We start from the raw sequence: 56,086 nt of genomic DNA, 5'->3' as shown, positions 1-56,086 counted from the left end.
GTCGGGCACCCGGTGGCCATCAACCCCGACGCCCGGCTGCGCCGCCACGCCCGCGAACACAACTGGCCGGTCTACGACTTCCGGTCCGGCCGTCGCGCCGCGACCCTGGGCCTGAAGGCCGCAACCGTCGGCGGGGCCATCTACGGTCTCTGGCGGGGCTTCTCCCGCTTCCGCGGCCCCACGGCCTAAGCGCACTCCGGGGCCAGCCCGCTGCGCGTTCGGACGGGCGCACCCCGGATCCCGGGTGCCCCTGTCCGGATCCGCCGCGTTTTGCCGGATCCGCCGCGCGTTGCCGAAAAGAAAATGCCCGCCGCCGTAAAGGCAACGGGCATTGACGCTGTTCGAAGTATCTCTACTTCTTGTTGCGACGCTGGTGGCGCGTCTTGCGAAGCAGCTTGCGGTGCTTCTTCTTGGCCATACGCTTGCGACGCTTCTTAATAACTGAACCCACGAAAGTTCCTTACCGGCTAGATGCAGTACCTGCCCGTTGGGAAGGGTCCGCGGGCTAAGCAAGCAGACTGAACAACTGACAGGTTCTTACAATGACGTAAAACGTTCCTTAACAGGGTACCGCCTATCCGGGGCACACCACGACCGCAGGCCCCGCGAAGGGGTCTGCCGCGGCCCGGTGCGACAGCGGAAGACTCAGGCCGTCTCAGTACGTCCGTCAACAACAGCACCCTTGAGATACTGTTCGACGGCGTTTTCCGGAACCCGGTAGGAGCGGCCAAAGCGCACCGCCGGCATTTCGCCGGAGTGCACCAGGCGATACACGGTCATCTTTGATACCCGCATTACATCCGCGACCTCGGCCACGGTGAGAAAGCGCGCGTTGGAGAAGTTGGCCTCCGAAGACATTTCCCTATTCCTTTTGCTCAAGCGAACGGCTGCCCCGTCTGAACGACATGGCGGTGTGCCGATGCTGAGCCATCAAACAACCATGTGCTAGATACTCTAGGGGTTCATGGTGCCAATGTGAAAGGTTTCCGCAGGATTCTGCGAAGGATTTCCGCAGGATTTCCCGCTTGGCCCCTCCTGCGCCCCCGCGTTCAACCCCGGACCCGCCGGGTGCGTGCCGACGCCGCCAGCTGGCCGAGCAGCGACGCCGTCACGTCCCAGTCCATGCAGGCATCCGTGACGCTCTGGCCGTACGGCAGCTGATCGGTTCCCGCGGCGTGTTCGGCAACGTCAAGGGACTGCGCCCCGCCCACCAGGAAGCTCTCCAGCATGACGCCGGCGATGGCGGACGCGGAGGCCCCGCCGTCCTCGAGCTGGGCACCGATCTCCAGCGCGACCTCGGCCTGCCGGTGGTGGTTCTTGCCGCTATTGGCGTGGCTCGCGTCCACGATCAGCCGCGGGTTCAGCTGCCCGGCGGCGAGCCGGGCGGAGGCAGCTTCGACGTCGGCGGCGGAGAAGTTCGGGCCGTCGCTGCCGCCGCGCAGGATGACGTGGGTGTCCGGGTTTCCGGCGGTGCTGACCAGCGCGGCCCTTCCGTCGCCGTCGATCCCCAGGAAGGCCTGGGCGGCACCCGCAGCACTGCAGGCGTCAAGCGCTACCTGCAGGCCGCCGTCGGTCCCGTTCTTGAAGCCGATCGGCATGGACAGCCCGGACGCCAGCTGGCGGTGGATCTGGCTTTCCGTGGTGCGCGCCCCGATGGCACCCCAGGCGACGAGGTCCGCCATGTACTGCGGGCTGATGGGCTCGAGGAATTCCGTGGCGGTGGGCAGTCCCAGCGCGGTGACCTGGCGCAGGAACTGGCGGGCGGCGCGCAGACCCGCGGCAATGTCGTGGCTGCCGTCGAGCCGCGGATCGTTGATCAGGCCCTTCCAACCGACCGTGGTGCGCGGCTTCTCGAAGTAGGTGCGCATGACGATCAGCAGGTCTTCGCGGTGTTTCTCGGCCTGGCTGACCAGCCGGCGGGCGTATTCCAGTCCGGCCTTGGGATCGTGGATGGAGCACGGGCCCACGATCACCAGGAGCCGGTCGTCGACGCCGTCCATGATCGCGCGGACCTCGTCCCGGCCGCGGCCGACGACCTCGGAGCCGCGGGCATCCAGCGGGAGTTCCGTGATCATCTCCTGCGGGGTGGGCAGCGCGGTGAATTGGTTGACACGCAGGTTGGACGTGGTCTGCTGGCTGTCAGGGGCTGCTTCGATGCTCATGGTGGGTCCTGTTCCGGGTGCGGAGCGGGCCCTGATCAGAACCCGCCGGAGAAATGGCGAAGGGCAGAGGATGATCTCTGCCCTGTTGGCTCTGAAGGTGTGTTGGATGCGTGTCAGTTAGACGCGGGCCCCTCCAGAGCCAACGAAAAATACGCATACCAACGGTTAGTCATGCCACCGACCATAGCCCCGTCACCAGCCGGAGGGCAAAGCGGCGCCGTAATATTCCGACGGCGTCCCTTAGAGTGTGGTTGGACCACAGACTGTGACGAGACGCACCGGAGGCAGCAATGACGCAACCCCCCATCATGGGCAACCCCGAGGCCCCGACGACGGCGGAGGACACCGCCACCAGCCATCACACCGGCGGGACGTCCGCCAACGGGACGCCCACCGCCGGCAGGGGCCCGGTGCCGCGCGGGGGCGGACTGCCTGCCGCCCTCAAGCGCCGGGTGCCGAAGTACGCTGACCTCGCACCGCTGATGCAATTCCAGAAGCCGGACTTCGGCCGCGAGGCGAAGCTGCGCCGGGCCAGCACCATCTGGGATCTGCGGGACATGGCCAAGCGTCGCACCCCGAAGGCGCCGTTCGACTACACGGACGGGGCGGCCGAGGCCGAGATCACCCTGCGCCGGGCCCGCCAGGCCTTCCTGGACATCGAATTCCGTCCCGGCATCCTGCGCGACGTCTCCAGCGTGGACCTCGGCACCGAGATCCTGGGCAAGGCCGCCCGGCTGCCCTTCGGCATCGCGCCCACCGGCTTCACCCGGATGATGCAGTCCGAGGGCGAGTACGCCGGTTCCCGGGCCGCCGCGGCCGCCGGCATTCCGTACACGCTCTCCACCATGGGCACCGCGTCGATCGAGGACGTGGCCGCCGCGGCCCCGGATGGCCGCAACTGGTTCCAGCTGTATCTGTGGACGGACAGGGACCGTTCGCTGGAACTGATCGAACGCGCCGCCCAGGCAGGCAACGACACGCTCATGGTGACGGTGGATACCGCCGTCGCGGGCGCCCGCCTGCGCGATGTCCGCAACGGCATGACCATCCCTCCGGCGCTGACGCTCAAGACCGTGCTTGACGCTTCCTACCGGCCCGCGTGGTGGTTCAACTTCCTCACGCACGAGCCGCTGACCTTCGCCTCGCTGTCGCGCTACACCGGCACCGTGGCAGACCTGATCAACTCCATGTTCGATCCCACCCTGACCTTCGCGGACCTCGACTGGCTGCGTGAAACCTGGAAAGGCAAGCTCGTGGTCAAGGGCATCCAGACCGTCGACGACGCGCGCAAGGTTGTGGACCACGGCGCGGACGGCATCGTGCTCTCCAACCACGGCGGCCGCCAGCTGGACCGGGCCCCCATCCCCTTTCACCTGCTCCCGGAGGTCTCCGCGGCGCTCAAGGCGGACAACAGCGACGCTGCAGTCATCCTGGACACCGGCATCATGAGCGGCGCGGACATCATCGCGGCACTGGCGCTGGGTGCGGACTTCACCCTGATCGGCCGCGCCTACCTTTACGGCCTGATGGCCGGCGGCCGGGCCGGGGTGGACAGGGCCATCCAGATCCTCGAGACGGATATGCGGCGCACCATGGCGCTGCTGGGCGTCAGCCGGATCTCCGAGCTCACCCCGGACCACGTCCGGCTCCTCGCCAGATAGCCCACGGTTCCGCGAGAGGGCAGTTCGCGGCAGTGTTTGTGCCGAACACTGCCGCGAACTGCCATCTGGGCGCGGCAGTGGGGCCTGCTACTTTTTCCGGCCGAATTTTGGCAGGTTCGCCAGCAGGTCCGCGGCGCGGGTGGCGGCGCGGCCAACGGTCCGGCCGATCTGCTGCGGCCGTTTGTCCTCCCCGGCGGTGCCGACGGGGAGGGCGACGGCGGGGCTGAGCGTGCTGCCCGCGGTACGTTCGGCCAACGCCGCTGCGGCCGGTTCCGCTGCAGTCGGCGGGGTAGTCACGGCGGCGGCAAGACTGTCCGGGCCGGGTGCCGGGGTGGCGGGCGGCGTCGAGGGCTCGGCAGCGGCAGCGCGGCCGACGTCGAACGTCTCGAGCCAACTGGCGACGCCAGCCAGCGGCTTGGGGTTGAGCGCGTAGTATCGCTTCTGGCCTTGGGCGCGCATGCTGACCAGGTCGGCTTCGCGCAGGACCTTAAGGTGCTTGGAAATGGTGGGCTGGCTCGCCTCGAGCTCCTGGACCAGCTCCCCCACCGCTTTGTCCCCGTTGTGGAGGGACACCAGAATGTCACGCCGGGTTGCCTCAGCAATGACGGCAAATACGTCGTCTGTCACCATGCCCTCCACCCTAGCGACATATACGCCGGATGGCATCCACTAATTACGGGCGTCTGCGCAGCCCTCGCCCGGCAGCCCGGAACCGCAGCCTAGTCGAACCAGGGATCCAGTCCGTAGAGCGGGAAAACTTCCTTGCGGGTGGCCATCACGGTGCGGTCCACCTCGTCGTTGGGGTCGAACCCGACCTCCCAGGAACGCCACCAGAGATCGACGTCGTCGCCCATCACCGTAGGCGGTTCGACGCCGTACTTGGCTCCATATTTTTCTTGCACATATTGCCGCCAGTCCTCGGGGACGGCGGTCCGCAGCGGGACCGGGCGCCCGGCGGCGATCGCGATCAGGTGGCTCCAGGAGCGCGGGACCACTGTGATCACGTTGTAGCCCCCGCCGCCGGTGGAGATCCAGCGGTTCTCGCAGTAGCGGGCCGCGAGGTTGCCGATCGCCGTGGCGGCCTCCCGCTGGCCGTCCACGCTGATGTTCAGGTGCGTCAGCGGATCCAGGCGGTGCGAGTCACAGCCATGCTGGCTGACGATGACCTCCGGCTCAAAGGCTCCCACCAACTGCGGAACGATCGCGTGGAAGGCCCGCAGCCAGCCGGCATCTCCGGTCCCGGCCGGGAGCGCCACGTTCACGGCGCTGCCCTGGGCGTTCGGGCCGCCGATCTCGTTGGCGAACCCGGTGCCAGGGAACAGCGTCAGCCCGGTCTCGTGCAGCGAGATCGTCAGCACCCTGGGATCGTCCCAGAAGATGCTCTGCGTTCCGTCTCCGTGGTGCGCGTCGACATCGACATACACCACCCGTTGCACGCCGCCATCGAGCAGCCGCTGGATGGCCAGGGCGGCGTCGTTGTAGATACAGAAGCCGCTGGCCCGCTCGCGGGAGGCGTGGTGCATGCCGCCGCCGAAGTTCACGGCCCGGACCGCGCTGCCGTCCAGGATGGCGGCGGCGGCCAGCAGGGAGCCGCCAGCCAGCCGCGCGCTGGCCTCGTGCATGCCGGCGAAGGCCGGGTCGTCTTCGGTGCCGAGGCCGCGTTCCAGATCCGGGGTGTCCGGGTCGGCACTGACGCGGCGGACGGCGGCGACATATTCCGCGCTGTGCACGGCACCCAGTTCCTCGTCGGTAGCCACCGAGGGTGCCGCCACGCTGACGTGGTCCAGGTCCAACAGTCCAAGGCTCCGGGCCAGCCGCGCGGTGAGCTCCATACGTTCGGGCGCCATCGGGTGGCTGTGGCCGAAGTTGTACGCCGTCATGGCGGAGTCCCACACCACCGTCGTCGGCAGGGCGGTCTGGGCGAGTCCGGGCAGGAAGGTCATCAATCACAGGCTACCGGAGCGCACCGCCCCGATCCCCGTCGTTGCGCGGAATATAGTGGTTTACTACTGAAGGACGCCGTTTCAACCGAGGACAAGCCGCACATGACGCAAAGCCAGTCGAGGTCACCGAGCCCGGCCAGCTGGCACCCCGGCCAGCCGGAGCGCGAGGGCCTGTGGATCTTCACCCGGTTGCGCGACTTCGTCGACGACATCGCCAACACCTCCCCGGCCCGCTTGGCCGTCTCCGCCTTCGCCGTGGTCGTCCTGATCTTTACTGTCCTGCTCACCTTGCCCGTGTCCTCGGCGACCGGGCAGGTGACCCCGCTGCACCAAGCCCTCTTCACGGCGGTGTCGGCGGTATGCGTGACGGGGCTGACCGTTGTGTCCACGGCGGTGCACTGGTCCTTCTTCGGCCAGCTCGTGATCCTGGTCGGCATCTTCGTCGGCGGCCTCGGGACCCTGACCCTGGCGTCGCTGCTGGCACTGATGGTCAGCAAGAAACTCGGTGTGCGCGGCAAGCTCATCGCGCAGGAGGCCATGAACAACGCGGGCCGCCTCGGCGAGGTGGGCACGCTGCTGCGGATCGTCATCGTCACCTCCGTGGTCATTGAGGCGGCCCTGGCCGCTGCCCTGGTTCCGAGGTTCCTGGCACTGGGCGAAAGCGTCGGCCAGTCATTCTGGCACGGCGTCTTCTACTCCATTTCGGCGTTCAACAATGCCGGCTTCACGCCCCATTCGGACGGCATCGTGCCGTACGAAACCGACCTGTGGATCCTGATTCCGCTGATGATCGGCGTCTTCCTTGGCAGCCTCGGCTTCCCGGTCGTCATGGTGCTGCAGCAGAACGGCCTGAACTGGAAGAAATGGAACCTGCACACCAAGCTGACCATCGAGGTCTCGCTGATCCTGTTGGCCGCGGGCACCGTGCTCTGGGGGCTGATGGAGTGGGAGAACATGCGCACCATCGGCGGCATGAGCCTGGGCGACAAGATCACGCACTCGCTTTTCGCCTCCGTGATGACCCGCTCGGGCGGCTTCAACCTGGTGGACCAGAACCAGATGGACTCCACCACCATGCTGCTGACCGACGCGCTGATGTTTGCCGGCGGCGGCTCGGCCTCGACCGCCGGGGGCATCAAGGTGACCACCATCGCGGTGATGTTCCTGGCCATCATCGCCGAGGCCCGCGGCGACGCTGATGTGAAGATCTACGGCCGCACCATCCCGGAGGGGACCATGCGGGTGGCCATCTCGGTCATAGTCGCCGGCGCCACCCTGGTGGCGGTCTCGGCCCTGCTGCTGCTGCAGATCAGCGGCGCATCGCTGGACCGGGTGTTGTTCGAAACCATTTCAGCGTTCGCCACCGTGGGCCTGAGCACCAACCTCAGCGCAGAGCTGCCCCCGGCCGGCGTCTATGTCCTCACCGTCCTGATGTTTGCCGGCCGCGTCGGCACCGTCACCCTCGCCGCTGGGCTGGCCCTGCGCCAGCGCAGCCAGTTGTACCACTACCCGGAAGAGAGACCGATCATTGGCTAGTTCCTCAGGCGCCGTCAACCGTCCCGCCCACAATGCGCCCGTGCTGGTCATCGGGCTGGGCCGCTTCGGCGCGTCCACCGCAGAGCAGCTGGTGAAGCAGGGCCGCGAGGTGCTGGCCATCGAACGCGACCGGAACCTCGTGCAGAAGTGGGCCAGCGTGCTGACCCACGTGGTGGAGGCCGACGCGACCAACATTGACGCCCTCCGCCAGCTCGGCGCGCAGGAGTTCAGCTCCGCCGTCGTGGGCGTGGGCACCTCCATCGAGTCCTCGGTGCTGATCACGGTCAACCTCGTGGACCTCGGCATCGAGCACCTCTGGGTCAAGGCGATCACGCCCTCGCACGGCAAGATCCTGACCCGAATCGGCGCCAACCACGTGATCTACCCGGAGGCCGACGCGGGGGTCCGGGCCGCGCACCTCGTGTCCGGCCGGATGCTGGACTTCATCGAGTTCGACGACGACTTCGCGATCGTGAAGATGTACCCGCCGCGCGAGACCGTGGGCTTCACCCTCGACGAATCGAAAGTGCGCTCGAAGTACGGCGTCACGATAGTGGGCGTGAAATCCCCGGGCGAGGATTTCACCTACGCCCGGCCCGAGACCAAGGTTTCCGCGCGGGACATGCTCATTGTCTCCGGTCACGTGGACCTGCTGGAACGGTTCGCCGCAAGGCCGTAGCAACGCTCCCCCGTGCCGGCGGCCGTCGCCGGGCCTAGAGGCCTCGGTGGCTGGAAGCAGTGACGTCCGGGGCGGGGCCGGCGGCCAGGTTCCTTGTGGCCGGCCCCTGGATCACGGTGCCGTCAGTGCTGAACCGGGAACCGTGACAAGGGCAGTCCCACGTCACGTCCGTCCGATTGAACTCCACGGTGCAGCCAAGGTGCGTGCAGACGGCCGAGACCGCCTGGACGCCCCCCGTGGGACTGACGTACACGGCAGTTTTGGCGCCGTTGACGTCCACCACCTTCCCCTCTCCCGGGGCCACCGACGCCGGAACAGCGTCGGCGCCGGAAACCTCCTCCGCCGGGCTCGACCGCGCCGCCTGCGCGGCGCCGCCGCTTCGGTTGCTGTCGAACACCGCGGCCCACGGGTTGGCGGTGCCGCCCAGCGTGTCCCGGAGGATCAAGGCGGCGGCAGTGCCGTTGGTGAGGCCCCACTTCCGCAGCCCGGTGATCACGTGGACATGCCGGGACTCCGGAGCCATGCGGCCCACGTACGGCAGCCCGTCCTCAGGCATGGCGTCCTGGGTGGACCAGCGGAACGCGATCTCCCCGGCGCCCAGGCGGTCACGGGCGAACGCCGCCAGCCGCCGGTATCGTTCGGCGGAATCAACGCTTTCGGCGGCCGGGTGTCCTTCGCCGCCGGCCAGCACGTAACTGGTACCTTCGACGTCGACGGTCAGGATCGAGCGCATCGGCTCAACAACGCTGACAAAGGTTGCGTCCAGCGGAGCAACTGGGCTCTTGCCGGCGACGACATACGAGCGGTGCGCGTAGCATCGCCCGGCGTAGAGCCCGCCGTCCCCGAACGGCAGGTTGGTCGCCACGATGATCTCCTTGGCCCGGACTGATCCCCGTTCCGTAACCACCACGGCCGGAGCGCCGTCGCGGAAGCTCGTAGCAGGCGACTGCTCAAAGACGAAGCTGCCGTTCCCGTCCACGGCACGGGCCAGACCCTGCACATACCTGAGCGCGTGGATCTGGGCCTGGCCGTCGAACCGGACGGCGCCCCGGACCGCGAAGGGCAGCGGCACCTCTGTCGTGAAGGAGGCCGGCAGCCCCAGCCGAGCGGCCAGCGCCGCTTCCTCCCGGACCAGCGCAAGGGCCTGCACGGATTCGGCGTAGGTGTAATTGGCCACCCGCCGGAAGCCGCAGTCGATTCCCTCCGCTGCCACAACGGCCGCGATGTGTTCAATTGCCGCCTCGTTGGCCTGCCCATAGATGCCAGCCGTGGAATCGCCGTGGCGGGCCGCAAGGTCGGAGTAGGCAAGCCGGTGCAGTGAGGTGACCTTGCCCGTGGTGTTCCCGGTGACGCCGGTGCCCACCCGCGCCGCCTCAAGCACGGCCACCGACTGGCCCGCCCGTTTCAGGGCCAGCGCGGTGGTCAGTCCTGCGATGCCGCCGCCAATCACGGCAACGTCCACGTCCAGGGACGCGTCGAGGGGCGCGTACGTTGCGGTTCCGCCGGTGGCAGACCAAAGGGAGAGTAGCCGTCCTGCCGCCTGTTCAGTCACGGTCCCGACCTCCACGCACTAGGTTCCCTCCGCCGTCGGGCGCGTCCCGGCGTCGCTGGCTGAGCTACCGCGGGGTCAGGGCCCGGCGGTCTTCGCAGTCTTCGCGGCGGCCTTGGCTGCCTGCTTGCTGGCCCGCACCTTGCTCAGCGACTCCGGATCCACGATGTCAGCGACGGACAGGAAGGCGTTCTCCTGGCCATAGTGGCCGGCGGCCTCGCGCCAGCCTTCGGCCTGGAGCCCGCACTGCTTTCCCAGCAGCGCCAGGAAGATCTTCGCCTTCTGCTCGCCGAATCCCGGCAACGCCTTGAGCCGGCGCAGCACCTCTTTCCCGTCGGGCCCGCCCTGCGTCCAGATGGCCGTGGCGTCGCCGTTCCAGTCAGTCCGCACCGTCTCAGCAAGGGCCTGGACGCGGCCGGCCATTGATCCGGGGAACCGGTGGACGGCCGGGCGCTCCTTGAACAACTCCACGAACCCTTGCGGATCGTAACCGGCGATCGCGGCGGGGTCCATGGACCCGAGGCGCGTCCGGATCTTTTCCGGGCCGGCAAAGGCCGACTCCATGGTCACCTGCTGGTCCAACAGCATGCCGGTGAGCAGGGCAAACGCGTCGTCGCTGAGGAGTTTGTCCGCTGCGGGGTCCCCTGTGATGTGCAGTTCCATGGGTCCTATCCTGCCACCCGGTCCGGGCTGAGTCATGGGTTGCGCCCGCGTTCCGGCTAGCCGAGCTGCCTGGTGATTTCGGCGGCCCGCTCGGCGGCGGCCCGGGCGCCGTCGGCGATGATCGCCGGGAGTCCGCGCTCGTCGAAGGTGGCGATCGCCCGTTCCGTGGTGCCGTTCGGGCTGGTCACTGCCTTGCGGAGCGCCGCGGGGTCGGCACCCGGCTCGGCCAGCATGAACCCGGCGCCGGCGACAGTTTCGCGTGCCAGCAGCAGCGAGAGCTCGGCGTCCAGTCCCAGTTCGGCCCCGGCGGCCGCCATTGCCTCGGCCAGGTAGAAGGCGTAGGCCGGGCCGGAGCCGCTGATCGCGGACAGCGCGTCCACCTGTTCCTCGGGAATCTCGACGACGGTGCCGACGGCCGCGAAGATGTCCTTTGCCTGCTGCAGTTGCTCCGCCGAGCAGTGCTTACCGGCCGAGACGGAGACGACGCCGCGGCCAAGCCGAGCGGGCGTGTTCGGCATGGCGCGGATCACCGGCTGTCCGGCCGGGAGCGCCGCTTCCAGCTGCTCCAGCGACACCGCAGCGGCAACGCTGACCACGATGGTGTCCGGCGAGAGCGAACCGCTGATCTCCCGGGCCAAAGCGGCGATTCCCACCGGCTTGACGCCCAGCACCACGACGGCGGCGCCGGTGGCGGCCTGCGTGTTGTTCTCCGGCTCTTCTTCGCCGGCGATGGCCGTGATGCCGTGGTGCCGCTCAGCCAGTTCGGCCGCCCGACCAGCCCGGCGCACCGTGGCGACAATGTCCGCGGGGTCCGTGCCGCCCGCGATCATGCCGCCCATGATTGCCTCGTTCATTGACCCACAGCCCAGGAATGCGATTCGGTTGCTCATTCCCCCATCATTGCAGTCCGGCCCGATTCACAGCCAGCTCACATCCTGGGCGCAGCTTGCTCACAAAATCGGGGATTAGCGTAGGTACTACCTCATTGAGGGTGCGAGTGATGATAGGCAGTCATGCGGATGTCTGCCCGGCACCGGTGGGCTGTAGCGGGTTTCCCCCATTTTCCCGTTCCAGACCGCCGGTGCCTTCGCCGTTTAACAGCCCCGTAAGCAGCACACCGGTCCGGCTGGTGCTGGGCTAGTGCTGGATAGGCCGCACTTCGATGGGAAGGGTGGTGGCTCGGGTCAGCCGCCCGGCCCAGCCGAGGGCGGCGTCGAGGTCCGGTGCCTCAATAACGGTGAATCCGCCAAGGTGTTCCTTCGCTTCAACGAATGGACCGTCAGTGATGAGCAGCTCGGTGCCCTCCGGTCGCACGACCTTTGCGGTGTCGGTGGGGTGGAGCCCCGCGGCGAAAACCCAGGCGCCGGCCGCCTTCATTTCGCGGTTCAGGGCCTCCAGGTCCCGCATGATGGGTTCCAGGACTTCCGGGGCGGGGGCCGGGCCGACGGGCTGGTAAACGCTGAGCAGGTACTGGGCCATGGTGCTGTCCTCCTTGACGATTGGGCCGGTTCCTTACCGGCCTCTCACCTTGTAGACGAACGGCGTGCGTCCGGTTCGACACCTTGCTGCCGGCATTATCGGTTCGGAGCGAAAACCGTCCACCCGTCACCGGCCGACCGATGTTGCGTTGCGCCTGTCACGTGGCGCCTGTTACGGAGCGCTTGTTACGGGGCGCCGGGCCCGTCCGCGTCCGGTGACTGCGGCTCGGCGGGCTCGTCGGCCCGGGCTACGTGGGGCGCGGGCTGCAGCGGCCCCTCAAAGACCAGCTGATCCAGCCGGCGGAGGATCAGACCTTCGCGGAGGGCCCAGGGGCAGATCTCCAAGCTTGGAAACTCAAACATTTCGAGGGCCGCTTCCGCCACCAGCGCGCCGGCCAGAAGCTGGTGGGCGCGGGCTTCGGAGACACCGGGAAGATTCAACCGGTCCTCCACCTCCATGGCCGAGATGCGCTGCGCCCACAGGCCCAGGTCCGTGGCAAACAGTTCCCGTTTGACGTACGGCCCGGCCCCGCTGGGGGCGGCCCCGGCAATGCGGGCCAGCGAGCGGAAGGTCTTGGAAGTGCCGGCCACGTGGTTGGCCTTGCCCAGCTTCGCGAAGTCCCGCACCACGGGCTTCAGGGTGGTCCGGATATAACGGCGAAGCTCCTTGACGCTTTTGGCCGAGGGCGGGTCCTCCTGCAGCCAGTCACGGGTGAGCCGGCTCGCACCGAGCGGGACCGACGTCGCCAGTTCGGGCAGCTCGTCCTCCCCGTAGGCCATTTCGAAGGAACCGCCGCCGATGTCCAGGTTCAGCACGGGACCCGCGCCCCAGCCGTACCAGCGGCGGACGGCGAAGAACGTCATCGACGCCTCTTCGCTGCCGGTCAGCTCCCGGAGCGTCACGGTGGTTTCATGCTTGACCCGGGCCAGGACGGCGGACCCGTTGGTGGCCTCGCGGATCGCGGAGGTGCAGAACGCCAGCAGGTCCTCGGCCTTGTGTTTAGCCGCGAACTCCCAGGCTTCGAGGACGAACTCGATCAGTTCATGCTGGCCGGCGTCGTTGATGTTGCCGTCCGCGTCGAGGAACTGCACCAGGGAGAGTGGGCGCTTGTGCGAGGCGAACGGGACCGGGCGCGCGCCGGGGTGGGCGTCCACAAGGAGGAGGTGGACAGTGTTGGACCCGATATCGAGGACGCCTAGCCGCATGCTGCCATTATTCTCCCCGGAGGGGCTGTGCCCTAACCGGGCGCAGCGGCGAGACCTCGCGCCGTGGCCCGTCCCGCTTAGGCCCGGGCGCTTAGGCCTGGCTGTCGTCCTGGGCCGAGTCCGGCTCCTGCTCGGACGGCTTGAAGTCCCGGCGGATGTTCGCCACGCCCTCCGGGTCGATTTCGAAGCCGTAGACGGCGCCGGGGTTGATGACCATACCCAGCTGGTCGCCGAGGTTGCCGATGATTGCCGAGCCCTGGGTGCCGAGCACGTTCGGCGCGGCGGCGAGGAACTGTTCCGCCACACGGCTCGGGTGCGAGAAGACGGCCAGCACGGGCTCTCCCGCAGCGTTGGCGAGCACCAGCGGCTCCACCTGGGAGTCCGGGCCGTCGATCGTGTCGGAGCTGACGATGTAGACCTCGTTGTTGAGGAAGGACAGGATGACCTCCACCGGGTTGGCGTCCGGCTGCTCCCCCCGGGCGAGCTTCTCTTCGAGGTCGTTGAGCGGCTGGAGATCCATGGGTTCTGGCTGTTCAGTCATGTTCCTACTCGATCACGTCACGCCCCGGTCCGCAATTCCTTCCTGGGCGCCCGGCCGGTTCGCGGTCTCCGTCCACGCTCGCGGCACTGACACCGCGAGCCCGGCTCAAAGCCGCGAGCAGACGGCAATCTCAGCGCCCGAGCACCTGAAGCAGCCTCGTCTTCAGCTCGTGCTCGCGGAACAGGTCCCGCCATTCGACCCGGATGAACCTCCAGCCCAGCTCCATCAGTGCCTCCTCGCGGCGCCGCTCGGCAAAAATGGCCTCGGCAGTGGGGTCATAGTCGAAGTATTTGCCGCGGCCATCAAACTCCATCGCCACCAGCCGCTCCGGCCATGCGCAATCCAGCCTGTACGTACCGAGCCGCGTCCGGACCTCGAACTGGAGCTGCGGAGCAGGAAGCCTCAGCCGCCGGACCAGATCGCGGAGTAGCGTTTCACCCGGCGACTCGGACAGCGGATCCGCATGGGCGAGCACCTTCTTCAACGTCGAGACGCCCGGCGCCCCGCGGAGCCGGGCGCACTCCAGCTCCACCGCCTCCCGCCCGGCACCGAGTCGCAGGGCATGGTCCATCAGAATCAGCCCCTGCGCATAGTTCAGGACGAGGCCGCTGTCCGCGGCCGTTCGGGCCAGCGACGTAACGCGATGCCCGGCCACGTGCACGACGTCGGCGGGAGTCAGCGCACGGGTATGCGCCCGCACGTCGCCCGCGTGGCCACCGGTCGACGGGAGGAACGGCACCGTGAGGTGGATGGTGTCGTCTACTTGCCACAGAAAGAGGCCGTGGAGCCGGGCTGCCGTGGTGTGGCTGAACACGTAGGCGCCCGTTGAGCTTGTCAGGCAGCGGTGGGCGTAGGCCTCGATCCGGCAGCGCGAGGCACCGTTCGCATCGAGTGCTGCCCAGAAGGAGCGGCGGACATAGCAGCCGCGGCGCAGCTTGAGGAGGGCGCCGCCGGCAGCCAGCTGCCGAATTTTCCGTGCGGACAGGCCCCGGTCCAGCAGTTCCTCGGTCCGCCACAGGTTGACGGCTTCGGGAAGCTTTGGGTCCAGGGCTGCTGCCGAAGGTCCCGGGCCGGGCGTCAACGGACGGGCCGACTCAGCGGAACCGGCCCATACAACAGCGAGGGGGTCCTCAGGCTGGGTGGGGGGGTACTCCATGGCGCCAGCCTGCCGCCACCGCTCCCCTTCCGAAAGTCCGCGATGGACCTATGTGCACAACGACTCGCGGGTTCCGTCCGCCGTCGGCGTCTTCTGACGTCGAGCTGGGAAGGAACCCGCGAGCGGGGGCGAAGTGCACCTACTTCTTGGCGGCGGCCTTGCGGGCGGGGGCCTTGCGGGCCGTCGTCGTTCGCTTGACCGGGCCCTTGGCCCGCTTCTCGGCGAGGAGTTCGACGGCGCGTTCCCGGGTCAGTTCCTCGATGGCGGTGCTGCGCGGCACCGTGATGTTGGTGACGCCGTCGGTGATGTACGGGCCGAAGCGGCCTTCCTTCACCACGATGTTCTTCTCCGAGACCGGGTCCGGGCCGAACTCCGCCAGCGGCGGGACGGCGGCGCGGGCGCCGCGCTGCTTGGGCTGCGAGTAGATCTCCAGTGCCTGTTCCAGCGTGATGGTGAAGATTTCCTCCTCCGAGCCGATGGAACGGGAGTCCGTGCCCTTCTTCAGGTACGGGCCGAAGCGTCCGTTCTGCACCGTGATGGGGTTGCCCTCGGCGTCCTGGCCGAGCACCCGCGGCAGGCTCATCAACTGCAGCGCCTCATCGAGGGTCACGGTGTCCACGCTCATGGAGGCGAACAGCGAGCCGGTGCGCGGCTTGGCCTTGACCGGCTTCTTCGGCGGCTTTGGCTTGCCGTTCTTGTAGTACTCCACCGGCTGGTTGGCGAGCTGCTCCTCGGTCATCTCCGGGATGATCTCGGTGACGTAGGCGCCGTAGCGGCCGTTCTTGGCCACAACGGTGTGCCCGGTGTGCGGGTCCGTGCCCAGCACGCGCTCCTCCGGGGCGGCGGTCTCCATCAGCTCGACTGCCTTGGCGGCGGTGAGCTCGTCCGGAGCCAGGTCCTCGGGGACGTTGGCGCGGGCGGACTCGATGACTTCGCCGGTCTTCGGGTCCACGGTGGGGACGGAGCTCTCCAGGTACGGGCCGAACTTGCCGACGCGCAGCGTGATGCCGTCGGTGATCGGGATGGAGTTGATTTCGCGGGCGTCGATCTCGCCAAGGTTGTTGACGATGCTCAGCAGGCCGGGCTCGGAATCCTGACCGAAGTAGAAATGCTTGAGCCAGGCGGGTCCGGCTTCCTGGCCGTTGGCGATCTTGTCCAGGTCGGCTTCCATGTCGGCAGTGAAGTCGTAGTCCACGTAGTCGTGGAAGTGCTGTTCGAGCAGCCGGATCACGGAGAACGCGATCCAGCTCGGGACCAGCGCGGAGCCTTGCTTCCGGACGTAGCCGCGGTCCTGGATGGTGGAGATTGTGGAGGCGTAGGTCGACGGGCGGCCGATGCCTTTCTTTTCCAGTTCCGCGGTCAGGGACGCTTCGGTGAAGCGCGGCGGCGGCGAGGTTTCATGCCCGACGGCGACGATCTCCGAAGCGGTCAGCGCGTCGCCCTTGGCCACGTTGGGCAGCCGGCGCGCTTCCTCGGAGTCCTCGTCTCCGCGGCTCTCGTCCTTGCCTTCCTCATAGGCGGCGAGGAAGCCCGGGAAGGTGATGACGGTGCCGGAGGCGGAGAACTCGGCGTCCCGGCCGTCCGCCGCGCCACCCACGGTGACGGCGCCCAGTCGGATGGTCGCGGTGGAGCCCTTCGCGTCGGCCATCTGGGAGGCGACGGTGCGCTTCCAGATCAGCTCGTAAAGGCGGAACTCGTCGCCGGAGAGCTGCTTGGCAACCTGTGCCGGGGTGCGGAAGGAGTCGCCGGCGGGGCGGATGGCCTCGTGGGCTTCCTGCGCGTTGGCTGCCTTGCCGCTGTAGACGCGGGGCGAGGCCGGGACGTACTCGGGGCCGTACAGCTCGGAGGCCTGGCGCCGCGCGGCGGTGATGGCCTCGTTGCTCAGCGCATTCGAGTCCGTACGCATATACGTGATGTAGCCGTTTTCGTAGAGCCGCTGGGCCACCTGCATGGTGCTCTTGGAGGAGAAGCGCAGTTTGCGGCCGGCCTCCTGCTGCAGCGTGGAGGTGGTGAACGGCGCCGCGGGACGGCGGGTGTAGGGCTTGGTGTCGACGGAGCGGACGCGGAAGTCCGCCTCCTGCAGGCCGGCGGCCAGGGCGCCGGCGAGTTCCTCGTTCAGGTGCACGACGCCGCGCGAGGTGAGCTCGCCGGCGTCGTTGAAGTCCCGTCCGCTGGCGACCTTGGAGCCATCGACAGCAGCCAGCTTGGCCTTGAAGGAGCCGGATTCCGCGCCGAACTGGCCGGTCAGGTCCCAGTAGGACGCCGACTTGAACGCCATCCGCTCCCGTTCCCGGTCCACCACCATGCGGGTGACGACGGACTGCACGCGGCCGGCGGACAGGCCGCGGGCCACCTTGCGCCACAGTACCGGGGAGATTTCGTAGCCGTAGAGGCGGTCCAGCACGCGGCGGGTTTCCTGCGCGTCCACGAGGTCCTGGTCCACGTCGCGCAGGTTGTCCATCGCGCGGTGGATGGCTTCCTTGGTGATTTCGCCGAAGGTCATCCGGTACACGGGGACTTTGGGCTTGAGGACTTCCAGCAGGTGCCACGCGATGGCCTCGCCCTCGCGGTCCCCATCGGTTGCGAGGTAGAGGGCGTCAGCGCCCTTGAGCTGGGCCTTGAGTTCGGCGACCTTTTTCTTCTTGTCCGGAGACACCACGTAGTACGGCTTGAAGTCGTGTTCAATGTCGACGGCGAACTTGCCCAACGGCGTTTTCTTCAACTCTGCGGGGAGCTCCGAAGGCTGCGGCAGGTCGCGGATGTGACCGATGGAGGCCTCAACGATGAAACCTTCGCCCAGGTACTTGGCGATGGTCTTGCTCTTGGCGGGAGACTCCACAATCACGAGTTTCTTGCCGGTGGGGGCCTTGCTTGGCACGGTGCTCCTACAGAAAAAGGTTGCTCGGGCAGATGCGCCCATACCCGCCTAGTTCACCATATTTTGCAGATTCCCGCGCATCCGGGTGCAAAAGTCAGTCTCCCGGGCACGTCTTGCAAACGTAACGAAGCACCCACAGTTGCGGCCTTCGGGAGCGCCGCGCTGCCGCTTAGGACGCCGGCGCGGCCTTGCCCCGGTCGTCCGGAATCATCGACCACATGGTGGCCATCCGGACAGCCCCCTCGGGCACCCGGTCCGGGTCCTCGAGCTCGTAGTCCCTCAGCAGGTCGAAGAGCCTCTCGTTCAGCTCTCCGGCCTGGGCCGGGGTCAGGTACAGCAGGTTGCTGGCCAGCACCACGGAGGAGGTGCCGTCCACGGCTTCGCCGCGCTGGCGCCGCTCGTCCCGGGTCCTGGCGTAAGCGTTGACGCGCCGGCGGTAGGCGTCCAGCTCCAGGTCCAGCACGGCGAATTCCGGACTGGCCACTCCCCCGCCCGAATTGATGGTGAAGTCGGTGCCGGCGGCTTTCCAGCGGCGTTCGCGGGCATCGCCGGCGGTGGCCGCGGGCACCACGATGCCCCACTTCTGCAAAGCGCGCAGGTGGTAGCTCATGGCGCTCGGGGTGAGGCCGGTCTGGGCGGCAAGTTCGGTGGCGGTCCGGCTCACCTGGGTGGAATACAGCTCGGAAATGACCTCGAGCCGGGCGGCGTGGGCCAGCGCCCGGATCGCCTTCGGGTCGGTGATTTCGACCTTCTTTTCCGGACGCGGCCTGCGCTTGGCGGCCGGAGCGGCGGTCTCGGCGGGGCCGACCGACTTGGGAGTTTCTGCATTCACGCTTTCAGTCTACCGACGCCTGCCAAACTATGAAAGAAATGCTTGACACTACCGACAGGGGCGGGATACCTTGCGGTTATGAAACACATACTTCATAAAGTGCGCGGCGCATCCGGCGAGCCTTCACTTTGGCGCAACCGCGACTTCCTGCTCGCCAGCAGCTCCCGGTTCCTGGCGACCGCCGGCATGGGCGCCGTCGTCGTCAGCGTCATGCTGCACCTGCAGAACGTCGCGGCGGACGGTGCGGCACCGGCTGCCGGCCCATGGCTCGTGGCGGCTTACCTGCTGTGCTCGGCGCTGCCGCTGGTCCTGCTGGCGCCGTGGGCGGGCCGGCTCGCCGACACGCGTGATTCCCGCACGCTTGCGACGGCGTCGTCCGTGGTCAGCGCCGTGGCCGTGGCGGGCATGGGCGTAAGCCTGCAGTACCTGGACAACCACATCCCCGTGCTGTTCGCCATGACGTTCCTGCTGGACGCCGCGCAGGCCGTGGCGGGGCCGACCTGGCAGGCGCTGCTGCCCCGGATCGTCGGAGAGGAGCGCACCCCGAGGGCGATGGGCACCATGCAGGCCACCATCATGATCGCTGGAATGGCGGGCCCGGCCGCGGGGGGCCTGCTCAGCGGCTGGGGCGGCTCGGGGCTGGTGTTTGCGGTCGCGAGCGGCTGCTATCTGGCCATGGGCGCCGGTGCGCTGCTGATCCGCACCCGACGCGGGACCGCGGCCGAGCTGGCCGGCCGGGACGCACCGGCGCTGCTGGATGGCCTGCGGCTGATCCGCCGGGACAGCCTGGTGTGGGCGCTGGTGCTCGGCGCGCTGTTCTTCATTGTCGTCGGCGAGGCCACCAACGTGCTGGAAGTCTTCCTGGCCCGGGGCGAGCTCGGCGCCACCGAGACCCAGTACGGTCTGCTCGCTGCGGCCTTCGGGCTCGGCATGGCGGTGGGCGCGGCGCTGGCCGGACGGATCAAGACGCCGCCGGCCCGGCTGCGTGTGCTGCTCGCCAGCATGGCCCTGACCTCGGCTTTCCTGGCAGTGATGGGGCTGGTGCCCAGCGTGGGGCTGCTGTTCGTGGCCTACACGGCGATGGGCACGGCCTGCGGCGCCCTGAACGCCTGCTTCGGTGCGATCGCGATCCTGCGCATCCCGGAGAGCGGGCGGGGCCAGGCGATGGCGATCATCGGCGGCATGACCCGCGCCGTCTCCATTGCCGCCCTGGCCATCGGCGGCCTGCTCGGCGCACTGCTGCCGGTCCGGCTGAGTTTCCTCATCACAGGGGCGGGCGGCGTGCTCGTGGCCCTCGCCGTCGCCGCCTACGTGCTGCCTCGCTTCGGCCGCGAAGGCGCGGTGCCGCTCGCGGTGCCGGTGCCGGTGCCGCCGTCGTCCGTCTCAGGCGGGGAGCAGGAAGCCGTCGCGCACCAGGTTGGCCACCTCGTCGAGGAGCCCCTGCCGGAACGCCGCGCTGTCATATCCCTCGTAGCCGCCCAGCAGGGCGTCAAGGGCGCCGATGATCTGCCCGACGGAGAGCTCGCCGTCGCACGCTGAGACAAAGCCGGCCAGCTCGGTGCTGAGCAGGTTGGTGCGGCGCAGCCCCGCGCCTTGGCGCAGCAGGATCACGCCGGGGTGTTCGGCGCCGGGACGCTGGTGCCGCTCCTCGGTGACATCGTCGGCCACCAGCAGGTGCGCGGATTCCAGCTCGTGCGCGGCCAGCCAGTCGGCGCGCTCGACGGCGGCGCCCAGGTGCGGGCCAACGGGCTGTTCGATCGGGTAGGTAATCTCCTCAAACCGGGACATCACCGGCCGGGCGCCGGCCGCGGGTCGCCGCAGCCAGATCATCCCGAAGCCGATGGCCTCCACGTTTCGGGACGCGAAGTCGTCCAGGTAGGCGGCATAGGAGTCCTGGTAGAGCCGCCGGTCGCGGGCCTCGGAGGCGTCCCGCAGCCAGGTCTCTGCGTAGTCTTCAGGGCTGACCTGCTCGCGCTGGATGAACCAGACGTCTGCGTCCGGGCTGGCCCAGCTTCGCGGCCGGTCGGCCCATGCGGCGCCCGCCGGGATCTCCCAGTTGCCCAGCAGCTGGGCTGTCCCTCCGGGGGCGAGGACCGAGGGGAGGTCCCGGACAAGCGCGGCGACGATGTCATCGCCCGGCAGGCCGCCGTCGCGGTAGGTGAACTGGTCCGAGGCGGTTTCCCCGGCCCCTCGCGGAGTGATGACGAACGGCGGATTGGAGACCACCAGGTCGAATTCCTGCCCCGCCACCGGATCCAGCAGCGAGCCCAGCCGCAGGCTCACCCGGCTTTCCGGCTCGGCGGGGTCCAGGTGCAGCGCCGCCGCGTTCAGCATCAGGTTGAAGCGGGTGAACGCCAGCGCCCGCTCCGAGATGTCGGTGGCAGTGACGTGCTCGGCGTGGTGCAAGAGTTGGAAGGTCTGGATGCCGCAGCCGGTGCCGAGGTCCAAGGCGCGGGCCACGTGCCGGCGGGCGGTGACCTGCACCAGGGTGGTGGACGCCTGACCGATCCCCAGCACGTGGTCATGGCGCAGCACGCCCGGGCGCTGGTGGGCGGCCAGGTCGCTGGCCACCCAGAGCTCGGCCCCGCCGCTGCTGATTGTCTCTTCACCGGCGGCGCCCTCCCAGCCGTACGGCCGCAGATCCACCTTCGCCTGGACCAGGCCCTCCGGGGACGGCTCCACGAGGCCCAGTTCCACCAGGCCCGCCGTGCGGATGCCGGGCAGCGCGGCGTCAAGGGTCCCGGCCGGCTGCGGCTCGGCCAGCAGCCACAGGCGGACGACGGCGGCGAGCGCCGACGTCGTCGTCCCGCCACCGACGGCGGCCTCGGTGGCGATCAGGGCGGGGATGAGCTGGTCCCGGCCCAGGGCCGCGTGGGCGGCCGGGCCCAGGAGTTCGGCCACGCCGTCAACCGTGTAGCCGATGGCGCGCAGGTCCGCGGCGAGCGCCTGGAGCAGGTCCGGGAAGTCGCTGCGGGGAGCGTCGGGGGTGTTGCCGGCCGTGAAAAGCGTAGAAGGAGTCACCGGACAAGTTTAGGCGCGGCACAGGTTTAGGTGCGGGCCCGCCGACCCCCGCCGAAGCGGAGGTGCTGCCGCGTCAGAGGTTCTTGCTCGCGTAGGCCCGCAGCGCGTCCCGCACGAACGCGGCGCCGGCGGCCCCACCGTAGTTCGCGGCGAAACGCGGATCTGCCACGTACATGTCACCGAGACCGGACACGTATTCCCTCACGTTCCCTCCGCCGGCCGCCGGGGTCCCCGGAATACCGGTGAGCCATTCGACCTGGCGCCGTGCGAGGTCCTGCGCTTCCGGACCGTCCGGGGCGGCACCCGATTCGGCCGCGGCAATCCAGTCCCGGCCCAGCTGCTTGGACCGCTGTTTCCAGGCGTCCTTTTCGGCGGCGCCCATGCCGCGCCACCAGGCGTCGCCCTGCGCATAGGCGGCCGTGCCCCATCGCCCCTCCACCTCGTCCTTGTACTGCGTATGGTCGAAGCCGTCGAACATTTTCTCTGCCATGGGTTCCCTTCCTGCCTTGACTTCCCTGAGTGTGTGTTGGACCGAGGCGATCTGCCGCGCCAGCCGGTCCTGCTCCTGGCGCAGCCACTTGAGGTGGCCGGCCAGCGCGCGTTCGGCCTCCCCCTCGCGGGCGAGCGCCTCGGCGATTGCCGGCAGGCCGAGGCCCAGTTCCCGCAGCAGCAGGATGCGCTGCAGCCGGAGCAGTGCGGCCTGGTCGTAGTACCGGTAACCGTTGTCCCCGGTGCGGCTGGGCTTGAGCAGCCCGACGGCGTCGTAGTGGCGCAGCGTCCGGCTCGTGGTGCCCGCGATCTTCGCGATCTGCTGCACGGACCAGTCCATGGCTGTCGTTCTCCTCAACCTTGGAGCGCCCGGACTATCCGGCCGCTACCCCGAGCCTAAATGTTGACGCGGCGTCAAGGTCAAGGGTTCTTCTCGCCTGGCCCGTGCCGGGGACGAGTGCCGGAGCTGATTGCCGGCTAGCGGCCACGGGACGACGGCGGGCAGGGACGGCACGCCCCAGCGGGTAAGTTGGAGGCATGCTTTTCGCTCCGCCCTCACCCTCCCGCCCTCGCGCTCTCGGGCGCCTCTTCGCCGCCGCGGCCGGCGTCGCCGTCGTGCTGGGAGCCTCGGCGTGCTCCGCCGGGAGCTCTATCGAATCCGCCGACGTGAACGCTTGGAAGGCCACCGCGTTGCCGTCGGCCAGCGGGATCGTCCTGGCGGACGCCGGCAAGATCCTTAACCGCGACCCGGTCGCCAAGGACGCCAGCGTCCCTGCCGGCAACTACACCTTGACGATGAGTTGCGACGGCGGCGGCAAGGAATTCTTCGAGGTCACCCTCGACGGAAACCACCTCACGGAAGCCGGGGCCGCCTGCAACGGCAGCCGGGAGACCGCCAGGATCAAGGTGCCCGCGGCGGGCACGCTGAAGATCAGCGCTTCGAGCGTGGACGCCCCGCTCATCTTTGCCTACCAACTGGTGGCCGCAGCCTGATGTGACTTGCGCCGGCCGGAAGCGTGGCTAGGCTCGGGGCATGGTTGCTACTGGGGGTAGGCAAGGGGTCCGTGTTTGGGCGCCGACGTTCGCGCTGGCGCTCTGCGCGGCGGTAGCGCTGGCCGGCTGTGAAGTCGCGGACGACGTCGGGCTCCCGGCGACCGACGCCGGGCCATCGGTCCGGTCCGCTGCGCCGCGGCCGCCACTGCCAACGCAGGACCCGGAGCTGGCCGCCGAAGCGGCCAAGAACCTGACGGAAGTTCAGCGGCTCCTCGGTGCCCCGCCCAAGACCGAACTGATGTCGGCTTTAGGCGGGATCGGCTTCCGACAGACCGCGCCGGGCGCAGCCAAGGGCCCGTATACCGTTAAGGTTGCCTGCGCCGGTACACCAAACGTGCTCCTCACCGTTTCGCAGCCTGACCGCCGGGACGGGGCCAGACTGCAGCTCAACGTCACCTGCGGGCGCAGTGTCCAGAAAGCCGTGAAGCTCGAATCCGGGCCGATCACGGTGCAAATCGAGCCGAGCTCAACCGGGTCGGATCCAGGCGCCGCCGTCGGGTTCCGGCTCGAGCGCCGCCCTTCCGCTTAGAAGCGCGCCGGACCGCCGGGCTCTGGCCCGCCGCCGCGGCCGGGCTTAAAGTCTGAGTATGCCCACCGCGCAGGCACCCCTCCCGCTGCGGTCGCGCGGCATGCTCACCGCCGTCGTGCTGGCCGTTGCACTGGCGTGCACTTCGGGGCTGGCCGGTTGCGGGTATGAGTACGACGACGGGCTTTCCGCCCGTGATGTGCCGTCGCAGGCGACCACGTTCACCGACGCCGCCCTCCCCCAGGACCCAGGCCAGAACCGGCCAGTGACCGGGCCGGAACTCAAACACTGGGTGACGGAAGTGTTACCGGAAACCCAGGGCCAGGTCTTCCATACCGGCTACGGGCTGCTGGACGCCGGCGCGACGCGCAATGAAACCACCACGCAGCTGCCGAGCGGAACCTATGCCCTGACCCTGGTCTGCCGAAGTACCCGGCGGGTGTCGTTCACCATCGTGGACAAGACGAGCATTCTGGTGGACTTGAGCCTGCGGTGCGGCACGCCACGGGTCAACGTGGTGCAACTCGGCGCGGACACGGTGCTGAGGGTCCGGATCGGGTCCCTGGCGCCGGCGAATTTCGCCTACCGCGTGAGCCGGATCTAGGTCAGCGACCAGCCGGCCCTCCGATGGCCACCTCAGGCGGCGGAGCGCGTCCTCAGGCGGCAGCGCAGCCGTCCGGGCAGCGCAGCGTCGCCGGGTCCGAGGCGCAGTCAATGCAGTACAGCGTCAGGGTGCGGCAGCTGGGGTTGGAGCAGTTCTCGAACTTGCTGGTGGGCGCCGCGCAGCGGACGCACTGGCCGATGGTCTTTGCGTCCTCGCTGAACTCCAGGTGCATCCGCTTATCGAAGACGTAGAGGGAGCCCTCCCACAGCCCCTGGTCCTTGAACGCCTCCCCGTAGCGGACGATCCCGCCGTCGAGCTGGTAGACCTCCTTGAAGCCGCGGTTGACCATCAGGCTCGAGAGGACCTCGCAGCGGATGCCGCCGGTGCAGTAGGTGACCACGGGCTTGTCTTTGAGGGCGTCGTACTTGCCGGAGTCCAGTTCCTTGATGAAATCGTGGGTCGTCGCGACGTCGGGGACGACGGCGTCCTTGAATTTTCCGATCTGGGCTTCGAAGCCGTTGCGTCCGTCGAAGAACACCACTTCGTCCCCGGCCTGCTTCTTCGCTTCCACGAGCCGGTGCAGTTCCTCGGGCGCAAGATGCGTCCCGCCGCCGACGACGCCGTTTTCGTCCACCTTGAGCTCCCCCGGGGCGCCGAAGGAGACGATCTCGTCACGTACTTTGACGCTCAGCCGGGGGAAGTCCGCGGCACCGCCGTCGGACCACTTCACGTCGATGCCGCGGAAGCCCTTGTATTCGCGGGTCGTCTTGACGTACTGCTTGACGGCGCCGATCTCGCCGCCGACGGTCGCGTTGATGCCGTCCTTGGAGATGATGATCCGGCCGGTCAGCCCGAGCTTTTCGCAGAGGGCGCGCTGCCAGAGCCGGACGGCGTCCGGGTCCGCGATCGGGGTAAAGCCGTAAAAGAGCACAATTCGATTCAAAGCCACGTATTTAAGCGTACTGGGCGGGGCAAAACCCGGCGCCGGGCGTTGCGGGATGGAGGCGCCACGGATGCCCCACCCTCCGGGGTCCGCCACGGACGCCATACGCCCGGGCGCCGCGGCGTGCGACCGGCCCGACTGTCACAATTGCGTAAGCAAGCGGCCCCGCGGATCCCGGCCCCTGTTGCTTGCGGCGGGGCTGGAATACGCTCATCTCATGAGCCTTGACGCCATGGTTGACGACACCACCCACCTCCTTGAGGTCTGGGTTGCCGGGTGGGCCGGTTGCCGGGGTTATGAGACCCGCAGGGAGGGCCGCTTTCCCGCCGCGCTGAGGGCGGACACGACCCACGAGTGGGAATATTTCGCCCATGACCCCTCGGATTCCGAGTTCGAGGAGCTGGCCGCCAAGACCGCCGAGGTCCCGGCCCGGATCCTTACGATCCTCACCAACGACGTGGCTCGCTACTCCGCCCTGGCCGAGAAGAACGGGCTGAACGTCACCTCGGCGTCGCAGACCATGATGATCGTGGACATGGAAACCCAGGACGCCGAGGACCCCTGGCTTCCGGACGACGATCTGCGCTGGGTGCCGTCGACCACGGGCGGTGTCCACCATGCCGTCGTCTATGCCGGCGAAGAGGTGGCCGCCAGCGGGCGGGTGTTCGTCGCGGACCACACCGCCGTCTTCGACAAGATCGTCACCGAGCCCGGGTTCCAGCGGCGCGGACTCGGCAGCTTCATCATGCGGGCACTGGCCGCCCAGGCGTTTGAACACGACGTCGAAGGCGGGCTCCTGCTGGCCTCCCTGGACGGCCAGCAGCTGTACTCGCATCTCGGCTGGACCACGGTGTGCCATGTGCTGATGCTTTCCGCCTCGGACGAGGGCGCCGACCTCTCCGTGGGATGAGCGGGTTCCCTGCCCCGGCGTCGTCGGTCCGTGAACCCGCGGGTCGATTTGAGCCCGGGTGAAACAATGTTGGAGTGAATCCACATGAGTCTCTGATCCCGTTGCTGGGCCGCGGCCCGGACCCGGAACAGCTGCGGCATGTGCGCACGATTCCCGCCCGGAAGGCCGTCAATGAACCGTGGCCGGAGTGGGTGCACCCCGACTTGGTGCAGGCCTACGGCTCTCTCGGCATCCACGAGCCCTACCGTCATCAGGTGCAGGCCGCCGAACTGGCGCACGCAGGCGAACATGTGGTGATCGCCACCGGCACCGCCTCCGGCAAGTCCCTCGCCTACCAGCTGCCGGCGCTGGATGCGGTCCACCGCTCCGAGCTGCGCGTCCTCGCCGACCCGGGCAAGATCCACGACGACGGCGCCGTGACCCTCTACCTCTCCCCCACCAAGGCCCTGGCCGCCGACCAGCTGGCCGCCATCCGCTCGCTCAAGCTCCCCACTGTCCGCGCGGAAACCTACGACGGCGACACCGACCCGGCGTCCCGCCGCTGGATCCGGGACCACGCCAACGTCATCTTGGCCAACCCCGACATGTTGCATTTCGGGATCCTGCCGAACCACACCTGGTGGGCTCGATTCTTCCGCCGGCTCCGCTACGTGATCGTGGACGAGGCACACAGCTACCGGGGCGTGTTCGGATCGCACGTGGCCAACCTGATGCGACGGCTGCGACGGATCTGTGCCTACTACAGCCCCGGCACGTCCCACCCCGGACCGGTGTTCATCGCCGCATCGGCCACCGCATCCGACCCCGGCACCTCCTTCGGCCGGCTCATCGGCGCCCCGGTCCGGGCGGTGTCCGAAGACTGTTCGCCGCACGGCGCCACGACCGTGGCGTTCTGGGAACCCGCACTGACCGAGCTGCGCGGCGAAAACGGCGCCAAGGAACGCCGAACCGCCGTCGCCGAAACCTCGGACCTGCTGGCCAACCTGGTCTCCTCCCGGATCCGGACCATCGCGTTCATCAAATCGCGCCGCGGCGCCGAGACGATCGCCTCCATCACCAAGCGCCTCCTGGACGAAGTGGACCCCAGCCTGCCGCAGCGGGTGGCGGCCTACCGTTCCGGGTACCTGCCGGAGGAACGGCGGGCACTGGAAAAGGCGTTGCGCTCCGGCGAGCTGCTGGGTGTATCGAGCACCTCCGCGCTCGAACTTGGCATCGACATCTCGGGGCTCGACGCGGTTCTGGTCGCCGGCTGGCCGGGAACCCGGGCGTCGCTGTTCCAACAGATCGGCCGGGCGGGCCGCGCCGGACAGGACGCCATTGCCGCCTTCGTCGCGAGCGACGATCCGCTCGACACCTATCTGGTGAACCACCCGGAGGCGATCTTCGACGTCTCGGTAGAGGCGACGGTCTTCGACCCCTCCAACCCGTACGTTCTGGGCCCCCACCTGTGCGCCGCCGCGGCGGAACTTCCGCTGGGCTATGCGGAGCTGGAGCTGTTCGGCCCGACAGCCGAGAAGCTGCTGGACCAGCTGGTGGTCCAGGGCTACCTGCGCAAACGCCCCGCGGGCTGGTTCTGGACCCACCCCCAGAGCGCCGCGGCCATGGTGAACCTGCGGGCCGACGGCGGCGGTCCGGTGAGCATCGTGGACGCTGACACCGGCTCCCTGCTCGGCACCATGGATTCACCCCAGACCCACTATCAGGCGCACACCGGCGCCATCTACGTTCATCAGGGCGAGAGCTACGTCGTCGAGGATTTGAACGAAGGCGAGCACTGCGTCGTGGTGCGCCGGGCCAACCCCGACTACTACACGACCGCGCGCGACGTGACGCAGATCGAGGTCCTGGAGACACTCCGCACCACGCAGTGGGGGGACGTCGCGGTGCACTTCGGTGACGTGAAAGTGACGACACAGGTGGTCTCCTTCCAGCGCAAGGCGCTGATTTCGAACGAGATCCTCGGCGAGGAACCGCTGCAACTGGGCGCCCGGGACCTGTTCACCAAGGCGGTGTGGTTCGTGATGGACAACCGCTCCCTGACGGGCGCGGGGCTGATCGAGGCGCAGTTCCCGGGGGCTTTGCACGCGGCCGAGCACGCGGCCATCGGGCTGCTGCCGCTGGTGGCGTCCAGCGACCGGTGGGACATCGGCGGAGTGTCCACGGCCATCCACGCCGACACCGGGGTGCCTACGATCTTCGTGTACGACGGCCACCCCGGCGGGGCCGGCTTCGCCGAGCGCGGCTACGACAAGGCCAGGGTGTGGCTCTCCGCGACGCGCGACGCCATCAAGGCCTGCGAGTGCGAGTCCGGCTGCCCGTCCTGCGTGCAGTCCCCCAAGTGCGGCAATAAGAACAACCCGCTGGACAAGGACGCCGCCGTCACGCTGATTGAGATGCTGCTGACCGACGCCACCGATCTTATGGGCGGCCCTGCCGAGGAGCAGGGGGCAGCCCCGGCCGCCGGGCACGTCATCAGCCAGCCGGGTTAGTCCGGCGCCCGCTTACCGGATCCCGGATCCCGGGAGCCGGTCCGGGGTCCTCTGCCGGCGGAGGTCCGGCCCTCGCCAGGCCGGTGGCCGGACCGAACACCGTGCGGGATCGCAGTTCCGTGCGGACCCGGACGGTGTCGCCGGGTTCGACCAAACAGCCCACCAGCCGCGCATCATGGCGGCCGGCGACGTCGGCGGCGACGGCACACGGCTCGCCGGCGGAGAGTCCACGGGCGGCATCCGCGGCTGCGAGTGCCGCCAGATCCGCCGCAGCCGCGGCTTTCGACGCCATCACCGCGGCCTGGCCCAGCAAGACGACAGCGGTCATCGCGAGCAGCAGCACCATCCCCAGGCCCAACGCCACGGCGCTGCCCGCACCCAGTTCAGGGTCCCGCACCACGGGCGGCATCACGCGCGCCAGCCCAGGGCAAGATCCGCCGTCGCGGGAGCGGAGAGGGCAGGCGCGTCAGAGGATTCACTCCTCGCCCACGCTTTCGCGGTAAGGGTCCACGGAACCAGCGGACCCATCGCACCGCTGACGGTTCCGGACACCGTGACGCTGAGCCAGACCCCGTCGGAGGCCACAGCGGCCAGCGCCGAATCACCGGCCAACCGCCGGACGATTCCGCCGACGGCGGCGGCGTCCTCACCGCGCGCGAGCGCCCTCGCGCCGGCTCGCGCGGCTTCCTCCAGCCGGAGTTGCGTCAACCCCGCGGCGGACCCCGCCAGCAACAACCCCAGCAGCAGCACAACGGCTGGCAGCGCGACGGCGAACTCGGCCGTTACCGCGCCCCGGGCGGCTGCTGCGGCTTGGCCCGCACGGGATCCCCGCTTCGCTGCGTCCAGGTGCTTCGGCAGGCACCATCCCGGTTGTGCGGACGCCTTGGCCGGGGCCGCCGGCGCACTCCGGGATCCCCGGGTCACGGCAGTGCCAGCGCCGTGCGGATAAGGTTCAGCAGGAACCCCCGGACCTCGTCGCTGCGCATGATCAGCACGAGCAAGCCGGCGAAGCCGACGGCGGCCAGCGTGGCAATGGCATATTCAGCCGTGGCCATTCCCGCTTCGGAGCCGGGGAGCTTTTTCCAGCTGCGGGCCGGCCGGGAAGAGTCCCGCACCGGCGGTGCCTGCCGGGCGCCGGGGTAGATCTCCCGCACCTCCGCGGTTCCGGTGTCGGCGTCCGCGCGGTCGGAGCCGGCGGGGGCGTTTCGGTGGAGTGTCATGAGCTTTCCTCTCAGGCGATGCCGGCGCAGTTGCCGGCTGATTCCAATGTCGCGCCCGCGCCCGTCGCCGGTAAGGGCGATGCATGGCCAAGTGGACAACTTCGGCTGTGGAGGACGAGTCGGCGCGCCGGGCGGCAGCCGTCAGGAGCCATGCGGCACCATCGCGAGCAATACCGGCACAATGCCCAGGCACACGAAGGCGGGCAGCGAACACAGCCCCAGGGGGATGACCAGCTTCACGCCCAACGCAGCGGCCCGCTGCTCGGCGGTCCGGAACTGCTCGCGGCGGAGCCGGGCGGCCTGCGCATAGAGGATGGCCGAGGACGGCACGCCGGTCAGCGCGGCGAAACCCAGGGCATCGCGGAGGGCCTGCAACTGGGCGGGGATCGCGCCGCAACTACGCCATGCAGTCTCCCAGTCGGCGCCGATCGCGAGGGCGGAGACGACCGGGACCAGCGGACGCCCGATCGCGGGGTCGGCGTGGACGGCGATCAGCTCCAGTGAGCGCCCCAGCCCGGATCCGGCGTCCAGCATGGCACCGATCAATTCCAACATCATGGCCGGATCACGAAGGCCGCCCACGTGATCCGCCGCCGCGCCTGTGCCGTCCGGTCGGGCACCCGCGGGAGCCCTACCAGGCGGACGCCGGCCCAGCCGCCTCCAGCGCAGGCCCGCGCGCCGCTGGTCTGCGAGCGCCACGATCACTGCGGACGCCAGCAGGCCGGCCACAGCGAGACCGCCAGCCTGCGGTATCACCGCTGCCGCCCGGCAGCGGCCCGGACGAGACGGGCGGACCAGATCCGGCCCGCGGCCGTAAGGGCCAGCCCAGCAACGAGGGCCGCCATGCCCAAGGGGGTGCCGAGCAGGATGGTCGAGGGATCCACGCCGAGCAGGACACCGAGGACGAGCCCCAGGAAGGGCAGCCAGGTCAGGATCCGGACGGTGGCCTTGGGCCCGGCCAGTGCGGTCTGCCGTGCGGCTTCGGCGTCGTCCTGGGCCTCCAGGTGAGCGGCGAAGCGCGTCAGGACCTCGGCGAGGGGACAGCCGGTGGCCTCGGCGATGTCGAAGCAGGCCGCGAGTTCCACCCAGATTGCCCGCTCCCTTCCGCCGGGGCCGCGGCGCGCAGCATTGCCGGTGCCGGTCCCGGCGCCCTTCCGGATGGCCGCGGCGACCGGGGAACCCCTCAAGGCCGCAGCCCGGGCTGCGGCCAGGATCGCAAGCGACGTCGCGCCCAGACCATGAGTGGGCGCGGCGCGGTTCGGGCGCCCACCCCCGCCCTTCGTCCGGTCCGGCTCCCGCAGGTCACCATAGAGAAGCCAGAGTTCCTCCCACAGCCGCGCAGGAGTCCGGCCGCCCTTCAGCAAGGCGGCCAACTGCTGCACCACCACGGTCATGGGGACCACCGCCTCGGCTCTACCCGTCCCGCGCCACAGCGCTAAGCGCCCACGCCGTCCTTGTCCCGGCCGCCCGAGGGCCGGTGCCCCGGCGGCGCCCACGGAGCGCAGAGCCCGCTGGAGGCGCCGGCCGGACGCCCCTGGCGGCGCGAATGCCAGCCAAGACGCGAGGGCCAGAATTCCGGCCAAGACGGTCGTCATGGCGGGCCGGCCGCCAGGCTGGGCACGCCGGTCCCGGGGCCAGCAGCCGGGTCCAGGCCCAGACGGGCCGCCAGCTCGGGCCACGCGGGCCCGGCGCGTACCTCGCCGCCCACCGTTGCCAGCGCCACGGCTACGGCCAGGCCTGACACGCCTTCTCCGACCAGTCCCACGGACGCCACCTGACGGCCTAACCGTGTACGTTCCAGATGGACGACGGCGTCGAGGGCGCTGGCTGCCTGAAGGCGCACGGCGTCCGGCCCCATCCCCGCGAGCGCGCCGAGCGCCGTCAGCCGGGCCGGGACCGCGGCGGCGGTGTTGGCATGGATGGTGCCGCCGGCTCCAGTGTGCCCGGTGTTCATCGCGGAGAGCAGCTCCCGGACCTCGGCGCCGCGGCACTCCCCCACCACGAGCCTGTCGGGCCGCATCCGCAGGGCCTGCCGGACCAGCTCGCCGAGATCAACGGCGCCGCCGCCCTCCAGGTTGCTGTGGCGCGATTCGAGGGACACCACGTGCGGATGCACCGGGTTGAGCTCCGAAGCATCCTCGATCAGGACCAGCCGCTCCCCAGGTCCGCAGAGCCCGAGCAGCGTGGCAAGCAGCGTTGTTTTTCCCGAGCCCGTCGCGCCGCTCACCAGAAAGCTCAGGCGGCGCGCCACCATTCGCGTGAGGACGTCCTGGATGAACGGACCGAACATACCGCCACGGGAGAGCTCGTCCAGCGAGAAAACGGACTCACGGCGGATCCGCACGCTCAGCAGCGTTCCGGCCGTGGAGATCGGCGGCAGCACTGCGTGGATCCGGTAGCCGCCGTCGAGCCTGACATCCACGCAGGGCGAGCTGTCATCCAGCCGCCGGCCGCCGGCGGCCACGAGTCGGGCGGCGAGGGCTCGGACCTGGGCCTCGTTAGCAAAGGCGACCGGGGCGCGTTCAAGCCCGCGGCCACGGTCCAGCCACACCGAGTCCGGACCGTTGACGAAGATGTCCGTCACGAGCGGGTCGCGCGCCAGCGGCTGCAGCGGTCCCAGCCCATTCAGTTCCGCGCTGATGCTTTCGACGGCGGCCAAGGCACCCGCTGTGCCAAGGAGCTTGCCGCTGGCCTGCACGGCCGCCGCCACCCTTGACGGGGTGACCGGGCCGGCGTCGGCCATGACCGATTCGCGGACCGCCTCGAGCAGCCGCGCATCTACCCGCCGCTGGGGCGCGCGCAGTTGCCTGCGGAACCGTGGACGCTCCGGCTCCGGCGGGTCCGCGGCCAGATGCGAACTCACGGGAACCCCTCCGTGCTGAAGGCCAGAACTCCTTCGGTGAAGCGTTGAACGCTCCGCCGTCCCCCGGCGTCCAGCAGGCGCCCGAGTTCGGTGGCGGCGGCCGTCCCCCGGACCTCGGGCATAATGCCCTGCACCGGGAGCCCCACGGCTTGGGAAATCAGCTGGTAGTCGAACGCGACCCCGGGTTTCGTCCGGATCACCAGTGCGGTCTCTACAGGCGGTAGCTCCGGCACCAAACGGGCGGATGCCACCGCCGCCCGGAGCTGGGCGGGCAGCACCACGACGACCCGGTCGCATTCCCAGGCGAAGGTCCGCAGTGCCTCGCGTCCGCGGCCGACGTCCAGCACCACCAGCTCGTAGCAGCGACGCGCGGCGTCGAGCACCCCGACGACCGCGGCCGTGTCGATGGCCTGCGGCCGCTCCCGGCTGCCCGGCCAGGACAGGAAAGAGAACCCGCCCGCTTCGGGCAGCGCCTCGTGGAGCTGATCCGGATCGATGCTGCCGCTGGCCTCGGCGAGGTCCGGCCAACGGAGCCCGGGTTCTTCTTCGGCGGCGAGGGCCAGTTCGAGGCCGCCGCCCCAGGGGTCTCCGTCGATCAAAAGGACTCTGGCTCCCAGCCCCGCGGCGGCCTGGGCCAGCCAGATCGCGGCGGTGGTTGCCCCGGCGCCGCCGCAGCCACCAACCACGCCGAGGACATGCCCGCCCGGATCCGGGGCGTGCGATCGGCTGAGGTACTCGGCGAGCCAGGGTCCGCCCTCGGGGAGGACGGCCACCCGTTCGGCACCCATGGCCGCGGCCAGCTGCCAAAGCCTGTCGCCCTCACCACTCAGTCCTACAAGAACGGCCGGTGCACGACGCCGGATCGGGAGTTCCCGGACGTCACTGCCCACGAGCACTGCGCCAGCAGAGTCCCAGTACGGGACCGCTTCCGCGGCATCCCCCGCCAGGCTAAGCTGCCGGCCCGCCGCGGCCACAATCCGTTCCACCTCCCCCCGCAGGACCTCGGACCCGGTGACCAGCAGCGTCTCCGCCGCCCCGTCGGGAAGCCACGAACCGGGGTCTGGCCCCGGGTCCGGTACCGCTGGGGGCCCGGCCCTGGACACGGGCTGTCGGGACGGCGCCTTACTGGTAACTGGCTCGGGTAATTGATGCCTGCTCATGCCTCCACTTTCGGCGCTGCGGACGCCGCAGCCGCCCGCCGTCTTCGGCTATGTGGAAAACCGGGCCGCCTTCGGCTTGGCCCGGCGCTGCCCGGCCCGACTTGGGCGCGGCCCGGCCCGACTTGGGCGCGGCCCGGCCCCGCCCGGCTTGTCCCGGCGGGCCGGTACGACCCCCGCCCGAGCCGGTCCGCCGGAAGCACAACGACAGGGCAGAATTGAGCCTATGCATCTGCTGCTCGCCGCCCACGCCGACGGCGCAGCCCTACAACGACTCACGCCGTCGGGCGCTCCCGATCCCGCCGCCCCGGAACCACGCATCGTCAGCGCCGCCGAGCTGCCCGGCGTCGTGCGGCAGCTGGAGCTGCAGCGGCCGCGCTGGATCTGGCACCGCACGCAGGACTGGTACCCGGCGCTGCTGGCCGCAGGGGTCGAGCTGGAACGCTGCCATGACCTGACGCTGTGCGGCGCCATCCTGGCCCATTCGGAGTTCACTGCGCACACCGAGTATGCCCGGAACGCGGAGAAGCTCACCCAGGATGACGACGTCCAGCAGCCGCCACGGGCCCTGCAGCCGCCTCCGCCGCCCGCGGACCAGGGCGCCCTGTTTGAGGACCCGGGCCTGCGCGCTGCGCCGCGGCACTCCCCCGAGGAGCTGCGCGCCGAGTACGCCGCGCAGCAGGAAGCACTGGCGGGCGTCGCTCTGGACGGGGACCGCCGAAAGCAAAGGCTCCAGCTCCTTCTGGCCGCCGAGTCCGCCGGGGCCATGATCGCCGCCGAGATGCAGCACACCGGCGTTCCCTGGCGCGAGGAGCTGCACGAACAGATCCTCGCCGACTACCTCGGTCCGCGTCCGCCGCAGGGCCACCGTCCGGCCAAGCTCGAGGCCCTCAACAGCGAACTCCGCCGGCTGCTGCAGTCCCCGGCACTGAACCCCGACTCCCCGCAGGAACTGATGCGGGCCCTGCACCGGAACGGCATCGAGGTGAAGAGCACGCGCCAGTGGGAGCTGAAGGAATCCAGCCACCCGGCGATCGAGCCGCTGCTGGCCTACAAGAAGCTCGCCCGGCTCCACGCCGCGAACGGCTGGGCGTGGCTGGATGCCTGGGTCAAGGACGGCCGCTTCCAGCCCGAATACGTGGTGGGCGGGGTCGTGTCCGGACGCTGGGCCTCCCGCGGCGGCGGGGCGCTACAGATCCCCCGCCAGATCCGAGGCGCCGTCCACGCCGACCCTGGCCACAAACTGATCGTCGCGGATGCCTCGCAGCTGGAGCCCCGAGTACTGGTGGCGCTGGCACAGGATTCCAAGATGGCGGAAGCCGCCCGCGACAAAGACCTCTACGCCGGCATCGCCGCTCAGGGTTTCGGCGGTGACCGGGCCAAGGCCAAGGTCGCGCTGCTCGGCGCGATATACGGCGCCACCACCGGCGAATCCGGCCGGCTGATGCCGCAGCTGGCCCGGACCTACCCGCGCGCCGTCGGCTTCGTGGAGCAGGCAGCCCGCGAGGGCGAGGCGGGTAAGACCGTCACCTCCCGGCTGGGCCGCAGCAGCCCGCCGCCTTCGGAGCGGTGGCTGCACAGCCAGCAGTCCGCCACCGCGGAGGAACAACGCCGGGCCGAGTCGCTGGCGCGCTCTCGCGGACGGTTCACGCGCAACTTCGTGGTGCAGGGTTCCGCGGCCGACTGGGCGGCCTGCTGGCTGGCGGAACTACGACGGCGGCTGCGGGGACTGCGCGCCGACGGCTCACCCGCCGGGGAACTGGTCTTCTTCCTGCACGACGAGGTCATGGTCCATTGCCCTGCCGACGCCGTCGATGCCTGCATCCGGGCGATCGAGGAATCCGCGGCAGCCGCCAAGGAGTTGCTGTTCGGCAGGATCCCGGTGGAATTTCCGGTCAGCATCGCCGTCGTGGACTCCTACGACAACGCCAAATAGCTGCCCTCAACCGCTGCCCGACGCCGGGCCGGACGCCCCGGGTAACGTACCCGCCGGTAGCGTTGCGCCTGCTCCGTGGGCCCCGTTACAGTCGAAAAAGGCCGGCGAAGATCCCGAGTGATCCGCCGGCGCAAATGCAACGAGGCAGGGAACCGGGGAGGCAGCACAGTGGCTGGCGTATTCGAGATTGCAGCGGCCGGAGACGAGTCGTATTTCTTCAAGCTGACGGCACCGGACGGGACAGTAGTTGCCGTTTCACCGCTTTTTAACACCATCAAGGGAGCGGCCGCCGGCATCACGGCAGTGCGCGAGAACGCCGCAACCGGGCTGGTCGTTGACCGCTCCGCCCGGAAGACCGTCACCCAGTCCGCGAGCAAGCCCGCCGCGACGTCGTCCTCGCGGCCTGCGCCGCTGCTGACAGCGCGCTAGCGAAGGCGCGCCGCTACCCGTCGATCCCGTGCAGGCGCGTCCGGTCCCATGGGACTGACCAGCCCAGCTGGTCGAACAGCTGGTTGAGGATCATGCCGGTGAAACCCCAGACCACCACGCCGTTGACGGTGAAGGCCGGGCTCTGAAAGGTCTGGCCGGCCCGGCTGACGGTTGCCATCACCCTGTTGTCGGGGTCGAGCAGGTCCCGGACGGGCACCCGGAAGACCTGTGATGACTCGCCGTAGTCCACTACCCGGACGGGTGACTGGGACGCCCACCAGCCAAGGACGGGCGTGACCAGGAAGTTCCCGCGGGGCAGCGCCAGTTCGGGCATGACGCCGAGGACCTCAACGCCCTGCGGATCCAGTCCTGTTTCCTCTTCGGCCTCGCGCAGGGCGGCCTCAACCACGGTTTCGCCGGGGTCGATGCCGCCGCCGGGGAACGCCACCTGTCCCGGGTGGTCGTCGAGGGTCTGCGCGCGCTGGAGCAGCAGCACGTCCAGGTCCGCCGGCGCCAGCAGCTTCACCGACGTCGCCGGGACATCGTCCAGCGAGCCGAACAGCATCAGCACGGCGGCACGGCGCACCCGTTCGCCCGGCTCAACGGCCAGTTCGCGCCAGCGCGGATCCGGCGACGGGGCCGTCCCGGCCTGCACCGCGGCTACAAGGTCAATCAGGTCCTGGCGGGCGGTCATTGCGGCCTTCTCTGCGATTCCATCCGGATTTCCGCGGCCCGGTGGGTTTCGGCCAGCAGCTTCGCCAGCAGTTCTTCCTGGCCCGGGGCCAGTTCGTACTTCAGCAGCTTCCTGGCCTTCTCCGGATCGGTCTCGCCGGCTCCGTAGCTGGGGCACCAGTTCGCCACGGCGCAGGCGCCGCAGGCCGGTTTGCGGGAATGGCAGACGCGCCGGCCGTGGAAGACGACTCGGTGCGAGAGCATGGTCCAGTCTTTCGGCTCGAACAATTCGGCGACGTCGGATTCGATCCGGACCGGATCGTCCGAGTCCGTCCAGCCGAAGCGGCGGGCCAGCCGGCCGAAGTGGGTGTCCACCGTGATGCCGGGGATCCCGAACGCGTTGCCCAGGACGACGTTGGCGGTCTTCCGTCCGACGCCGGGCAGCTTCACCAGGTCTTCCAGCCGGCCGGGCACCTCGCCGTCGTAGTCGTCGACAAGCTTGGTGCCCAGCGCCATCAGGTTCCGCGCCTTGGCCCGGAAGAACCCGGTGGGTTTGATGATGGCTTCCAGGTCGGCGGGCTCGGCCTCGGCCATGCTGCGGGCATCCGGGTACCGGGCGAACAGCAGCGGCGTGATCTGGTTGACCAGCACGTCCGTGGTCTGGGCCGAGAGCACCGTGGCCACCACCAGTTCGAACGGGCTGCGGAAATCCAGCTCAGCATGCGCATAGGGATACTGCTCGGCCAGTGCCTTGTTGATCCGGCGGGCGCGGCGCTTGAGCCCCAGCAGCGTCTCCCCGCCAGCCTGCGCACGGGGCTTCGCTGTGCCGGTTTTGGCTGTGCCGGTTTTCGCCCTGCCGGGTTTCGCGTTGCCGGTTTTCGCGCTGCCGGGTTCGGTGGCCACGGTCCGGCTAGCCGCGTTCGATGTTGCTGAGGTCCCGGAGCACGCCGACGCGGCCGTCCGTGTGCTGGACCAGGAACTCGTGGCCGCGGTCCTCAAGGGCAAGGACCCAGCCGCCGGGTTCGACGACGAACGCCGGGGCGCCGCTGCGCTCGTCCACCGCGGTGCGGGGCTGGGCGACGGCGAACCAGAAGGCCTCGTAGGCAGGCTGGGCCGCCTCGCTCTCGGGACGGCTTGCGGGGTCCACGGTGGCGCCGATCGGTTCCTGCGAACGGACCTGCGGGGTGAGGGCGGTGGGGGCTTCATGGCTTGCGGCGGAAGGTGCCGCGGCCGATGCCCCCGCCGGGATGCTGGCCGCCTGGGTCGCTTCCAGACCCGCGCCCTGCGCGGCGGGTGCCGGAGAAGTGACCGGAGAGGTGACCGGGGACTCTGCCGGAGCGGACGCGGCGGGCGCCGTGGCAGCCTGGGTCTGCTCGGCGGCAGAAGGCACCGCTTCTCCTGCGGCAGACGGGGCGTACGCCGCCGTCGGGGACGGGAGGGCGGCAGCGGTCTGCTCCGGTGAGGCGGAAGGAACGACGCCGTGCGCCTGAGTGGCCGGCTCGGCAGCCGCGGGACGGGCGTACGCGGCAGCGGCACCGGCGGCACCTGCAGCAGCACCGGCCGCGGTGCCGGCAGCGGCACCCGTCGATGCCCCGTGGGCTTCGTGGGCCTGCGGCGCGGCCTGGGCCTCGCCCGCCTGCTTGCCGGGGGCTATGCGCTTGGCCCAACCGGCCAGCGCGCCGCCTCCCGCCCTGGGAGTCTTGGCGTCGCTGGCAGCCTTGGGGGCCTTGGGGGCACGCGGCTTGCGGACCGGCTCCGCGGCTTCGCGTGCCACAACGTGGGCGGGGACTTCGGCGCGGTGCAGGAAATCACCGGCGAGGCTGGGAATCAGCCGCGCCAGTACGGTCGCGGTGAAGAGGCCGAGCGCGCCGACGAGGCCCAGCAGGAGGCTCGGCACGAACGCGCCGGCGGTCGCCAGGAAAAAGAAGGCCAGGCTGAAGGACGCCACAACGGAGGCGAACTGGTCAATCGAGAGGGAGCCGATCCGGATTTTCGTGCCCGGGCTGACCCGTCGCGCCACGAAAAGCGCAGCGACGATCACCGGCAGCAGCACGCCGAGGCCGAGGAAGAAGAGGCTGCCCAGGTTCCACAGGTTGTAGCGCTCGGCGAACATCGGAATCAGGGAGGCGATGAAAAGCACCAGCGTGGAGCCGAAGACGGTGAGGTCGCGGACCGTGAAAGGCCCCAGGACGGCCTCGTTGTTCTTCGAGTTCGGCTTGTCCACCGTAAAGCGTGGCTGTTCCCCCCGCCCGCTGGACTGCGCCGGCCCTGTCTGGCCTTCGGTGCGGGAGGGCGCATGGAGCTGCCCGTTGCTTTGCTCGTTCATTCTGTTCTCCTTAGCATGGCCGCACTCTGGACAGTGCCGCCTAACGGCAGGCAAAAACAGGACCGCCAGCGGTCCTGTTGCCCCCATCGGATGTCACAACTCCATCTCAGCCTAGCCAAGTGCAGGACCGATCACTACTGCCCGGACGTCACTCCAGCACCAGTGCGCGGCCCCTTTCGCCCTGCGCGTAAACCGGGGTGCGACGCCGATCCGGGCCGGCCGTGCCCGCACCCGGACCACTCGGCGCTTAATAAACACCGCTCACGGCGCCCTTTGTGACGGGGCACACGTTCTGTCGCACCCGGGCGTTAGTGTGTATTTCGGAACAGCTCTTTGCGGTACGCCCGTGACCAGCCGATGCCCGATGCCGCGCAAGCGGCCCGGCGCCGCGGCGGCCACGGACGTTCCGTGCAGCACGGATCGATGAATGATGAGGTTCACCATGTCCCAGCAGACCCCCGGCTCCGCCACCACGACTCAGACGCCCCGGCACGGCGATGCGTTCGAAAACCTGTCGCAGGAGAACCGCAGGTTCGCCCCCTCGGCCGAATTCGCAGCCAACGCCGTGGTCACCGCCGCCGACTACGCCGAGGCCGACGCGGACCGGCCGGCCTTCTGGGCCAAGCAGGCCCGCGGGCTGCTGAGCTGGAGCAAGGACTTCACCCAGACGTTGGACTGGTCCGACCCGCCGTTCGCCAAGTGGTTCGTCGGCGGCGAGATCAATGCCGCGTACAACGCCCTGGACCGGCACGTCGAGGCCGGCAACGGGGACCGGGTTGCCATCTACTTCGAGGGCGAGCCCGGCGACACCCGCAGCTACACCTACGCGCAGCTCACCGAAGAGGTCAAGAAGGCCGCCAACGCGTTCGAATCCCTCGGCGTGGCCAAGGGTGACCGCGTGGCCGTGTACCTGCCGATGATCCCCGAGGCCGTCATCACCCTGCTGGCCTGCGCCCGGATCGGCGCGATCCACTCGGTGGTGTTCGGCGGCTTCTCCGCCGAGGCGCTCCGCTCCCGGATCGACGACGCCGAGGCCAAGCTCGTGGTCACCGCCGACGGCACCTACCGCCGCGGCAAGCCCAGCGCCCTCAAGCCGGCCGTCGACGAGGCGCTGGCCCACGAGGGCGACGGTTCCGGGCACACCGTCCAGAACGTCGTGGTGGTCAAGCGCAACGGCCAGGACGTCGACTGGCACGAGGGCCGGGACCACTGGTGGTCCGACACGGTCGGCGCCGCGTCCGCCGAGCACACCGCCGTCGGCCACGACGCCGAACACCCGCTGTTCATCCTCTACACCTCCGGAACCACCGGCAAGCCCAAGGGCATCCTGCACACCACCGGCGGCTACCTCACCCAGGGCGCCTACACGCACAAGGCGGTCTTCGACCTGCACCCGGAAACGGATGTCTACTGGTGCACGGCCGACGTCGGCTGGATCACCGGCCACTCCTACGTCGCCTACGCGCCGCTCATCAACGGAGCCACCCAGGTGATGTATGAGGGCACCCCCGACTCCCCGCACCAGGGCCGCTGGTGGGAGATCGTGGAGAAGTACAAGGTCTCCATTCTCTACACCGCCCCCACCGCCATCCGCACCTTCATGAAGTGGGGCAAGGAAATCCCGGCGAAGTCGGACCTGTCCTCGATCCGCGTCCTGGGCTCGGTGGGCGAACCCATCAACCCCGAGGCGTGGATGTGGTACCGGGAGGTCATCGGCGCCAACGCCGGGAAGAACGGGGAGAAGAAGGAGAACCCGGCCCCGATCGTGGACACCTGGTGGCAGACCGAAACCGGCGCGCAGATGATCGCGCCGCTTCCCGGAGTTACCGCGACCAAGCCGGGCTCCGCCCAGGTCCCGCTGCCCGGCATCGCCGTGGACGTCGTCGACGAAGCCGGCGAGTCGGTGCCCAACGGCGCCGGCGGCTACCTCGTCATCCGCGAGCCGTGGCCCGCCATGCTGCGCGGCATCTGGGGTGATCCGGAGCGCTTCAAGGACACCTACTGGTCCCGCTTCGAAACGATGTACTTCGCCGGCGACGGCGCCAAGAAGGACGACGACGGCGACATCTGGCTGCTCGGCCGGGTGGACGATGTCATGAACATCTCCGGCCACCGGCTCTCCACCGCCGAGATCGAATCCGCCCTCGTGTCCCACCCGGCCGTGGCGGAAGCCGCCGTCGTCGGCGCGGCGGACGAGACCACCGGGCAGGCCGTCGTGGCGTTCGTGATCCTGCGCGGGGACGCGGTCAACTCGGGCGACGCGATCGTCCAGGAGCTCCGCAACCATGTGAGCAAGGAGATCGGCCCGATCGCCAAGCCCAAGACCATCCTCGTGGTGCCGGAACTGCCCAAGACCCGCTCCGGCAAGATCATGCGCCGGCTGCTGAAAGACGTGGCCGAGGGCCGCGAGGTGGGCGATGCCACCACCCTGGCCGACAACACCGTGATGGCACAGATCGCGCACTCGCTCAAGAAGTGAGCACGGACCCGGGCCGGGCTGCACGGAACGGAATCATGCGGCCATGACGGATTCGTGCGAGGTGCTGGTGGTCGGGGCCGGCCTGGCCGGGTTGCAGTGCGCCCGGGAACTGCAGGCCGCCGGGCGCGAGGTGGTGGTTTGGGAGGCCTCCGACGCCGTCGGGGGCAGGATCCGGACGGACCGGGTGGACGGTTTCCTCGTGGACCGCGGCTTTCAGGTCCTGAACCCCGCGTACCCGGCGGTCCGGCAGTGGGTCGACGTGCACGCCCTGGCGCTGCAGGCCTTCGGTGCCGGCCTCCGGGTCCGGCTGCCGGACAACCTGGCGGTCCTGGCCCACCCCCTGCGGGAGCCGGGGCTCATCCTGCAGACCCTCCGCAGCGGAATTCTCAGCCCCCGCGCCGTCGTGGGGCTGCTGCGCTGGGCCGCCCCGGCCTTCGCCGGGCCCCTTCGGCGGAGCGGCCAGGATGTTGCGTTGCACGACGCCCTCGACCGGGCCGGCTGCTCGGGCGAACTGCGCACCGTGGTGGAGCGGTTCCTCGCCGGCGTACTGCTGGAGGACGAGGGCAGCACCTCCAACAACTTTGCCTTGCAGCTGGTACGCGTCTTCGCGGCCGGGGTTCCCGGACTGCCGCGCGAGGGCATGCAGGCCCTCCCGCAGCAGCTGGCGGATGCCCTGGCCGCCCCGGTCCGCACCTCCACCCGGGTGGAGAAGATCACGCCGGACGGGAACGGGGCCCTGGTCACCGCCGCGGGGACCGCCATCCGGGCCCGCCACGTCGTTCTCGCCGCCGATCCGGTCGACGCGGCCAGGCTCGCCGGGAGCGAGGCGCCCGCCATGAAGGCAGTGCTCACGCACTGGTTCGCCGCCGACTCGGCACCCACCGACGCGCGCATGCTCTGCATCGACGGCCGCACCCGCCCCGGCGGACCGCTGCTCAACGCGGCCGTCATCTCCAACTCGGCACCAAGTTACGCGCCTGCCGGCCGGCACCTGATCCAGACCTCTGCCCTGTTCGGCGCGGGCCGGCCGGTTCCCAGCGACGCGGACGTCCTCCGGCACGCCGGGGACATTTTCGGTTGCTCCACGGCCGGCTGGGAACTGGTGGCAAGGCACGAAATCGCGCACGCCCTGCCCGTGCAGCCACCCCCGCTGCGGACCCGGCAACCGGTGGAGGGCCCGGACGGGATCACCATCTGCGGCGACCACCGGGAGACGGCTTCCATTCAGGGCGCGCTCGTCAGCGGCCACCGCGCCGCGCTGGCCGTCCTGGGCCGGCCCGGGTGACATTCTCCGTTTCGCGCCGGGTTGCCGCGCCCGCCGGCGTGGTGTGGAAGCTGCTCACGGACACCGGGAAGTGGCCGGCGTGGGGGCCATCGATCACCGGCGTCGAACCTGCCACCGATGCGGGTGCCCTCCCGGGACTCGCGCCCGGCAGCCGCGGAAAGGTACGCACCGTCCTGGGGCTAGCGCTCCCGTACACCGTGACAGGGTTTGACGCCGGCCGGTACTGGTCATGGTCCGTTGCGGGCATCCCGGCCACCGGCCACCGGGTAACCCCGCAGGACGACGGCTGTCTGCTCACCTTCACCGTGCCCTGGTGGGCACCGGCCTACCTCCCGGTCTGCGCCCTGGCACTGCGGCGGATAGAACGGCTCGCAACCGGTCCGGGGACCCCTGCCGGGCGCGGACCTGACCGTGATTGATGAACTCCGCAAGAAACAGCAGGGTACGGTCCGGCCCAACGCGATACATTGGCAGGCATGAGCGAAGCCACCCCCTCGGACGCCCGTCGCGGCACCATCCTGGTCCTGAACGGGCCCAACCTGAACCTGCTCGGCACCCGTGAGCCCGAAAAGTACGGCACGGCCACACTGGCCGACGTCGAACAGCTCGCCAAGGACACCGGAGCGGCGCACGGGCTCGACGTCGAGTGCTTCCAGTCCAACCATGAGGGCGCCCTCGTGGACGCCATCCACGCCGCCCGCGGGAAGGCGGTGGGCATCGTCCTGAACGCCGGCGCCTACACGCACACCTCGGTGGCGATCCGGGACGCAATAACGGCCGTGCAGCTGCCCGCCGTCGAGGTGCACATCACCAACGTGCACGCCCGGGAAGCGTTCCGGCACCATTCCTATCTTTCGGACATCAGCAAGGCCGTGATCGCCGGCGCGGGCATCCTCGGGTACCGCTTCGCCGTCGAGTACCTCGCCGAGCTGAACGCGGGCCGGGGCTGATCATGTCCCCCGCGCCGGAGCCCCCGGGGACAGCCGACTGGTACCGCCATTTCGGCACCATTGACGCGCCCGGCAACTCCGCGTGCTATGCGGAGTGGTCCACGGCCATCGCGGACGACCCCGAGCTGATCCGGCGCATCGACGAGTGGCCGCACAACAAGCGCCAGCCGCTGCTGATGCTGGCCGCCGCCCGATTCCTCGGCGCCCGGATCGGCCCCTACGCCGGGTTCCGGGACTTCCTGGATACCCACTGGGACGGGGTCTCCCGGATTGTCCTCTCCCGGTCCACCCAGACAAACGAGGCCGGCCGTTGCGCCGCCCTGCTCCCGTCCCTGGCCCGGATCGCCGCCGCGGAGGGACGCCCGCTGGCCCTCATCGAGGTCGGCGCTTCGGCAGGACTGACGCTGTACCCGGACCGCTACGGCTACGAGTTCGACGACGGCTCCGGCGCCGTGACGCGGCTGCTCCCCGCCGGTGCCGCGCCCGGGGCTTATCCCGTGCTGCGGTGCGCCACGGCCGGCCCGGTGCCGCTGCCGGCCGCGCTGCCCGCGGTGGTGTGGCGCGCCGGCATCGATTTGAACCCTTTGGACATCCGGGACCCCGACGACGTCGCCTGGCTGGAGGCGCTGATCTGGCCGGAGCAGGACTTCCGCCGCGAGCGGCTGCGGCAGGCGATCGCCGTCGCACGGACGGATCCGCCGCTGCTGGTGGCCGGGGACCTCAACGAACAGCTTGTGTCATTGGCGCAGCAGGCGCCGCCGGAGACCGCCCTGGTGGTCTTCCACAGCGCCGTCATGGCGTACCTCGACGCCGCCGGCCGCGAACGTTTCCGCGACGCCATCGCCCTGCTGGCCGCGGACCGGGGCTGCCACTGGATCTCGAACGAGGGCCACACGGTCATCCTGCAGGCGGACGGCTCCAGCGTGGTTCCCGAAATGGACGAATCCCGACTCCGCGGCCGCTTCCTGCTGCTGGAGGACGGCCTGCCCGTGGCCATGGCCGGCCCGCACGGCCAGAGCCTGGAGTGGATCGAAGCGGCCCCGGCCTGACGGCGCCAACCGGCGGTTCCCGCCGGTTTCCTGCCGCCGGCTATTTCTTAATGCACTGGCCCGGAGAGACGGCGTCGCCCAGCCCGGGGGCCTTTGCGGCCACGGGGCCGAGGTCGTTCATGGTGATGGCGAAGCCCAGCGAGGGCTCGGAGGTGGATTTCGCGAAGACGACGCCGGCCACCTGGCCGCCCGTGGTCAGCAACGGACCGCCGGAGTTCCCCGGCTGCACGTCGCCCGCGAGCCGGTAGACATCCTCGGCAGCGGCGTTGTTGCCGTAGATGTCCGGGACCAGGACGGTGGTGATGTCCCGCACCGTGGCCGGCTTGGACTGGAACGGACCGCCGTGCGGGTAGCCCGCGAACGCCGCCGGGCTGCCGGCCGGAAGGTCGCGGCCCAGCGACAACGGCGCGGCGCGCAGCCCGTCCACGGCCAGGACGGCGAGGTCATGCCGGCTGTCGAAGTAAACGACCCTGCCGGGGAGGGCTCCGCCGCCCGGGACCTCGACAACGGGCTCCGGGACGCCGGCCACCACGTGGGCGTTCGTCACGACCCGGCCGGGCGAGACCACAAAGCCCGTTCCGGTCTGGTTCTGGCCGCACTGGTAGGCCGTCCCGGCAATCTTGAGCACGGAGGCGGCGGCCTTGTTCAGGGGAGGGGTGTCGGTGCTGGCGTCGGGCACGGGCACGGCCCGTCCGCCGACACCCTCGAACAGGGTCGGGATGCCATCGCCGATCACGGCCGAACGCAACTGCGCCATCGACGTCTTCAGCGGCGTGGGGGTGACGCCGTCGATGAAACCGATCACCTTGGAGTCGGCCAACTGTTGGGAAACAAAGGGAACGCCGAGGGCGCTGATACTGAAGGCCAACATGGACATCACGAGGGCGGACACGGCGAGATTGACCCCGCCGCCCACCACCCGGTCGGCAAGTCGGAGCGGACTGATTTTGACGACGCTGCGGATGCGCCGCCCAATCATGGTGCCGAGGCCGTGCCCCAGCATCATCAGCAGCACGGCCGTGGCAATGATCGCGGTGAGCCGCCAGCCGGGATCGTCGACGAGGTCGCTGACGATCGGGACAGACAGGAAGGCGGCCACGGCGCCCGCCGCGAACCCGGCGATTCCGCCCAGCGTCACTAGGAAGCCGTTGCGCAGGCCATAGATCAGGTAGGACAAGAGCGTCAGCATCAACGCCAGGTCCAAGATGGTCAAGCCGAACACCGGGGCTCCTTAGTGACTGGTAGGAACCCCATTCTACCGGCGCGGACTGACAGTTTGCCGGGGGCCCAAGGCGGCCCGGACCGTCACCCGCCCGGCGTTTCACGCGTTTCGGTGCCAAGTACGTCACAGAAGCCTCAAAATTCTGAAACAATGGCTGAAGCGCCCCAGCCGACACAGTAAGTCAGGAGATTTCATGGATATCGAGGTATTGCGCCGCGCACCCCTTTTCGCCACGCTCGACGACGAGGCGTTCCGTCTGCTGACGGACGAACTCACCGAGGTGGACCTCTCACGCGGAGCCTCGGTATTCCGGGAAGGCGACCAGGGTGACCAGCTCTACTTCATCGTCTCCGGCAAAGTGAAGCTCGGCCGCACGTCCCCCGACGGCCGCGAGTCGCTGCTCGCCATCCTCGGCCCGGGCGAACTGTTCGGCGAAATGGCGCTGTTCGACCCGAGCCCGCGCACCGCAACGGCCACCGCCGTCTCCGAGACCCGCCTGGCCGGGCTGAAGAACGAGAGCCTCAACGCCCTCCTGCGCACCCGCCCCGAGGTCTCGGCCCAGCTGCTCCAGGCCCTGGCACGGCGCCTGCGCCGCACCAACGATTCGCTCTCCGACCTTGTCTTCTCGGACGTCCCGGGCCGCGTGGCCAAGGCGCTGCTGGACTTGGCCGACCGCTTTGGCCGCCCGGCGACGGACGGTGTCCTGGTGGCCCACGAACTCACCCAGGAAGAACTGGCCCAGCTGGTCGGCGCCTCCCGCGAGACCGTCAACAAGGCCCTGGCCGAGTTCGTCCAGCGCGGCTGGCTGCGCCTCGAGGCGCGCGCCGTCGTGATTCTCGACATGCAGCGCCTCCGCCAGCGCTCCCGCTAGGCACAGCCGCCGCAACGCGAGCCTTAGACACAGAGGGCCGGCCCGTTTTCMCGGGCCGGCCCTCTGCGGTTTTAGGTGTTGTTCTCGGCTTCTTCCGGCGTTACGGAATCTGGGTCTGGCCGGCGGGACATGTCCATCCTTCGCCAACGCTCCCGCGGGACATGTCCATCCTTGGATGCCACGAGTGGGCACATACCCACTATGTCCAATGCCCAACCGGCGCAATAGACATGTCCGGTGGTCGAGGCGAGGCTCCAGCTGGCATGTCCTGCCCTTGAGCGAAGGCCCGGCGGACATGCCCATCCCTGCACGCCAGGGATGGACATATACCCAATATGCCCATTCCTCAGCGCCAACGATGGGCATGTCCAGCCATGGGCTCAGGTCCGGGCGGGCACGTCCATTGCCCGGCGCCAACTATGGGCATGTCCAGCCATGGGCTCAGGTCCCAACGGGCATGTCCATTGCCCGGCGCCAACGATGAGCATGTCCAGCCATCGGCTCAGGTCCGGGCGGGCATGTCCAGCCATCGGCTCAGGTCCGAACGGGTATGTCCATTGCTCGGCACCAACAATGGGCATGTCCAGCCATGAGCTCAGGTCCCAACGGGCATGCCCACTCCTCGGCACCAACGATGGGCATGTCCAATGGTCGGGCCGAAGCGGGCGACCCTACCGTTCCCGCTGCGGTTCCCCGGCGACGGTCTTGGCGGCCTCGACTTCCAGCATGAGCCGGCCGTCTTCCTCCACCAGGGCCGGCTGATAGGCGTGGGCCTTGCGCTTGTAGCTGAGGTAGGCGATGCAGCCGTTAGCGGCGGCCATCTTCTCCAGCATGATCTCCGAGCCCGGGACCAGCAGCTGGCCGAGCTTCAGCCCCACGGTGTTGGGCTGGCCCACCTCATCGCCCAGCGCCGTCGTGTCGCGCTCGGCAATGACCTTGCGGACGCACACCCAGCGCGCCCAGACACCCTTGCTGGCCAGCAGCGAAGGCTGCTGGTTCATCGGGATGGTCGCGGCAAAGTACCGGGTGTTGAAGCGTCGGTGGGCGAAGTCGGGGCTGAGCCAGTTCACCAGCGGCTTGAGCAGATCGGTCCGCACCGAAAGCCCGCGCTTGGCGAGCACGTCGGTGAAGGACTTTTCCTGGTCGGCGACGGCCTCCCGGGCGCGCATCCACTCGGCCGTGGACGTTGCCTCCACGGTGGTCGACTGGTCCGGACCGGCCAGCAGGACTCCGGTTTCCTCGAACAGCTCACGGATGGCGCCCACCACGTGGCGTCGCGCCAGGCCGACGTCGGACGTGCCCATCTGCTCGGCCCACCATTGCGGCGAGGGGCCAAGCCAGCCCACGGCGTCGTCGTCGGACGTCTCGAGCGAGCCGCCGGGAAAGGCGAGGACGCCCAGCGGCGAGGACCCTGGTCGGTAGCCCAGCCAGGTCTCCAGGCCGGTGGGCGAATCCCGCAACAGGACGACGGAGGAGGCGTAGCGGGGGGCACGGGGGGTCCGCTCGCCGTGTTCAAGCCAGCTGCGGGCTGCCCCCTCAAGATCCGGGGGAAGGCTAAACAGGCGTCGTGCTAAGTGCGGCAAGGGAAGCGACCGGCCCTCTAGGCGAATTCAGCGATCAGTTCGACCTCGACCGGAGAGTCGAGCGGCAGAACTGAAACGCCGACGGCGGAACGTGCGTGCTGGCCGGCGTCGCCCAGGACCTTGCCCAGGAGCTCGGAGGCGCCGTTGATGACACCGGGCTGGCCGGTGAATGAGGGATCGGAAGAAACGAAGCCGACGACCTTGACGATCCGGGTGATCCGGTCCAGGTCGCCAATGACGCTCTTCACCGCGGCCAGCGCGTTGACGGCGCAGACCTCGGCGTAGCGCTTGGCCGCTTCCGGGGACACGGTCGATTCGTCCGAGGTCCCTTCGGTCCCGGAGGAGACCTTGCCGGTGGCTTCGAGCTTGCCGTTGATGAAAGGCAGCTGGCCGGAGGTGTAGACGTGGTTGCCGGAGATGACGGCCGGAACGTAGGCGGCCACCGGTGCGGCAACCTCGGGAAGGGTCAGGCCGAGCTCGGCCAGGCGCTGTTCGACGGCGGACGACGCGCCGGTGCCGGCGTCATTTTGGGCCATGGTGGCGGGGCTCGCGGCCTCGGCCGGAGCCGCCGTTTCGGGGGTGCTCATGGCTAGTTCTTCTCCCGCTTCAGGTAGGCAACCAGGCCGTTTCCATCGGGGCCCGGAACAACCTGGACGAGCTCCCAGCCGTCGTCTCCCCACTGGTCCAGGATCTGCTTCGTCGCGTGGATAATGAGCGGAATCGTGGCGTACTCCCATTTGGTCATGAAGTAAAGCCTAGTCCTTGCCGGTAAAGTGGAAAACATGGCGACTGGTAAGAACCCTTTATTCGACACGGCCACCACCCTCGGAAAGCTCATCCTTTTCCTGGGCGTGAGCGCGATTTGTGGTGTCCTGATGGCGGGCCTGCTGGTCCCCGCGGCCGCCGTCTCCGGCAACGCCGCAAGCGGTTCGATCAAGTTCTTCGAGACCCTGCCGGCCGAACTGAAGGTCGACCCGCCGAGCCAGTCGACCAAGATCCTGGCCGCGGACGGCAGCGTCATCGCCAACCTCTACCTTGAGAACCGCACCCGCGTGTCCTTGGACCAGATGTCGCCGTACATCAAGGACGCGGTGATCGCCATCGAGGACAGCCGCTTCTACGAGCACGGTGGCGTCGACACCACCGGTATTCTCCGCGCGCTCGTCGCCACCGCGCGCGGCAACAAGCAGGGCGCCTCGACCATCACCCAGCAGTACGTGAACAACGTCATCAACTCCTCCCTGGAGTCCGAAGGCAAGGGCGACCAGGTCCTGCTGAACGGTGTCAACAAGGGCGTCGGCGACAAGCTCCGCGAGATGAAGCTGGCGATCGCGCTGGAGAAGAAGTTCACCAAGGAACAGATCCTTGAGGGCTACCTGAACATCGTCTTCTTCAACCGCGATGCCTACGGCATCGAGGCGGCCTCACGGCTGTTCTTCAGCACCTCGGCCAAGAACCTGACGCTGCCTCAGGCCGCGCTCCTGGCCGGCGTCGTGAACAGCCCGTCCTTCTACGACCCGATCACCAACCCGGACAACGCCAAGGTCCGCCGCAACCTGGTGCTCAAGGCCATGCTCACCCAGGGCAAGATCAAGCAGGCGCAGTACGACGCCGCGGTCGCCACCCCGGTCAAGACGAAGGTGACCCAGCCGCGCCAGGGTTGCGCCTACTCGCCGACGTCGCCGTACTTCTGCGACTACGTGCTGCACCTCCTGCTCAACAACCCGGCGTACGGGGCGGACGCGAAGGAACGCGAGCGGAAGATCTTCCGCGGCGGACTGACCATCAAGACCACGCTGGAGCCCAAGGCACAGAAGGTTGCGCAGGCGCAGGTGGACGCCGCTGCCGGAGCGAACCCGAACAAGTGGGGTGCCTCCCTGGTCTCCGTGGAGCCGGGGACGGGCAAGATTACCAACATGGCCCAGAACACGTCCTGGCTGCCGGCCAAGGGCAAGTTCGACACCCAGCTGAACTTTAACGTCGACAAGTACGACGACAAGGGCAACGACCTTAATGGCCTCGGCGGTGCCCAGCCGGGCTCCACTATGAAGCCGTTCACTTTCGCCGAATGGCTGGACGAGGGCAAGTCCATGAATACCGTGGTGGACGGCTCCGTGCGCCGCTACCCGTTGGACTTCCAGTGGCGGAACTCCTGCGGCGTCACCACGGGCGCCTACAGCACCCCGGAACACGACGCGCAACTGGGTGCCGCCGAGGACCTCCAGAACGCGGAGCCGGACTACTACAGGCCCATGACGGTGCTGAAGGGTCTCTACAACTCGATCAACACCATTACCTTCGCCTCGGCCGCGCAGCTCGACTTCTGCGGGATCCAAAAGATCGTGGACGCGGCAGGACTGCACTCCGGCCTGCCCACCCGTGACCAGAACCAGAAGATTGTGTTGGATGCGAACGGGAAGATCAAGGAACCGAACCCGAAGATCAACATGTCGATGCTGTCGAATCTCCTCGGTTCCACCCAGACCGCGCCGCTGACCATGGCCAGCGCCTTCGCCACCTTCGCCAACGACGGCCGCTACTGCGAGCCGATTGCGATCACCTCCGTGACGGATGCGACCGGGGCCAAACTGCCCGCCCAGGCCACGAACTGCCGGGACGCCCTCAAGCCCGAGGTTGCGCGCGGCGTGAACTACGCGCTGCAGGAAGTCCTGAACCGCGGCTCCGGCTCGCTCATCCAGCCGCGCATTTCCACCGTGACCAACTTCCCGATTGCGGCGAAGACCGGTACCTCGAACAACAACGGCTCCACCTGGGTGGTCGGGCACACCACCGGTCTGGCGACGGCGGCCTGGTTCGGCGACCCGCTCGGCGACCAGGGACGGTCCGGGCAGAACATCACTGTCAACGGCCAGTTTTACGAAGGCATCGACGGTTACATGATCGCCGGGCCGATGTTCTCCAAGTTCATGGCCGAGATCGCCCCCTCGCACGGCACCGAGCCGTTCCCGGATCCGCCGTCGAACCTGCTGTCCGAGCCGTACCAGCAGCCGACCAACAACGGCACCGGCCAAAACAACAACAACTACATGCCGCCGGCGACGCAGAACCCGGCACCGGCACCGTCGTCTCCCGCGCCGGCTCCGAAGCCCGACCCCGGTAAGAAGCCGTGACCGCCGGAACCACCCTGGCCAGCCGCGCCCGAAGCATCGGGCGCGGCTTTGCCGTAACCACCGCCGTCGGCGCCGCCGCGGGAGCCGCCGCTGCCGGCTACGGATTGTGGGAGAAGAACCAGTTCGTGCTGCGGGAGGAGTCGCTTCCCATCCTGCCGGCCGGGTACGGGCCGCTCCGAGTGCTGCACCTGAGCGACATCCACTTCGTCCCCGGCCAGAGCCGCAAGGCCGCGTGGCTGCGCTCCCTCGCCGGGCTGGAGCCGGACCTGGTGGTGAACACCGGCGACAACCTCAGCCACGCCAAGGCAGTCGATCCCCTGCTGGAGGCGCTGCGGCCGCTGATGGAGTTCCCGGGAGTCTTCGTTCCCGGCTCGAACGACTACTTCGCGCCGCGGCTGAAGAACCCGGCATCCTACCTGCTGGGGCCGTCCAAATCGCGCCCCGACCCCGTCGAGCTGGACTGGCCGCGGCTCCGGTCAGGCTTCGGCATGGGCGGCTGGGTGGATCTGACCAACCGCTGCCAGTCGCTCGTGCTCAAGGGCCTGCGCGTGGACTTCTCCGGCGTCGACGACCCGCACCTTCGCCTCGAGCGCTACGCCGGCTGGCCGCGCGGCACCAAGGGCCAGGACGCCAAACCGCACCTGCGGATCGCCGTCGCGCATGCCCCGTACCAGCGGGTGCTGGACCACTTCACCGAGGACGCCGCGGACCTGCTGCTGGCCGGCCACACTCATGGCGGCCAGATCTGCGTCCCGGGCTACGGCGCCCTCGTGGCCAACTGCGACCTGCCCACCTGGCGTGCCAAGGGACTGCACGACTGGGAAAGCAACGGACGCACGACGCCGGTCAATGTCTCCGGCGGAATCGGCACCTCACGCTTCGCCCCGGTCCGGATCGCCTGCAAGCCCGAGGCCGTGCTGCTCACCCTCACCGCCCGGCCCTGAGCCCGTCGGCGCCTCCCCCGTGCCAGCTCTCCACGGGACATGCCCACCCCCGCGCTCTGACTCTCCGCGGGACATGCCCACCCCCGCGCTCTGACTCTCCGCGGGACATGCCCACCCCCGGCACTTACTCCCCGTGGGACATGCCCGATCTTCACGCCCAGGGATGGACATAACGGCATCCTGCCCACTCCCGGCGTCCAGGGATGGACATGTCCCCCAGGGGCGGTCGCGAAGAATGAGCATGCTCGACTGAGCGGCCGCGGAATGGGCATGTCCCAAACCCGTGTGCTCGAGGAACGGGCATGCCTCGAACTCGTGCCATCAAAAAACGGGCATGTCCCGCCCAGCCGCCGAGGAATGGGCATGTCCCGCTGGCATGCCGGGCGATGGGCATGTCCCCAGGGGCAGGCCCTCCCTCGTGCCATTGCGGAACATAATTACTGGGACAGATTCCGGAACGGCCCGATATCCTGTGAACCGGGTCACGCGATGGCCTAGGGTAGTTGCTACAGGAAACTACATCCAGTTGCGTAATCCATTTCGCAGTTGCAGTTAAGAAGCAGGCATGGCCAAGCAGACTCCGTTTTTCTCATCAATCAGCCGTCTCTATCCGCACGTCAGACCGATCATGCCGCGGCTGGTCATGGGCCTGCTGTCCGCCCTGCTGGCCAGCGTCGTCGCCCTGGCCATCCCCCAGGTGCTGCGCGTACTCATCAACGACTGGCTGAGGCCCGGCGGCAGCAGCCAGGCCGTCTGGATCGCCTCGACCGTGATCCTGCTGCTGGGCATCGCCGAAGCCGGGCTGGTGGCACTGCGCCGCCAATTCGTCATCAACCCGGCCACCACGGTGGAAACCCGGATGCGGGTGTCGCTCTACGACCATCTGCAGGACCTGACCGTCTCCTTCCATGACCGCTGGGGTTCCGGTCAGCTGCTCTCGCGCGCCATGACAGACCTGAACTTCCTCCGGCGCTGGATGGCGTTCGGGGCGATCATGCTCGTGGTCACCACGCTGACCGTGGTGATCGGCGTCGTCGTGATGTTCTCCATGAGCTGGCAGCTGGCCCTGATCTTCCTGGCCGCCGCCGTGCCGATCATGATCTACGGCTTCCGGTTCCGGACCCGCTTCAGCAAGGTGGCCCGCCGCAGCCAGGACCAGGCCGGAGACCTCGCCACCACGGTCGAGGAGTCCGTCCACGGCATCCGCGTGCTCAAAGCCTTCGGACGCAGCCGCGAGGCGCTCGAAAATTTCAATGAACAGGCCGAGGAACTGCGCCAGACCGAGATCGCGAAGGCCAAGCACCTGGCCGCCTTTAGCCTCGTCGTCACCTTGCTGCCAGAACTCGCCCTCGGTGCCGGGCTCGTCGTCGGCGTCATGCTCGCGGCCGACGGGCAGCTGAGCATCGGCTCGCTCGTGGCCTTTTTCGCCACCGCCGCCGTGATCGCCGCACCGGTGGAGTTCTGCGGCATGCTGCTGGCGATGGCGCTCACCGCCAAGTCCGCCGTGGACCGGCACTTTGAGGTAATGGACTCGGTCAACACCATCACCAGCCCGCCGCAGCCGCGCCGGCCTGCCGAGCTCAAGGGCGCCCTGGGCTTCCACAACGCCACCTTCGCCTTCGAGGACGCACCGGACAAGCCGATCCTCAAGGACATCAGCCTTGACATCCGCCCCGGCGAGACCATGGCCCTGGTGGGCATCACCGGCAGCGGCAAGAGTGCCCTGCTGCAGCTGGTGCCGCGCCTGTTCGAGGTCACGGCGGGCTCCGTCACGATCGACGGCGTGGACCTGCGCGACTTCAGCGTGGAGGAGCTGCGCACCGTCGTCGCCGTCGCCTTCGAGGACACCACCCTGTTTTCCAACTCCGTCCGGGACAACGTGCTCCTCGGCGTGCAGGGGCACGAGACGGAGGAGCGCCGGGAGCAGATCCTGGCCGAGGCGCTGGACACCGCCCAGGCCCACTTCGCCTACTCCCTGCCGGAGGGACTGGACACCCTGATCGGCGAGGAGGGCCTCAGCCTCTCCGGCGGCCAGCGGCAGCGCATCGCCCTGGCACGGGCCGTCGCGGCCCAGCCGAAGGTGCTGGTCCTGGACGATCCGCTCTCCGCGCTGGACGTGAACACCGAGGAACTCGTCGAGGCAAGGCTCCGTGAGGTGCTCGCTGACACCACCACCCTGATCGTGGCCCACCGTCCCTCCACCGTGGCCCTGGCCGACCGCGTGGCCCTGCTGCAGGACGGCCGGATCTCCGCCGTCGGCACCCACACCGAACTGCTCGCGGAGAACAGCCACTACCGCTACGTGATCGCCAGCCTGGACCCGGAACCTAGGGACCTGGACTCCGAATTGTCCGCCCTCGAGGCCGAGGAGGTGTCGCGATGAGCACGGCCACCTTCGGCACCACCAACGAGGACAACGCCCACCTTTCCAAATCCGAGAGCAAGACCGTCCGGCGCCGCTCCCTGGCCCTCCTCGGTTCGCTGATCCGTCCCGTCCGCCTGCGTTTCTGGCTGACCATCGCCGCCGTCGTGCTGTCCCAGGCCGCCCGCGTCGCCGGGCCGGCCCTGATTGCCTTCGGCATTGACCACGCCCTGCCTGCCCTGCGCGCCGGGGACAACCTCCCGCTGGTGCTGGCCGGCGTCGCGTACCTCGCCGCGGCCGTCGCGACCGCCGGGCTCACCGCCCTGTACGTGACCTCGACGGCGCGCCTGAGCCAGGCGATGCTGCTGGACCTGCGCGTGCGGGTCTTCCGGCAGACCCAGCGGCTGAGCCTGGAATTCCACGAGAAGTACACCTCGGGACGCATCATCGCCCGGCAGACCTCGGATCTTGAGGCCCTGCGCGAACTCCTCGACTCGGGGGTCAGCTCGCTCGCCTCCGGGATGCTGTTCATGATCTTCACCGCCGTCACGGTGTTTGCCCTGGACTGGCGCAGCGGGCTGCTGGTGCTCGCGGCCGGCGTGCCGATGTACTTCCTGGCCCGCTGGTACCAGAAGCACTCGCAGATAGCGTTCCGCGAATCCCGCGTCGTCTCGGCCCGGCTGATTGTGCACTTCGTCGAGACCATGACCGGTATCCGTGCGGTCAAGGCCTTCCGCAAGGAGCGCCAGAACGCCGAGCGCTACGCCGAACTCTCCGAGGAGTACCGCAAGGTCACCGTCCGCTCCATCAACCTCAACGGCGTCTTCCAGCCCGGCCTGGTGCTGATCGGGAACGTCTGCGTCGCGGTCGTGCTGCTTTCCGGCGGCTTCCGCGTCCTCAGCGGCGAGCTCGCCGTCGGCGTGCTGCTGGCCCTGATCCTGTCCACCAAGCGGTTCTTCCAGCCGGTGGACCAGATGGCGATGTTCTACAACTCCTTCCAGAGCGCCCAGGCGGCGCTGGAAAAGGTCTCCGGGCTGCTGGAGGAAATACCCACCGTCCGGCCGCCGAAAAACCCCGTGGCCCTGCCCGAGGCGAAGGGCAGCATCGATTTCGAGAACGTCGAGTTCCGCTACGGCGACGGCCCGGTCATCATCCCGGCCATGGACCTGCATATTCCCGCGGGCCAGACGGTCGCGCTGGTGGGCCAGACCGGGGCCGGTAAGTCGACGCTGGCCAAGCTGATCGCCCGCTTCTACGACGTCTCCTCCGGCTCGCTCACGCTCGACGG

Annotated in this window: 52 protein-coding genes and 1 pseudogene (2 of these 53 running past the window's edge); 22 read left to right on the top strand and 31 right to left on the bottom strand. The window is 69.1% G+C overall.

Going from position 1 to position 56,086, the window contains the following annotated elements:
• Positions 1-189 carry the end of an HAD family hydrolase gene (locus tag AC1DB8_RS01605; RefSeq protein ID WP_441416833.1) on the top strand. It extends 630 nt beyond the left edge of the window, so only the last 189 of its 819 coding nucleotides appear in the window; the start codon falls outside the window, past its left edge; it ends in the stop codon at positions 187-189.
• A gap of 163 nt (positions 190-352) precedes the next feature.
• Here AC1DB8_RS01605 and AC1DB8_RS01600 read toward each other — a convergent pair whose 3' ends face one another.
• The 3 genes from AC1DB8_RS01600 to AC1DB8_RS01590 form a co-directional block, all read right to left on the bottom strand.
• A complete protein-coding gene (locus AC1DB8_RS01600; RefSeq protein WP_003792170.1) occupies positions 353-451 on the bottom strand; it encodes a 30S ribosomal protein bS22 in 99 nt (32 codons plus the stop codon).
• 194 nt (positions 452-645) lie between these two features.
• Entirely contained in the window at positions 646-858 is a 213-nt protein-coding gene (locus AC1DB8_RS01595) for a helix-turn-helix domain-containing protein (RefSeq protein WP_346957799.1), read from the bottom strand.
• Positions 859-1,049: 191 nt separating this feature from the next.
• Positions 1,050-2,162 (bottom strand): 3-deoxy-7-phosphoheptulonate synthase, encoded by a 1,113-nt coding sequence (locus AC1DB8_RS01590; protein WP_476892019.1) that lies wholly within the window; start codon positions 2,160-2,162, stop codon positions 1,050-1,052.
• Positions 2,163-2,452: 290 nt separating this feature from the next.
• Between AC1DB8_RS01590 and AC1DB8_RS01585 the strand changes: the two genes are divergently transcribed.
• Positions 2,453-3,823 (top strand): alpha-hydroxy acid oxidase, encoded by a 1,371-nt coding sequence (locus AC1DB8_RS01585; protein ID WP_476892018.1) that lies wholly within the window; start codon positions 2,453-2,455, stop codon positions 3,821-3,823.
• 87 nt (positions 3,824-3,910) lie between these two features.
• Here the strand turns inward: AC1DB8_RS01585 and AC1DB8_RS01580 are convergent, their stop codons facing one another.
• A complete protein-coding gene (locus AC1DB8_RS01580) occupies positions 3,911-4,453 on the bottom strand; it encodes an ArsR/SmtB family transcription factor (RefSeq protein WP_476892017.1) in 543 nt (180 codons plus the stop codon).
• Positions 4,454-4,542: 89 nt separating this feature from the next.
• Positions 4,543-5,766: an acetoin utilization protein AcuC gene (locus AC1DB8_RS01575; protein WP_476892016.1), complete on the bottom strand. Its 1,224-nt coding sequence runs from the start codon at positions 5,764-5,766 to the stop codon at positions 4,543-4,545.
• 102 nt (positions 5,767-5,868) lie between these two features.
• Between AC1DB8_RS01575 and AC1DB8_RS01570 the strand changes: the two genes are divergently transcribed.
• Positions 5,869-7,302, top strand: a complete 1,434-nt coding sequence (locus tag AC1DB8_RS01570; RefSeq protein ID WP_476892015.1) for a TrkH family potassium uptake protein — start codon at positions 5,869-5,871, stop codon at positions 7,300-7,302.
• Positions 7,303-7,342: 40 nt separating this feature from the next.
• Positions 7,343-7,981 carry a potassium channel family protein gene (locus tag AC1DB8_RS01565; protein ID WP_175321539.1) on the top strand — a complete coding sequence of 213 codons (639 nt, stop codon included), beginning with the start codon at positions 7,343-7,345 and terminating at the stop codon, positions 7,979-7,981.
• A gap of 34 nt (positions 7,982-8,015) precedes the next feature.
• Here AC1DB8_RS01565 and AC1DB8_RS01560 read toward each other — a convergent pair whose 3' ends face one another.
• The 9 genes from AC1DB8_RS01560 to AC1DB8_RS01520 form a co-directional block, all read right to left on the bottom strand.
• Positions 8,016-9,533 (bottom strand): FAD-dependent oxidoreductase, encoded by a 1,518-nt coding sequence (locus AC1DB8_RS01560; protein ID WP_476892014.1) that lies wholly within the window; start codon positions 9,531-9,533, stop codon positions 8,016-8,018.
• A 75-nt stretch (positions 9,534-9,608) separates the two neighbouring features.
• The gene (locus AC1DB8_RS01555) at positions 9,609-10,193 is read right to left on the bottom strand and encodes an HhH-GPD-type base excision DNA repair protein (RefSeq protein WP_476892013.1); all 585 of its coding nucleotides are present in this window, start codon (positions 10,191-10,193) and stop codon (positions 9,609-9,611) included.
• A 56-nt stretch (positions 10,194-10,249) separates the two neighbouring features.
• On the bottom strand, positions 10,250-11,083 hold the full coding sequence (gene proC / locus AC1DB8_RS01550) for a pyrroline-5-carboxylate reductase (protein WP_476892012.1): 834 nt from the start codon (positions 11,081-11,083) through the stop codon (positions 10,250-10,252).
• A 247-nt stretch (positions 11,084-11,330) separates the two neighbouring features.
• A complete protein-coding gene (locus AC1DB8_RS01545; protein ID WP_441416824.1) occupies positions 11,331-11,672 on the bottom strand; it encodes a YciI family protein in 342 nt (113 codons plus the stop codon).
• A 185-nt stretch (positions 11,673-11,857) separates the two neighbouring features.
• On the bottom strand, positions 11,858-12,877 hold the full coding sequence (locus AC1DB8_RS01540; protein WP_476892011.1) for a Ppx/GppA phosphatase family protein: 1,020 nt from the start codon (positions 12,875-12,877) through the stop codon (positions 11,858-11,860).
• A gap of 91 nt (positions 12,878-12,968) precedes the next feature.
• Positions 12,969-13,418 carry an SseB family protein gene (locus AC1DB8_RS01535; protein WP_476892010.1) on the bottom strand — a complete coding sequence of 150 codons (450 nt, stop codon included), beginning with the start codon at positions 13,416-13,418 and terminating at the stop codon, positions 12,969-12,971.
• A gap of 130 nt (positions 13,419-13,548) precedes the next feature.
• Positions 13,549-14,574 carry a type IV toxin-antitoxin system AbiEi family antitoxin domain-containing protein gene (locus AC1DB8_RS01530; RefSeq protein WP_476892009.1) on the bottom strand — a complete coding sequence of 342 codons (1,026 nt, stop codon included), beginning with the start codon at positions 14,572-14,574 and terminating at the stop codon, positions 13,549-13,551.
• Between the two features lie 139 nt (positions 14,575-14,713).
• Positions 14,714-17,452: a type I DNA topoisomerase gene (topA, locus tag AC1DB8_RS01525; protein ID WP_441416820.1), complete on the bottom strand. Its 2,739-nt coding sequence runs from the start codon at positions 17,450-17,452 to the stop codon at positions 14,714-14,716.
• A 169-nt stretch (positions 17,453-17,621) separates the two neighbouring features.
• Positions 17,622-18,284: an ArsR/SmtB family transcription factor gene (locus AC1DB8_RS01520; protein ID WP_441416819.1), complete on the bottom strand. Its 663-nt coding sequence runs from the start codon at positions 18,282-18,284 to the stop codon at positions 17,622-17,624.
• A gap of 78 nt (positions 18,285-18,362) precedes the next feature.
• On the opposite strand from AC1DB8_RS01520, the pseudogene AC1DB8_RS01515 reads away from it, so the two are divergent.
• Positions 18,363-19,571: pseudogene (locus AC1DB8_RS01515) on the top strand (MFS transporter); the annotation flags it as partial.
• Positions 19,572-19,667: 96 nt separating this feature from the next.
• Here AC1DB8_RS01515 and AC1DB8_RS01510 read toward each other — a convergent pair.
• Both AC1DB8_RS01510 and AC1DB8_RS01505 read right to left on the bottom strand, forming a co-directional pair.
• A complete protein-coding gene (locus AC1DB8_RS01510) occupies positions 19,668-21,305 on the bottom strand; it encodes a DUF7059 domain-containing protein (RefSeq protein ID WP_476892008.1) in 1,638 nt (545 codons plus the stop codon).
• A 73-nt stretch (positions 21,306-21,378) separates the two neighbouring features.
• Positions 21,379-22,134 carry a MerR family transcriptional regulator gene (locus tag AC1DB8_RS01505; RefSeq protein ID WP_476892007.1) on the bottom strand — a complete coding sequence of 252 codons (756 nt, stop codon included), beginning with the start codon at positions 22,132-22,134 and terminating at the stop codon, positions 21,379-21,381.
• Positions 22,135-22,331: 197 nt separating this feature from the next.
• On the opposite strand from AC1DB8_RS01505, the gene AC1DB8_RS01500 reads away from it, so the two are divergent.
• From AC1DB8_RS01500 to AC1DB8_RS01490, 3 genes are read left to right on the top strand one after another with little or no spacing between them, the layout of a single operon-like run.
• Entirely contained in the window at positions 22,332-22,787 is a 456-nt protein-coding gene (locus AC1DB8_RS01500) for a hypothetical protein (RefSeq protein ID WP_476892006.1), read from the top strand.
• A gap of 40 nt (positions 22,788-22,827) precedes the next feature.
• Positions 22,828-23,376 carry a hypothetical protein gene (locus AC1DB8_RS01495; protein ID WP_476892005.1) on the top strand — a complete coding sequence of 183 codons (549 nt, stop codon included), beginning with the start codon at positions 22,828-22,830 and terminating at the stop codon, positions 23,374-23,376.
• 58 nt (positions 23,377-23,434) lie between these two features.
• Positions 23,435-23,977, top strand: coding sequence for a hypothetical protein (locus tag AC1DB8_RS01490; RefSeq protein ID WP_476892004.1), 543 nt, complete (start codon positions 23,435-23,437; stop codon positions 23,975-23,977).
• Positions 23,978-24,029: 52 nt separating this feature from the next.
• On the opposite strand, the gene trhO is transcribed toward AC1DB8_RS01490, so the two are convergent.
• The gene (trhO, locus tag AC1DB8_RS01485; protein WP_441416813.1) at positions 24,030-24,926 is read right to left on the bottom strand and encodes an oxygen-dependent tRNA uridine(34) hydroxylase TrhO; all 897 of its coding nucleotides are present in this window, start codon (positions 24,924-24,926) and stop codon (positions 24,030-24,032) included.
• A 211-nt stretch (positions 24,927-25,137) separates the two neighbouring features.
• Here trhO and AC1DB8_RS01480 point away from each other — a divergent pair, with 211 nt between their 5' ends.
• Together AC1DB8_RS01480 and AC1DB8_RS01475 are read left to right on the top strand one after the other, a co-directional pair.
• Entirely contained in the window at positions 25,138-25,830 is a 693-nt protein-coding gene (locus AC1DB8_RS01480) for a GNAT family N-acetyltransferase (RefSeq protein ID WP_441416812.1), read from the top strand.
• 74 nt (positions 25,831-25,904) lie between these two features.
• Positions 25,905-28,319 (top strand): DEAD/DEAH box helicase, encoded by a 2,415-nt coding sequence (locus AC1DB8_RS01475; protein WP_441416811.1) that lies wholly within the window; start codon positions 25,905-25,907, stop codon positions 28,317-28,319.
• Here AC1DB8_RS01475 and AC1DB8_RS01470 read toward each other — a convergent pair.
• The 7 genes from AC1DB8_RS01470 to ssd form a co-directional block, all read right to left on the bottom strand.
• Positions 28,303-28,728, bottom strand: a complete 426-nt coding sequence (locus tag AC1DB8_RS01470) for an Rv3654c family TadE-like protein (RefSeq protein WP_476892288.1) — start codon at positions 28,726-28,728, stop codon at positions 28,303-28,305. The two genes, AC1DB8_RS01475 and AC1DB8_RS01470, sit on opposite strands and share 17 nt — an antisense overlap.
• The gene (locus AC1DB8_RS01465) at positions 28,728-29,243 is read right to left on the bottom strand and encodes a TadE family type IV pilus minor pilin (RefSeq protein ID WP_476892003.1); all 516 of its coding nucleotides are present in this window, start codon (positions 29,241-29,243) and stop codon (positions 28,728-28,730) included. The genes AC1DB8_RS01470 and AC1DB8_RS01465 overlap by 1 nt, the downstream gene beginning before the upstream one ends.
• Entirely contained in the window at positions 29,240-29,539 is a 300-nt protein-coding gene (locus AC1DB8_RS01460; RefSeq protein WP_441416809.1) for a DUF4244 domain-containing protein, read from the bottom strand. The genes AC1DB8_RS01465 and AC1DB8_RS01460 overlap by 4 nt, the downstream gene beginning before the upstream one ends.
• A gap of 141 nt (positions 29,540-29,680) precedes the next feature.
• Positions 29,681-30,097 (bottom strand): type II secretion system F family protein, encoded by a 417-nt coding sequence (locus AC1DB8_RS01455; RefSeq protein WP_476892002.1) that lies wholly within the window; start codon positions 30,095-30,097, stop codon positions 29,681-29,683.
• A 194-nt stretch (positions 30,098-30,291) separates the two neighbouring features.
• Entirely contained in the window at positions 30,292-30,933 is a 642-nt protein-coding gene (locus AC1DB8_RS01450; RefSeq protein ID WP_476892287.1) for a type II secretion system F family protein, read from the bottom strand.
• 197 nt (positions 30,934-31,130) lie between these two features.
• Entirely contained in the window at positions 31,131-32,342 is a 1,212-nt protein-coding gene (locus tag AC1DB8_RS01445; RefSeq protein ID WP_476892286.1) for a TadA family conjugal transfer-associated ATPase, read from the bottom strand.
• Between the two features lie 56 nt (positions 32,343-32,398).
• On the bottom strand, positions 32,399-33,562 hold the full coding sequence (gene ssd / locus AC1DB8_RS01440; RefSeq protein ID WP_476892001.1) for a septum site-determining protein Ssd: 1,164 nt from the start codon (positions 33,560-33,562) through the stop codon (positions 32,399-32,401).
• Positions 33,563-33,785: 223 nt separating this feature from the next.
• On the opposite strand from ssd, the gene AC1DB8_RS01435 reads away from it, so the two are divergent.
• Positions 33,786-35,495, top strand: coding sequence for a bifunctional 3'-5' exonuclease/DNA polymerase (locus AC1DB8_RS01435; RefSeq protein WP_441416805.1), 1,710 nt, complete (start codon positions 33,786-33,788; stop codon positions 35,493-35,495).
• 168 nt (positions 35,496-35,663) lie between these two features.
• Complete coding sequence (locus AC1DB8_RS01430) at positions 35,664-35,924, top strand: YegP family protein (RefSeq protein WP_476892000.1); 261 nt, start codon at positions 35,664-35,666, stop codon at positions 35,922-35,924.
• Between the two features lie 13 nt (positions 35,925-35,937).
• On the opposite strand, the gene AC1DB8_RS01425 is transcribed toward AC1DB8_RS01430, so the two are convergent.
• The 3 genes from AC1DB8_RS01425 to AC1DB8_RS01415 form a co-directional block, all read right to left on the bottom strand.
• Positions 35,938-36,618: an NUDIX hydrolase gene (locus tag AC1DB8_RS01425; protein WP_476891999.1), complete on the bottom strand. Its 681-nt coding sequence runs from the start codon at positions 36,616-36,618 to the stop codon at positions 35,938-35,940.
• Positions 36,615-37,385 carry an endonuclease III gene (nth, locus tag AC1DB8_RS01420; RefSeq protein ID WP_476892285.1) on the bottom strand — a complete coding sequence of 257 codons (771 nt, stop codon included), beginning with the start codon at positions 37,383-37,385 and terminating at the stop codon, positions 36,615-36,617. Before nth ends, AC1DB8_RS01425 begins: the two co-directional genes overlap by 4 nt.
• Before the next feature lie 121 nt (positions 37,386-37,506).
• Positions 37,507-38,922: a hypothetical protein gene (locus AC1DB8_RS01415; RefSeq protein WP_476891998.1), complete on the bottom strand. Its 1,416-nt coding sequence runs from the start codon at positions 38,920-38,922 to the stop codon at positions 37,507-37,509.
• Positions 38,923-39,364: 442 nt separating this feature from the next.
• Here AC1DB8_RS01415 and acs point away from each other — a divergent pair, with 442 nt between their 5' ends.
• The 5 genes from acs to AC1DB8_RS01390 are packed head-to-tail and all read left to right on the top strand — an operon-like array spanning position 39,365 to position 44,685.
• Positions 39,365-41,401 (top strand): acetate--CoA ligase, encoded by a 2,037-nt coding sequence (gene acs, locus AC1DB8_RS01410; RefSeq protein WP_476892284.1) that lies wholly within the window; start codon positions 39,365-39,367, stop codon positions 41,399-41,401.
• Positions 41,402-41,444: 43 nt separating this feature from the next.
• Entirely contained in the window at positions 41,445-42,686 is a 1,242-nt protein-coding gene (locus tag AC1DB8_RS01405) for a protoporphyrinogen/coproporphyrinogen oxidase (protein WP_476891997.1), read from the top strand.
• The gene (locus AC1DB8_RS01400) at positions 42,683-43,105 is read left to right on the top strand and encodes an SRPBCC family protein (protein WP_476891996.1); all 423 of its coding nucleotides are present in this window, start codon (positions 42,683-42,685) and stop codon (positions 43,103-43,105) included. The genes AC1DB8_RS01405 and AC1DB8_RS01400 overlap by 4 nt, the downstream gene beginning before the upstream one ends.
• 57 nt (positions 43,106-43,162) lie before the next feature.
• On the top strand, positions 43,163-43,636 hold the full coding sequence (gene aroQ, locus AC1DB8_RS01395) for a type II 3-dehydroquinate dehydratase (RefSeq protein ID WP_441416799.1): 474 nt from the start codon (positions 43,163-43,165) through the stop codon (positions 43,634-43,636).
• Positions 43,637-43,638: 2 nt separating this feature from the next.
• Positions 43,639-44,685, top strand: a complete 1,047-nt coding sequence (locus AC1DB8_RS01390; protein ID WP_476891995.1) for a DUF2332 domain-containing protein — start codon at positions 43,639-43,641, stop codon at positions 44,683-44,685.
• Between the two features lie 40 nt (positions 44,686-44,725).
• Here the strand turns inward: AC1DB8_RS01390 and AC1DB8_RS01385 are convergent, their stop codons facing one another.
• Positions 44,726-45,907 carry a MarP family serine protease gene (locus AC1DB8_RS01385; RefSeq protein WP_476891994.1) on the bottom strand — a complete coding sequence of 394 codons (1,182 nt, stop codon included), beginning with the start codon at positions 45,905-45,907 and terminating at the stop codon, positions 44,726-44,728.
• 193 nt (positions 45,908-46,100) lie between these two features.
• On the opposite strand from AC1DB8_RS01385, the gene AC1DB8_RS01380 reads away from it, so the two are divergent.
• Positions 46,101-46,778, top strand: a complete 678-nt coding sequence (locus AC1DB8_RS01380; protein WP_011693220.1) for a Crp/Fnr family transcriptional regulator — start codon at positions 46,101-46,103, stop codon at positions 46,776-46,778.
• Between the two features lie 671 nt (positions 46,779-47,449).
• On the opposite strand, the gene AC1DB8_RS01375 is transcribed toward AC1DB8_RS01380, so the two are convergent.
• Genes AC1DB8_RS01375 through AC1DB8_RS01365 form a run of 3 tightly spaced genes read right to left on the bottom strand, consistent with a single transcriptional unit; the run spans position 47,450 to position 49,106 of the window.
• A complete protein-coding gene (locus AC1DB8_RS01375; protein ID WP_476891993.1) occupies positions 47,450-48,361 on the bottom strand; it encodes an NUDIX hydrolase in 912 nt (303 codons plus the stop codon).
• A gap of 17 nt (positions 48,362-48,378) precedes the next feature.
• On the bottom strand, positions 48,379-48,897 hold the full coding sequence (locus tag AC1DB8_RS01370) for a RidA family protein (RefSeq protein WP_476892283.1): 519 nt from the start codon (positions 48,895-48,897) through the stop codon (positions 48,379-48,381).
• Between the two features lie 53 nt (positions 48,898-48,950).
• The gene (locus AC1DB8_RS01365; RefSeq protein WP_175321496.1) at positions 48,951-49,106 is read right to left on the bottom strand and encodes a DUF4177 domain-containing protein; all 156 of its coding nucleotides are present in this window, start codon (positions 49,104-49,106) and stop codon (positions 48,951-48,953) included.
• A gap of 37 nt (positions 49,107-49,143) precedes the next feature.
• Between AC1DB8_RS01365 and AC1DB8_RS01360 the strand changes: the two genes are divergently transcribed.
• From AC1DB8_RS01360 to AC1DB8_RS01345, 4 genes are all read left to right on the top strand, one after another.
• Positions 49,144-51,492: a transglycosylase domain-containing protein gene (locus AC1DB8_RS01360; RefSeq protein WP_476891992.1), complete on the top strand. Its 2,349-nt coding sequence runs from the start codon at positions 49,144-49,146 to the stop codon at positions 51,490-51,492.
• Positions 51,489-52,436 (top strand): metallophosphoesterase, encoded by a 948-nt coding sequence (locus AC1DB8_RS01355; RefSeq protein WP_476891991.1) that lies wholly within the window; start codon positions 51,489-51,491, stop codon positions 52,434-52,436. Before AC1DB8_RS01360 ends, AC1DB8_RS01355 begins: the two co-directional genes overlap by 4 nt.
• Positions 52,437-53,001: 565 nt before the next feature.
• Complete coding sequence (locus tag AC1DB8_RS01350; RefSeq protein ID WP_441416792.1) at positions 53,002-54,819, top strand: ABC transporter ATP-binding protein; 1,818 nt, start codon at positions 53,002-53,004, stop codon at positions 54,817-54,819.
• Positions 54,816-56,086, top strand: partial view of an ABC transporter ATP-binding protein gene (locus AC1DB8_RS01345; RefSeq protein ID WP_441416791.1) — the 5' portion only. It continues 562 nt past the right edge of the window; only the first 1,271 of its 1,833 coding nucleotides appear in the window; the start codon lies at positions 54,816-54,818; its stop codon lies off the right edge, out of view. The genes AC1DB8_RS01350 and AC1DB8_RS01345 overlap by 4 nt, the downstream gene beginning before the upstream one ends.

The organism is Arthrobacter sp. 10N410, from assembly GCF_056394945.1.
This window is presented reverse-complemented; position numbering and strand designations above follow the sequence as displayed.

Excerpts from the sequence above, each read along its gene's own strand:
- AC1DB8_RS01590 (WP_476892019.1), bottom strand. The coding sequence starts at position 2,162 with ATGAGCATCGAAGCAGCCCCTGACAGCCAGCAGACCACGTCCAACCTG.
- AC1DB8_RS01535 (WP_476892010.1), bottom strand. The coding sequence starts at position 13,418 with ATGACTGAACAGCCAGAACCCATGGATCTCCAGCCGCTCAACGACCTC.
- AC1DB8_RS01555 (WP_476892013.1), bottom strand. The coding sequence starts at position 10,193 with ATGGAACTGCACATCACAGGGGACCCCGCAGCGGACAAACTCCTCAGC.
- AC1DB8_RS01575 (WP_476892016.1), bottom strand. The coding sequence starts at position 5,766 with ATGACCTTCCTGCCCGGACTCGCCCAGACCGCCCTGCCGACGACGGTG.
- AC1DB8_RS01425 (WP_476891999.1), bottom strand. The coding sequence starts at position 36,618 with ATGACCGCCCGCCAGGACCTGATTGACCTTGTAGCCGCGGTGCAGGCC.
- AC1DB8_RS01380 (WP_011693220.1), top strand. The coding sequence starts at position 46,101 with ATGGATATCGAGGTATTGCGCCGCGCACCCCTTTTCGCCACGCTCGAC.
- AC1DB8_RS01580 (WP_476892017.1), bottom strand. The coding sequence starts at position 4,453 with ATGGTGACAGACGACGTATTTGCCGTCATTGCTGAGGCAACCCGGCGT.
- AC1DB8_RS01360 (WP_476891992.1), top strand. The coding sequence starts at position 49,144 with ATGGCGACTGGTAAGAACCCTTTATTCGACACGGCCACCACCCTCGGA.
- AC1DB8_RS01390 (WP_476891995.1), top strand. The coding sequence starts at position 43,639 with ATGTCCCCCGCGCCGGAGCCCCCGGGGACAGCCGACTGGTACCGCCAT.
- AC1DB8_RS01370 (WP_476892283.1), bottom strand. The coding sequence starts at position 48,897 with ATGGCCCAAAATGACGCCGGCACCGGCGCGTCGTCCGCCGTCGAACAG.
- AC1DB8_RS01570 (WP_476892015.1), top strand. The coding sequence starts at position 5,869 with ATGACGCAAAGCCAGTCGAGGTCACCGAGCCCGGCCAGCTGGCACCCC.
- aroQ (WP_441416799.1), top strand. The coding sequence starts at position 43,163 with ATGAGCGAAGCCACCCCCTCGGACGCCCGTCGCGGCACCATCCTGGTC.
- AC1DB8_RS01350 (WP_441416792.1), top strand. The coding sequence starts at position 53,002 with ATGGCCAAGCAGACTCCGTTTTTCTCATCAATCAGCCGTCTCTATCCG.
- AC1DB8_RS01595 (WP_346957799.1), bottom strand. The coding sequence starts at position 858 with ATGTCTTCGGAGGCCAACTTCTCCAACGCGCGCTTTCTCACCGTGGCC.
- AC1DB8_RS01450 (WP_476892287.1), bottom strand. The coding sequence starts at position 30,933 with ATGACCGTGGTGGTGCAGCAGTTGGCCGCCTTGCTGAAGGGCGGCCGG.
- AC1DB8_RS01435 (WP_441416805.1), top strand. The coding sequence starts at position 33,786 with ATGCATCTGCTGCTCGCCGCCCACGCCGACGGCGCAGCCCTACAACGA.
- AC1DB8_RS01505 (WP_476892007.1), bottom strand. The coding sequence starts at position 22,134 with ATGGACTGGTCCGTGCAGCAGATCGCGAAGATCGCGGGCACCACGAGC.
- AC1DB8_RS01545 (WP_441416824.1), bottom strand. The coding sequence starts at position 11,672 with ATGGCCCAGTACCTGCTCAGCGTTTACCAGCCCGTCGGCCCGGCCCCC.
- AC1DB8_RS01415 (WP_476891998.1), bottom strand. The coding sequence starts at position 38,922 with ATGAACGAGCAAAGCAACGGGCAGCTCCATGCGCCCTCCCGCACCGAA.
- AC1DB8_RS01490 (WP_476892004.1), top strand. The coding sequence starts at position 23,435 with ATGCCCACCGCGCAGGCACCCCTCCCGCTGCGGTCGCGCGGCATGCTC.
- proC (WP_476892012.1), bottom strand. The coding sequence starts at position 11,083 with ATGAGCAACCGAATCGCATTCCTGGGCTGTGGGTCAATGAACGAGGCA.
- AC1DB8_RS01540 (WP_476892011.1), bottom strand. The coding sequence starts at position 12,877 with ATGCGGCTAGGCGTCCTCGATATCGGGTCCAACACTGTCCACCTCCTC.
- AC1DB8_RS01460 (WP_441416809.1), bottom strand. The coding sequence starts at position 29,539 with ATGACACTCCACCGAAACGCCCCCGCCGGCTCCGACCGCGCGGACGCC.
- AC1DB8_RS01365 (WP_175321496.1), bottom strand. The coding sequence starts at position 49,106 with ATGACCAAATGGGAGTACGCCACGATTCCGCTCATTATCCACGCGACG.
- ssd (WP_476892001.1), bottom strand. The coding sequence starts at position 33,562 with ATGAGCAGGCATCAATTACCCGAGCCAGTTACCAGTAAGGCGCCGTCC.
- AC1DB8_RS01455 (WP_476892002.1), bottom strand. The coding sequence starts at position 30,097 with ATGATGTTGGAATTGATCGGTGCCATGCTGGACGCCGGATCCGGGCTG.
- AC1DB8_RS01500 (WP_476892006.1), top strand. The coding sequence starts at position 22,332 with ATGCTTTTCGCTCCGCCCTCACCCTCCCGCCCTCGCGCTCTCGGGCGC.
- acs (WP_476892284.1), top strand. The coding sequence starts at position 39,365 with ATGTCCCAGCAGACCCCCGGCTCCGCCACCACGACTCAGACGCCCCGG.
- AC1DB8_RS01585 (WP_476892018.1), top strand. The coding sequence starts at position 2,453 with ATGACGCAACCCCCCATCATGGGCAACCCCGAGGCCCCGACGACGGCG.
- AC1DB8_RS01405 (WP_476891997.1), top strand. The coding sequence starts at position 41,445 with ATGACGGATTCGTGCGAGGTGCTGGTGGTCGGGGCCGGCCTGGCCGGG.
- AC1DB8_RS01495 (WP_476892005.1), top strand. The coding sequence starts at position 22,828 with ATGGTTGCTACTGGGGGTAGGCAAGGGGTCCGTGTTTGGGCGCCGACG.
- AC1DB8_RS01480 (WP_441416812.1), top strand. The coding sequence starts at position 25,138 with ATGAGCCTTGACGCCATGGTTGACGACACCACCCACCTCCTTGAGGTC.
- AC1DB8_RS01530 (WP_476892009.1), bottom strand. The coding sequence starts at position 14,574 with ATGGAGTACCCCCCCACCCAGCCTGAGGACCCCCTCGCTGTTGTATGG.
- AC1DB8_RS01470 (WP_476892288.1), bottom strand. The coding sequence starts at position 28,728 with ATGCCGCCCGTGGTGCGGGACCCTGAACTGGGTGCGGGCAGCGCCGTG.